Annotated in this window: 48 protein-coding genes and 2 tRNA genes (2 of these 50 only partly in view); 30 read left to right on the forward strand and 20 right to left on the reverse strand. The window is 66.7% G+C overall.

Annotation, left to right across the window (positions count from 1 at the left end; genetic code table 11):
* Positions 1-684, forward strand: the 3' portion of a protein-coding gene (locus tag EDF74_RS14340) for a DUF1684 domain-containing protein (RefSeq protein ID WP_123730701.1). It extends 258 nt beyond the left edge of the window; 684 of the gene's 942 nt are visible here — the last part of the coding sequence; its start codon lies off the left edge, out of view; it ends in the stop codon at positions 682-684.
* The gene (locus tag EDF74_RS14345; protein WP_184997247.1) at positions 684-1,649 is read left to right on the forward strand and encodes a TraB/GumN family protein; all 966 of its coding nucleotides are present in this window, start codon (positions 684-686) and stop codon (positions 1,647-1,649) included. The genes EDF74_RS14340 and EDF74_RS14345 overlap by 1 nt, the downstream gene beginning before the upstream one ends.
* A gap of 121 nt (positions 1,650-1,770) precedes the next feature.
* Here EDF74_RS14345 and phaR read toward each other — a convergent pair whose 3' ends face one another.
* From phaR to gluQRS, 3 genes are all read right to left on the reverse strand, one after another.
* Positions 1,771-2,316, reverse strand: coding sequence for a polyhydroxyalkanoate synthesis repressor PhaR (gene phaR / locus EDF74_RS14350; RefSeq protein ID WP_123730895.1), 546 nt, complete (start codon positions 2,314-2,316; stop codon positions 1,771-1,773).
* A 121-nt stretch (positions 2,317-2,437) separates the two neighbouring features.
* Positions 2,438-3,178, reverse strand: coding sequence for an acetoacetyl-CoA reductase (phbB, locus tag EDF74_RS14355; RefSeq protein WP_123730702.1), 741 nt, complete (start codon positions 3,176-3,178; stop codon positions 2,438-2,440).
* 53 nt (positions 3,179-3,231) lie between these two features.
* A complete protein-coding gene (gluQRS, locus tag EDF74_RS14360; protein ID WP_123730703.1) occupies positions 3,232-4,137 on the reverse strand; it encodes a tRNA glutamyl-Q(34) synthetase GluQRS in 906 nt (301 codons plus the stop codon).
* Positions 4,138-4,230: 93 nt separating this feature from the next.
* Between gluQRS and htpX the strand changes: the two genes are divergently transcribed.
* Positions 4,231-5,103 (forward strand): protease HtpX, encoded by an 873-nt coding sequence (gene htpX / locus EDF74_RS14365; RefSeq protein WP_121038240.1) that lies wholly within the window; start codon positions 4,231-4,233, stop codon positions 5,101-5,103.
* A 475-nt stretch (positions 5,104-5,578) separates the two neighbouring features.
* On the opposite strand, the gene EDF74_RS14370 is transcribed toward htpX, so the two are convergent.
* Positions 5,579-6,406 carry an inositol monophosphatase family protein gene (locus EDF74_RS14370; protein WP_019182815.1) on the reverse strand — a complete coding sequence of 276 codons (828 nt, stop codon included), beginning with the start codon at positions 6,404-6,406 and terminating at the stop codon, positions 5,579-5,581.
* Between the two features lie 119 nt (positions 6,407-6,525).
* On the opposite strand from EDF74_RS14370, the gene EDF74_RS14375 reads away from it, so the two are divergent.
* The 3 genes from EDF74_RS14375 (at position 6,526) to EDF74_RS14385 (ending at position 10,407) form a co-directional block, all read left to right on the forward strand.
* Positions 6,526-7,299, forward strand: coding sequence for an RNA methyltransferase (locus tag EDF74_RS14375; protein WP_123730704.1), 774 nt, complete (start codon positions 6,526-6,528; stop codon positions 7,297-7,299).
* A 61-nt stretch (positions 7,300-7,360) separates the two neighbouring features.
* The gene (locus tag EDF74_RS14380) at positions 7,361-8,284 is read left to right on the forward strand and encodes a phosphate/phosphite/phosphonate ABC transporter substrate-binding protein (protein ID WP_428999167.1); all 924 of its coding nucleotides are present in this window, start codon (positions 7,361-7,363) and stop codon (positions 8,282-8,284) included.
* Positions 8,281-10,407: a putative bifunctional diguanylate cyclase/phosphodiesterase gene (locus tag EDF74_RS14385; protein WP_123730706.1), complete on the forward strand. Its 2,127-nt coding sequence runs from the start codon at positions 8,281-8,283 to the stop codon at positions 10,405-10,407. The genes EDF74_RS14380 and EDF74_RS14385 overlap by 4 nt, the downstream gene beginning before the upstream one ends.
* A 2-nt stretch (positions 10,408-10,409) precedes the next feature.
* On the opposite strand, the gene epmB is transcribed toward EDF74_RS14385, so the two are convergent.
* Entirely contained in the window at positions 10,410-11,414 is a 1,005-nt protein-coding gene (gene epmB / locus EDF74_RS14390) for an EF-P beta-lysylation protein EpmB (protein ID WP_123730707.1), read from the reverse strand.
* A 126-nt stretch (positions 11,415-11,540) separates the two neighbouring features.
* Here epmB and efp point away from each other — a divergent pair, with 126 nt between their 5' ends.
* From efp to EDF74_RS14415, 5 genes are all read left to right on the forward strand, one after another.
* Positions 11,541-12,110, forward strand: coding sequence for an elongation factor P (efp, locus tag EDF74_RS14395; RefSeq protein ID WP_123730708.1), 570 nt, complete (start codon positions 11,541-11,543; stop codon positions 12,108-12,110).
* Positions 12,111-12,336: 226 nt separating this feature from the next.
* On the forward strand, positions 12,337-13,680 hold the full coding sequence (locus tag EDF74_RS14400) for a TRZ/ATZ family hydrolase (protein ID WP_123730709.1): 1,344 nt from the start codon (positions 12,337-12,339) through the stop codon (positions 13,678-13,680).
* 16 nt (positions 13,681-13,696) lie between these two features.
* Entirely contained in the window at positions 13,697-14,428 is a 732-nt protein-coding gene (ubiG, locus tag EDF74_RS14405) for a bifunctional 2-polyprenyl-6-hydroxyphenol methylase/3-demethylubiquinol 3-O-methyltransferase UbiG (protein WP_121038225.1), read from the forward strand.
* A complete protein-coding gene (locus tag EDF74_RS14410) occupies positions 14,421-15,104 on the forward strand; it encodes a phosphoglycolate phosphatase (protein ID WP_123730710.1) in 684 nt (227 codons plus the stop codon). The genes ubiG and EDF74_RS14410 overlap by 8 nt, the downstream gene beginning before the upstream one ends.
* A gap of 18 nt (positions 15,105-15,122) precedes the next feature.
* Positions 15,123-15,830, forward strand: coding sequence for a squalene/phytoene synthase family protein (locus EDF74_RS14415; RefSeq protein WP_123730711.1), 708 nt, complete (start codon positions 15,123-15,125; stop codon positions 15,828-15,830).
* 31 nt (positions 15,831-15,861) lie between these two features.
* Here the strand turns inward: EDF74_RS14415 and EDF74_RS14420 are convergent, their stop codons facing one another.
* From EDF74_RS14420 to yidD, 3 genes are read right to left on the reverse strand one after another with little or no spacing between them, the layout of a single operon-like run.
* Complete coding sequence (locus EDF74_RS14420) at positions 15,862-16,707, reverse strand: M23 family metallopeptidase (RefSeq protein WP_184997249.1); 846 nt, start codon at positions 16,705-16,707, stop codon at positions 15,862-15,864.
* Complete coding sequence (locus tag EDF74_RS14425; RefSeq protein WP_123730713.1) at positions 16,707-18,053, reverse strand: dihydroorotase; 1,347 nt, start codon at positions 18,051-18,053, stop codon at positions 16,707-16,709. Before EDF74_RS14425 ends, EDF74_RS14420 begins: the two co-directional genes overlap by 1 nt.
* A complete protein-coding gene (gene yidD / locus EDF74_RS14430; RefSeq protein ID WP_121038212.1) occupies positions 18,054-18,311 on the reverse strand; it encodes a membrane protein insertion efficiency factor YidD in 258 nt (85 codons plus the stop codon).
* A 506-nt stretch (positions 18,312-18,817) separates the two neighbouring features.
* On the opposite strand from yidD, the gene dksA reads away from it, so the two are divergent.
* Positions 18,818-19,855, forward strand: a complete 1,038-nt coding sequence (gene dksA / locus EDF74_RS14435; RefSeq protein WP_428999174.1) for an RNA polymerase-binding protein DksA — start codon at positions 18,818-18,820, stop codon at positions 19,853-19,855.
* Positions 19,856-20,754: 899 nt separating this feature from the next.
* Here dksA and EDF74_RS14440 read toward each other — a convergent pair.
* The 3 genes from EDF74_RS14440 to cysS form a co-directional block, all read right to left on the reverse strand.
* The gene (locus EDF74_RS14440; protein WP_123730715.1) at positions 20,755-22,008 is read right to left on the reverse strand and encodes an MFS transporter; all 1,254 of its coding nucleotides are present in this window, start codon (positions 22,006-22,008) and stop codon (positions 20,755-20,757) included.
* Positions 22,005-22,445 (reverse strand): SufE family protein, encoded by a 441-nt coding sequence (locus EDF74_RS14445; protein WP_123730716.1) that lies wholly within the window; start codon positions 22,443-22,445, stop codon positions 22,005-22,007. The genes EDF74_RS14440 and EDF74_RS14445 overlap by 4 nt, the downstream gene beginning before the upstream one ends.
* A 149-nt stretch (positions 22,446-22,594) precedes the next feature.
* A complete protein-coding gene (cysS, locus tag EDF74_RS14450) occupies positions 22,595-23,962 on the reverse strand; it encodes a cysteine--tRNA ligase (protein WP_123730717.1) in 1,368 nt (455 codons plus the stop codon).
* 265 nt (positions 23,963-24,227) lie between these two features.
* Here cysS and EDF74_RS14455 point away from each other — a divergent pair, with 265 nt between their 5' ends.
* The 12 genes from EDF74_RS14455 (at position 24,228) to EDF74_RS14510 (ending at position 36,179) form a co-directional block, all read left to right on the forward strand.
* Entirely contained in the window at positions 24,228-24,800 is a 573-nt protein-coding gene (locus EDF74_RS14455; protein ID WP_123730718.1) for a hypothetical protein, read from the forward strand.
* A 360-nt stretch (positions 24,801-25,160) separates the two neighbouring features.
* Positions 25,161-26,171 carry an N-acetylornithine carbamoyltransferase gene (locus EDF74_RS14460; RefSeq protein WP_123730719.1) on the forward strand — a complete coding sequence of 337 codons (1,011 nt, stop codon included), beginning with the start codon at positions 25,161-25,163 and terminating at the stop codon, positions 26,169-26,171.
* 92 nt (positions 26,172-26,263) lie between these two features.
* Positions 26,264-27,457 (forward strand): argininosuccinate synthase, encoded by a 1,194-nt coding sequence (locus EDF74_RS14465; protein ID WP_123730720.1) that lies wholly within the window; start codon positions 26,264-26,266, stop codon positions 27,455-27,457.
* Between the two features lie 63 nt (positions 27,458-27,520).
* Positions 27,521-27,970, forward strand: a complete 450-nt coding sequence (locus EDF74_RS14470) for a GNAT family N-acetyltransferase (RefSeq protein WP_123730721.1) — start codon at positions 27,521-27,523, stop codon at positions 27,968-27,970.
* Positions 27,971-27,975: 5 nt separating this feature from the next.
* Positions 27,976-29,064 carry an acetylornithine deacetylase gene (locus EDF74_RS14475; RefSeq protein ID WP_428999168.1) on the forward strand — a complete coding sequence of 363 codons (1,089 nt, stop codon included), beginning with the start codon at positions 27,976-27,978 and terminating at the stop codon, positions 29,062-29,064.
* 73 nt (positions 29,065-29,137) lie between these two features.
* On the forward strand, positions 29,138-30,463 hold the full coding sequence (locus EDF74_RS14480; protein ID WP_184997252.1) for an acetylglutamate kinase: 1,326 nt from the start codon (positions 29,138-29,140) through the stop codon (positions 30,461-30,463).
* A 5-nt stretch (positions 30,464-30,468) separates the two neighbouring features.
* Positions 30,469-31,068 (forward strand): GNAT family N-acetyltransferase, encoded by a 600-nt coding sequence (locus EDF74_RS14485; RefSeq protein ID WP_123730722.1) that lies wholly within the window; start codon positions 30,469-30,471, stop codon positions 31,066-31,068.
* Positions 31,065-32,018, forward strand: coding sequence for an N-acetyl-gamma-glutamyl-phosphate reductase (gene argC / locus EDF74_RS14490; RefSeq protein WP_123730723.1), 954 nt, complete (start codon positions 31,065-31,067; stop codon positions 32,016-32,018). Before EDF74_RS14485 ends, argC begins: the two co-directional genes overlap by 4 nt.
* A 75-nt stretch (positions 32,019-32,093) precedes the next feature.
* Positions 32,094-33,389 carry an argininosuccinate lyase gene (gene argH, locus EDF74_RS14495; protein WP_123730724.1) on the forward strand — a complete coding sequence of 432 codons (1,296 nt, stop codon included), beginning with the start codon at positions 32,094-32,096 and terminating at the stop codon, positions 33,387-33,389.
* Between the two features lie 69 nt (positions 33,390-33,458).
* Positions 33,459-33,719 (forward strand): YciI family protein, encoded by a 261-nt coding sequence (locus EDF74_RS14500; protein ID WP_123730725.1) that lies wholly within the window; start codon positions 33,459-33,461, stop codon positions 33,717-33,719.
* 13 nt (positions 33,720-33,732) lie between these two features.
* On the forward strand, positions 33,733-34,881 hold the full coding sequence (proB, locus tag EDF74_RS14505; RefSeq protein ID WP_123730726.1) for a glutamate 5-kinase: 1,149 nt from the start codon (positions 33,733-33,735) through the stop codon (positions 34,879-34,881).
* A gap of 35 nt (positions 34,882-34,916) precedes the next feature.
* Complete coding sequence (locus EDF74_RS14510; protein ID WP_123730727.1) at positions 34,917-36,179, forward strand: glutamate-5-semialdehyde dehydrogenase; 1,263 nt, start codon at positions 34,917-34,919, stop codon at positions 36,177-36,179.
* 32 nt (positions 36,180-36,211) lie between these two features.
* Here the strand turns inward: EDF74_RS14510 and pgaD are convergent, their stop codons facing one another.
* From pgaD to EDF74_RS14535, 5 genes are all read right to left on the reverse strand, one after another.
* On the reverse strand, positions 36,212-36,688 hold the full coding sequence (pgaD, locus tag EDF74_RS14515; protein ID WP_123730728.1) for a poly-beta-1,6-N-acetyl-D-glucosamine biosynthesis protein PgaD: 477 nt from the start codon (positions 36,686-36,688) through the stop codon (positions 36,212-36,214).
* Positions 36,685-37,932 (reverse strand): poly-beta-1,6-N-acetyl-D-glucosamine synthase, encoded by a 1,248-nt coding sequence (pgaC, locus tag EDF74_RS14520; protein WP_123730729.1) that lies wholly within the window; start codon positions 37,930-37,932, stop codon positions 36,685-36,687. The genes pgaD and pgaC overlap by 4 nt, the downstream gene beginning before the upstream one ends.
* A 7-nt stretch (positions 37,933-37,939) precedes the next feature.
* Positions 37,940-39,835, reverse strand: coding sequence for a poly-beta-1,6-N-acetyl-D-glucosamine N-deacetylase PgaB (gene pgaB, locus EDF74_RS14525; protein ID WP_184997254.1), 1,896 nt, complete (start codon positions 39,833-39,835; stop codon positions 37,940-37,942).
* Positions 39,836-39,845: 10 nt separating this feature from the next.
* Positions 39,846-41,882 carry a poly-beta-1,6 N-acetyl-D-glucosamine export porin PgaA gene (gene pgaA / locus EDF74_RS14530; protein ID WP_123730730.1) on the reverse strand — a complete coding sequence of 679 codons (2,037 nt, stop codon included), beginning with the start codon at positions 41,880-41,882 and terminating at the stop codon, positions 39,846-39,848.
* A gap of 346 nt (positions 41,883-42,228) precedes the next feature.
* The gene (locus EDF74_RS14535) at positions 42,229-43,440 is read right to left on the reverse strand and encodes a CynX/NimT family MFS transporter (protein WP_123730899.1); all 1,212 of its coding nucleotides are present in this window, start codon (positions 43,438-43,440) and stop codon (positions 42,229-42,231) included.
* A 412-nt stretch (positions 43,441-43,852) separates the two neighbouring features.
* Here EDF74_RS14535 and EDF74_RS14540 point away from each other — a divergent pair, with 412 nt between their 5' ends.
* The 6 genes from EDF74_RS14540 (at position 43,853) to EDF74_RS14560 (ending at position 56,439) form a co-directional block, all read left to right on the forward strand.
* Positions 43,853-45,601 (forward strand): ShlB/FhaC/HecB family hemolysin secretion/activation protein, encoded by a 1,749-nt coding sequence (locus tag EDF74_RS14540; protein ID WP_260232266.1) that lies wholly within the window; start codon positions 43,853-43,855, stop codon positions 45,599-45,601.
* A gap of 55 nt (positions 45,602-45,656) precedes the next feature.
* The gene (locus EDF74_RS14545; RefSeq protein WP_123730731.1) at positions 45,657-54,635 is read left to right on the forward strand and encodes a hemagglutinin repeat-containing protein; all 8,979 of its coding nucleotides are present in this window, start codon (positions 45,657-45,659) and stop codon (positions 54,633-54,635) included.
* A gap of 16 nt (positions 54,636-54,651) precedes the next feature.
* The gene (locus tag EDF74_RS14550; protein ID WP_221180349.1) at positions 54,652-55,053 is read left to right on the forward strand and encodes a hypothetical protein; all 402 of its coding nucleotides are present in this window, start codon (positions 54,652-54,654) and stop codon (positions 55,051-55,053) included.
* Between the two features lie 5 nt (positions 55,054-55,058).
* Positions 55,059-55,472, forward strand: a complete 414-nt coding sequence (locus tag EDF74_RS18145; RefSeq protein ID WP_148045961.1) for a hypothetical protein — start codon at positions 55,059-55,061, stop codon at positions 55,470-55,472.
* 60 nt (positions 55,473-55,532) lie between these two features.
* Positions 55,533-56,051 (forward strand): hypothetical protein, encoded by a 519-nt coding sequence (locus EDF74_RS14555; RefSeq protein ID WP_148045962.1) that lies wholly within the window; start codon positions 55,533-55,535, stop codon positions 56,049-56,051.
* Between the two features lie 73 nt (positions 56,052-56,124).
* The gene (locus EDF74_RS14560) at positions 56,125-56,439 is read left to right on the forward strand and encodes a hypothetical protein (protein ID WP_148045963.1); all 315 of its coding nucleotides are present in this window, start codon (positions 56,125-56,127) and stop codon (positions 56,437-56,439) included.
* A 30-nt stretch (positions 56,440-56,469) separates the two neighbouring features.
* Here the strand turns inward: EDF74_RS14560 and EDF74_RS14565 are convergent.
* The 4 genes from EDF74_RS14565 to cydB form a co-directional block, all read right to left on the reverse strand.
* A tRNA-Pro gene (locus EDF74_RS14565) sits at positions 56,470-56,546 on the reverse strand.
* Between the two features lie 139 nt (positions 56,547-56,685).
* A tRNA-Pro gene (locus EDF74_RS14570) sits at positions 56,686-56,762 on the reverse strand.
* A 48-nt stretch (positions 56,763-56,810) separates the two neighbouring features.
* Positions 56,811-56,924: a cytochrome bd-I oxidase subunit CydX gene (cydX, locus tag EDF74_RS14575; protein ID WP_019182852.1), complete on the reverse strand. Its 114-nt coding sequence runs from the start codon at positions 56,922-56,924 to the stop codon at positions 56,811-56,813.
* 30 nt (positions 56,925-56,954) lie between these two features.
* On the reverse strand, positions 56,955-57,671 hold the 3' portion of the coding sequence (cydB, locus tag EDF74_RS14580) for a cytochrome d ubiquinol oxidase subunit II (RefSeq protein WP_121038151.1). 438 nt of this gene lie beyond the right edge of the window; the window shows 717 of its 1,155 coding nt (coding positions 439-1,155); the start codon falls outside the window, past its right edge; its stop codon occupies positions 56,955-56,957.

Raw genomic sequence — 57,671 nt, forward strand, 5'->3', positions numbered from 1 at the left:
GTCGGCCCGGACAAGCTCGGCATGGTCGCGCGCGAGGGCAGCACCGTCTGGTTCACGCCGGAGCGTGGCGTGCCGGTGCGCGTGGAGGGCAAGCCGGTCACCGGCCGCATCCGCTTCTTCAGTGATCGCGATCCCACCCCGACGATCATCGCCTTCGATGACGACAAAGGCCGGCTCAGCCTGATCCATCGCGGTGAGCGCTTCGCGCTGCGGGTCAAGCACGCCGATGCCCCCTCACGGACGAACTTCACCGGCCTGACGTACTGGCCGGGTGGTCCGGCCTGGCGCATCACCGCGCGCTTCGTGCCACATCCGGCCGGCAAGACGCTGCCGATCGTGGACATCACCGGCCTGACCACGAACATGCCCAATGCCGGCACGCTGGAATTCGAGCGCGATGGCCGCACCTGGCGGCTGGAGGCGATCGGCGAGCTTGGGCGCGAGCTGTTCGTGATCTTTGGTGATCGCACCAGCGGCCACGGCAGCTATCCGGCCGGCCGCTATCTCGATCTGCCCGCGCCCGACGCGCAGGGCAGGGTGGTGATCGATTTCAATCACGCCTACAACCCCCCATGCGCGTTCACCCCGTTCGCGACGTGTCCGCTGACACCCCCTGAAAACCGCCTGGACCTGCGTGTGGACGCAGGCGAGCAGGCGTACCACGCCCCTGAAGGAGAGGCTTGATGATCTCGATGTTGTCGCGTGTCGTGTCCCCGTTGCTGATCGCTGCGAGCCTGTGGGTCGGTACGGGCAGCGCCGAAGCGCGCCCGGTGGCGCCGAGCGCGCCGACAGCGGCCAAGGCCACCCCGCCGGTGCCGCTGCTGTGGAAGGTCACCGGCCCGGGCGACAGTCGCCTGTACCTGCTGGGTTCGTTCCATCTCCTGCAGCCCACCGATTACCCGCTGTCGCCGGACATCGACCAGGCCTTTGCGGCCTCGCAGCGGGTGGTGTTCGAGCTGTCGCCGCAGGATATGGAATCGCCGCAGCTGGCGCAGAAAATGGTGCAGGCCGCGATGCGCACCGATGGCTCGGAGCTGAAACGCGACCTGGACGCCGCGACCTGGACCAAACTGCAGGCCTATGCGCAGGAGAACAAGCTGCCGCTGGCCCAGTTGCAGGGCATGAAGCCGTGGTTCGTCGGCCTGACCATCACCCTGAGCCAGTTCACCAAGATGGGCCTGGACCCGGCGCTTGGGCTGGATCGTCATTTCATGACACGCGCGGCCAGCGCCGGCAAGGCCACCGCCGGGCTGGAAGATATCGACACCCAGATCGCCGTGCTGTCGGGGATGTCGGCCAAGGAGCAGCAGCAGATGGTCGCCGAGGCGCTTGAGCAGGCCGGCAAGGGCGACGAGATGGGCCGCAAGCTGCATGACGCCTGGCGCCGCGGCGACGACAAGCTGCTGTGGACCTCGATGGCCACCGAAATGCGCGGCCAGTATCCGCAGCTGTACAAGCGCATCAACACCGACCGCAACGATGCCTGGGTGCCCAAGCTGCAGCAGCATCTGCAGGCGGGGCAGGGCGGCACGATGGTGGTGGTGGGCACGTTGCACCTGCTCGGCAACGACGGTGTGGTCGAAAAGCTGCGTGCCAAGGGCTACAAGGTGGAGCGCGTCTGCACCGGCTGCGCCAAGCCCAAGCGCTGATGCGCGCGCCAGGAGGGCGATAGGGTCGACCGGAGGGCGTCGACGACGTCGCCGGAGCCTGAAACGAGAAAAGGCGCGGCCCGAGGGCTGCGCCTTTTTCTTTACTGCGCCGAGCGTGGGCTCAGCGGCGGGTCTTGCCTGCGCCCGGTGCCGGCGTTTCCGGCTTCTTGCCGGTACCCGCACCCGTGCCCGTGCCGGTACCCGTCCCAGTGCCACCCGGACGGCCACCGAAGCCGCCGCCCATGTTGCGCTGGAAGTCCTGCCACATCTCCATGTTGCGCTCGGTCAGCTGGTTCATCATCGCCCAGGGGGTCTGGCCGAGGAGATTGCCCATCTGCTGGCGGAACTGCTGCTGCTGGTCCAGGAAGACCTGCATGCTGCGCTCCAGATAGTTGCCCATGAAGCCCTGCAGCGAGTCGCCATAGAAGCGGATCAGCTGGCTGAGCAGCTGGGTGGACAGCATCGGTTCGCCGTCCTGCTCCTGGTCGGCGATGATCTGCAGCAGCACCGAGCGGGTCAGGTCATCGCCGCTCTTGGCGTCACGCACCTCGAAGTCCTCACCGTCCAGGATCAGCTGGCGCACATCCTCTATGGTGATGTAGCTGGAGATTTCCGTGTCGTAGAGCCGGCGGTTCGGGTACTTCTTGATAATGCGGGTCGCAGCCATGAAGCAGTCACTCATCACAGTAGGCGCGCAGCATGGCGCAGTGCAGCAGCCTATGCAACCGCCATAGGTAGCAAGGGGCCGCATTTATGTTGCGCAACATGGAGTGCAGCATTTTTGGCGCTTACCACCCCATGTGGTGGCCGCCGTTGATGTCCAGGTTGGAGCCGGTGATCCAGGACGCTTCCTCGTTGACCAGGAAGGCCACTGCGTAGGCGATTTCCTCCGGCTTGCCGAGGCGGCCGGTGGGGATGTCGGCGATGATCTTGGCGCGCACTTCATCCGGCACGGCCATCACCATGTCGGTGGCCACATAGCCCGGCGAAATGGTGTTAACGGTGATGCCGAAGCCGGCATTCTCACGCGCCAGCGAAATGGTGAAGCCGTGCATGCCGGCTTTGGCGGCGGCGTAGTTGGCCTGGCCGTACTGGCCCTTAAGGCCGTTGATGGAGCTGATCTGGATGACCCGGCCCCAGCCGCGGCGGCGCATGCCCTCGATGACCGGACGGGTGACGTTGAACACCGAATTGAGGTTGGTGTTGATCACGTCGTGCCACTGGTCCGCGCGCATGCGGTGGAAGGTGGTATCGCGGGTGATGCCCGCGTTGTTGACCAGGATCTCGACCGGCCCCAGCGCCGCTTCAACGGCCTGCACCATGCTTTCGGCGGTGCCGGGGTCGGACACATCGCCCGGGAAAATCGCTACGTCGCAGCCGCGCGCCAGCATTTTCTCGCGCCAGGCCCTGGCTTTGGCTTCGTCACGGTAGTTGGTGGCGACCCGATGGCCCTGGTCGGCCAGGCGTTGGCAGATGGCAGTACCGATACCGCCGGTACCACCGGTGACCAGTGCGACGCGAGATGTCATGAGCAGCTACTCCGAAAGGCAGGGCCAACAAGGGGGAAAGCGATTCTGCAACATCAGGGGGCAAAAGGGGCAGCCTCGCCAGCGGCGTGCAGGGTGGAAATGTCGCCCGGTGGCAACCGGGCCGGATCGAAGCCGGCGGCGGCCTGCTGAAGCCACCGGCCCACGTCATCGGCCCCTGCACCGATCGATGGCTCCTGGCCCAGCTGCGCCCATGCCCGGCGCAGGGCCGGCAGCGGCCGGGCCGGATCCACTGGCAGCGCCGCCTCGGACTTGGAGAGCTTGCGCCCTTCCGGGCCGAGCAGCAGCGGCAGATGCAGGTAGCGCGGTGTCGGCAAACCCAGGGCCTGCTGCAGCAGGATCTGGCGCGGTGTGGAATCGAGCAGGTCCGCCCCACGCACCACATCGGTCACCTGCTGCGCGCCATCGTCGACCACGACCGCCAGCTGGTAGGCCCAATAGCCGTCGGCGCGGCGCAGCACGAAGTCGCCAACCTCGGCGTGCACGTCCTGCACGATGCGGCCCTGCAATCCGTCATCGAACCCCACGACGCTGCCGGTCGGCACCCGCAGCCGCACGGCAGGCTGCGCACGCGCGGCGCGGGCCACGCAGTGGTGATGGATGCCGCCCTGCGCGGCCAGCTCGCTGCGGCTGCAATGGCACGCAAACGCCTTACCCTCGCGCAGCAGCCGGTCCAGCGCCGCCTGATACAGCGCATCGCGCTGGCTCTGATGCACGACCGGCCCATCACTGTTCAGGCCGAAGGCGGCCAATGCGGCCAGTTGGCCGCTGACCGCGCCGGGCACCGTTCGAGGAGGATCGACGTCCTCCACCCGCACCAGCCACTGGCCGCCGGCGTGGCGGGCGAGCAGCCAACTGCCGAGCGCCGCCAGCAGCGAGCCGGGGTGCAGGGGGCCGGTAGGCGAGGGCGCAAATCGGCCGCAGTAGGGGAGCATGGACATGAACTATGAATCGTCGGTCAGTTTGCGACTTGAATTCAAGCTGAAGTCACCGCAGATTTGCATTCATCAACCTCCCATGAGCGTCCTTTTCCCATGTTCAGTCGCATTGCTCTCTTCCTGCTGACCAACTTTGCGGTGCTGATCCTGGCCGGCATCGTGATGTCGGTACTGGGCGTCAATCCCAACCAGATGAGCGGCCTGCTGGTCTTCGCGGCCATCTTCGGTTTCGGCGGCTCGTTCATCTCGCTGCTGCTGTCCAAGTTCATGGCCAAGCGCTCGACCGGCGCCGTCGTGATCACCGAGCCGCGCAACCCGACCGAACGCTGGCTGCTGGCCACCGTTGAACGCCAGGCCCGCGAAGCCGGCATCGGCATGCCCGAAGTGGCGGTGTACGAAGGCCCGGAAATCAACGCCTTCGCCACCGGCGCCAACCGCAACAAGGCCCTGGTCGCCGTCTCCACCGGCCTGCTGCACAACATGAGCGAAGACGAAGCCGAAGCCGTGCTCGGCCATGAAATCGCCCACGTCGCCAACGGTGACATGATCACCATGGCCCTGCTGCAGGGCGTGCTCAACACCTTCGTGATCGTCCTGGCCCGCATCGTCGGCGGCTTCATCGACAGCGCCCTGTCCGGCAACCGCGAAGGCGGCGGCCGCGGCTTTGCCTACTACATCATCGTGTTCGTCCTGGAAATGGTGTTCGGCCTGTTCGCCACCATGATCTCCATGTGGTTCTCCCGTCACCGCGAGTTCCGCGCCGACGCCGGTGGCGCCCACCTGGCCGGCCGCCAGAAGATGATCGCCGCCCTCGAGCGCCTCAAGGTCAACCACGGCCAGAGCACCCTGCCGACCCAGATCGCCGCCTTCGGCATCGCCGGCGGCGCCGCCAAGAAGCTGTTCATGAGCCATCCCCCGCTGGACGAGCGCATCGCCGCCCTGCGCGCCGCCAACAACACCGTGGTGTAACCCACACCGCAGTGCGCAGAACAGAACGCCCGGCTTCCGCCGGGCGTTTTTTGTTGGGCGAGCGCCCGCGATCAAAAAATGTCAGTGCCGTCCAATAGATGTCAGGAGCGTTGAGTTCTTCCATCCGCCACGCCAAGGTCTGTCGAGAGGTCGGCGGATAGCCCGGGCCAAGACCGTCAAGCGGCATGGATGCCGCTTGTCGAGCCCCCATGGACGGGTTTACGGCGTGTCTTGGCCCGGGCTATCCGCCGGCCTCAGCGCCTCAGCAATGGAAGCGCTGCCGCTGCCGTTGCCGCTGCCGTTGCCGTTACCGTTACCGTTGCCAGCATTCAACAGCAGCCGACCAGCGGTCGGCACTACCGAAGCACGACGAGCCAGGCTCGCTATGACGCGTCCAGCACGTCGCACGATGACAGCCCACAAACAACAACGGCGCCCGAAGGCGCCGTCATGGTGCAGATCAGACCCAGCCCGATCAGAACTTCGCGTCGAACTCCGCCGCGTAGCCCGTATTGACGAGCACCTTCTGCAGCGCATCGCTGATCTTCACATTGCCAGCCACGATCTGCTGCGTCTCCGGACCACGGCTGTCCATACGGGCCGGCGTAGCACCCTTGAAATCACAGACCCGGCCACCGGCCTCACGGACCAGCAGCACACCGGCGGCGATGTCCCAGGCCTTCACACCGGCCTCGAAGTACGCATCGGCACGGCCACAGGCCACATAGGCCAGATCCAGCGCCGCCGACCCCGTGCGGCGCACGTCTTCGGCCTGCACCAGCAGCGCATCCACCGCCTTCAGCTGCGCGCTCGTGCGCTGACGCTCACGCGGTGCAAAACCGGTATGGATCATCGCGCCGCCCAGATCCTTGCGCTCGGCAATACGGATACGGCGGTCATTGAACACGGCGCCCGCACCACGGCTGGCGGTGAACAACTCATTGCGGAGCGGATCGAAGATCACCGCGTCGATCGGCTCACCGTTCTCGACCAGGGCGATGGACACGCAGTAATGCGGGAAGCCGCGCAGGTAGTTGCTGGTGCCGTCCAGCGGATCGATGACCCACATGTAACGGTTCACCGACTGCACGCCACCTTCCTCACCCATGATCCCGTACTCGGGATAGGCGCGCTTGAGTTCCTTGACGATGACCTTTTCCGCATCTGCATCGACTTCACTGGCATAGTCCATGCGGCCCTTCTGCACGACGTTCAACGCCTCGAGCTTGTTGATGTTGCGCAACAGGACGTTGCCGGCGAGGCGGGCGGCCTTGACCATGACGGTGACGGCGGGTTTCTGCATGGCGAAAAGCTCCCGTAAAGGCAGAGTAGGGGTTTGGCGGGGGAAAAGAGCGGTCCCGGCGCAGAGGCCGGTCGCACAGTTTACCATTTGTCGCTGTCCTGCTCGCATTTGGCCTGTTCATGTCCGTTCAAACCGCTCCCGCCCGCATCCGCTTCGTCCTGGTCGGCACCCAGCACCCCGGAAACATGGGGGCGGCCGCTCGTGCCATGAAAACCATGGGGCTGGGCCGCCTGGTCCTGGTCGCCCCGGAAAAACCGCTGGATGAAGAGGCCTTCCGCCGCTCGGCCGGCGCCGAAGACGTCCTCGGCGACGCGCCGGTCGTGGCGACCCTGGCCGAGGCCGTGGCCGACTGCCGCTTCGTGCTGGGCTGTACCGCCCGCTCGCGCCGGGTCCAGCTGGAAGAACTGCTGCCGGCCGTGGCCGCCCAGCGCGTACTGGCCAAGGCTGCCGAGCCGGCCGAAGTGGCCTTCGTATTCGGACGTGAGCGCACCGGCCTGACCAATGAAGAGCTGCAGCTCTGCCACGCCGCCGTGCATATTCCGTCCAATCCGGACTTCAGTTCCTTGAACCTGGCCGCCGCCGTCCAGGTGCTGGCCTATGAAGTGCGCATGGCCATCCTCGGGGCGGGCGATGCCCCCGTCGCCGCCCCGGCCGACCCCGGCTTCGGTGAAGCGCCGGCCAGCCATGCCCAGGTGGAAGGCCTGTTCGGCCAGCTCGGCGACACCTTGGATGAGATCGATTTCCACAAGGGCCGCGCGCCCGAGTCGGCCATGCGCAAGCTGCGCCGCCTGTTCCTGCGCACCGAGCTGAGCGAGCAGGAAGTGCGGCTGCTGCGCGGCATTCTGTCCGATGCACAGCGCATGGCGAGATTGGCGACAAATAAGCCCCTGTAAGCCGACGCAGTTCTCACTTTTTCGGGTAGTCTGTCTTGATTCCTTGGGGGGAGTGATGGGCTTGTCGGGACTGCGAAGGCTGCTGCAGAGCGTATTGCTGTGTTTGGCCATCGCCGCGACGACGGGGTCGGCGTGGGCCGGTCCCGCCCACGAACTGGTGCTGGGAAGGATCAGCGACGACCCGAAGTCTCACTATGCACAGCTGCAGCCCCTGCTGGATTACGTGATCCCGCGCATGCGCGATGTCGGCATTACCGAAGGCCGCATCCTGATGGCGCGGGACGCCCAGCAGATGGGCAGCTATCTGCGCCGCGGCCGGGTCGACTGGGTCACTGAAACCTCCGGCACCGCCGTCGCGCTGGGCCTGCGCAGCGGCGCCAGGCCGCTGCTGCTGACCGAACGCAGTGGCGTGCGGGAGTACCACACGGTGTTCTTCGTGCGCCGCGACAGCCCCATCCAGACCCTGGAAGATCTGCGCGGGCATACGCTGGCGCTGCAGAACGTGGCCTCCACCAGCGCCTACCTGGTGCCGGTGATGACGTTGTTGCAGCATGGCGAAACCCCGGAAATTCTGGCGTCGCTGGGCGACACGGCGGCACCGGACAGCGTGGGCTATGTGTTCGCGCGGTCCGAATCCAACATCGCCACCTTCGTCCACAAGGGCCTGGTCGATGCCGGGGCGGTGAGCAGCGTGGACTGGGCCGACGGCAAGCGTATCCCGGCCAACTTCGTGCGTGACTTCCGGGTCATCCACCGCACCGAGCCGTATCCACGCGCTGTGGAAATGGTGCGCGAAGGGCTCGACCCGCGGGTGCGTGACCGCCTGCAGGAGGTGCTGCTGGAGGCCGCCTCGGACCCGCAGGGACGCAGTGCATTGAACGTGTTTTTTGGTACCTCCGGGTTCCACCGGGTGGATGCACAGATGCAGCACCGGCTGGATGAATTGAAACAGGGCTTGACGCGCGTGCGGATGGAAGTGGAATGAGTCGGTTGGGTTCCGGAATGCAGGCAAAGTTCGTGCTGGCGATGAGCGGCGCGATGCTGGTGGTGGTGGCCATCGTGGCGGTGGTGCTGGGGCGTCAGGCGACGATGCAGGGCGAGGTCCAGCACCTCAGCGGCAACGTCATCCATGACCTGTTCGACCGCAGCGTGCGCAGCCGGGGTGAGGCCTTGGCGCGCGAGCTGTCCGATGCGCTGGCCAATCCGCTGTACTACAACGACCTGGAGCAGGTCGGCGCGCTGGTGCGCAACACCTCGCGGCAGCAGGTGGTGCGCTATGTGCTGGTGTTCGACGAGAACGGCCGGCTGATCCACGATGGCTCGGTGGACGTGCTCGAGTTCGGTCAGCCGATGCGCGATCCGCTGGCGAACGGTGCGGTCGGTGCGCGCGAGCTGGTCGTCCAGCAGTCGCCCAAGGTGCTCGACAACGCGATGCCGATCATGATCGGCAACCAGCGCATCGGCGGCGTCCGCGTGGGCATGGCGCTGGATGATGTCCAGGCGATGGAAAAGAAAGCCAACCAGACCCTGGGCGAGCGGCTGCAGCAGGTCGGCAAGCGGCATCTGGGCTGGCTGCTGCTGATGCTGGGACTGCTGGTCGGCATTGGCGCAGTGGTGATCATCTATGTGCAGCGCACGCTGGTCACCCCGATCCGCTGGCTGGCCGGTGCCGCCCGCCAGATCGAGGCGGGCGACTACAACCTGCAGATGCGCCAGAGTCATCGCCAGGATGAAGTCGGCGAGCTGGTGCGGGCGTTCGGCCGGATGAGCCAGGCCATCGCCCGGCATGACCGTGAAGTGCGGCACATGGCCTATACCGACGCGCTGACCGGTCTTACCAACCGTCTGGCCTTCCGTGAGGCGCTGGATCACCGGCTGATGGCCGCGCGTGCGTCCGGGCATCGCCTGGGGCTGCTGTTCGCCGACATGGATGACTTCAAGCGCGTCAATGACACGCTCGGCCATGAAGCCGGCGATGAAGCCCTGCTGCAGTTCGCCCAGCGCATCAGCGCCGCCGTCGCGCAGGCCGGAGGCGATGAGGCCTTGCTGGCGCGCTTCGGTGGCGATGAATTCGTGATCCTGATCGGTGAAGGTGATGTGGCCGCCCGCGCCCGCGAACTTGCCGAACTCCTGGTGCGCGAGCTGGGGCAGCCGCTGGTCGTGCAGGGCAGGGAGCTGTTCCTGGGCACCTCGATCGGTGTGACCCTGTTCCCGGACGATGCCGCCGATGCCACCACGCTGCTCAAGAACGGCGACATCGCGATGTACCAGGCCAAGATGGCCGGTAAAAACTGTTACCGCTACTACAGCCGCGCCATGGATCACGCCGTCGAGCGCCGCGTGCACATGGAGCAGGAGCTGCGCGGCGCCTGGGAGCGCGGCGAGCTGCGGCTGGCCTATCAGCCGATCTACCGGACCCGCGACCGTCGCATGGTTGGCGTGGAGGTGCTGCTGCGCTGGCAGCACCCGACCCTGGGCACGATTCCGCCTTCGGTGTTCATCGAAGTGGCCGAGCAGAGCGGCCTGATCGAAGTGATCGGTCCCAAGGTGCTGCGCGCCGCCTGTACCGAGGCGGTGCAGTGGCCGTCAGGTGCCGACGGCGAAGGCCTGTTCGTCTCGGTCAACGTGTCACCGCGCCAGCTGCGCGGTGGCGAACTGCCGACCCTGGTCGCCGACTGCCTGCGCGACACCGGGCTGCCGGCGTCGCGCCTGCATCTGGAGCTGACCGAAACGGCGGTGATCGGCGATGAAATGCTGGCCGCCGCATTGCTGGACAAGCTGCACCGGACGGGCGTGAAGGTCTGGCTGGATGATTTCGGCACCGGCTTCTCCGGCCTGAGCCACCTGCGCCAGGTGCCGGTGGACGGGGTCAAGATCGACAAGAGCTTCGTGGCCGACATGCAGCGTGACCCGGACGATCTGGCGTTGACCACGGCGATCATCGCCATGGCCCATGCGCTGGGGATCACCGTGGTGGCCGAAGGCATCGAGCAGGAAGTGCAGTTCGATCTGCTGGCCCAGCGCGGCTGCGACCTGGCCCAGGGCTACTGGTTGAGCCACCCGGTCAGCGCCACGGACGTGGTGCAGCTGCTCGAGGCCGGCAGCTGACGCTAGACCGGGCGCTTACTGCTGTCGCCGGAGATCTCGCGGACCAGCTTGGGGACCAGGTAGCCGGACAGGCGTGCGGTCAGCTGTGCATGCAGGTCCTTGGCGGTGTCGTCGGCCACTTCGAAATGGGCGACACCTTCGACCCGGTCCACCTGATACAGGTAATAGGGCAGTACGCCCGCCGCGAAACTGCGCTCGCTCAACGCCTGCAGCGCCTCGATCGAATCGTTGACCCCGCGCAGCAGCACGGCCTGGTTGAGCAGGGTGGCGCCGGCCGCGCGCAGGCGCGCCATCGCAGCGTCCACGGTCGCATCGAATTCGTTGGCGTGGTTGGCATGGATCACGAACGCCACCGGCCACGGCAGCAAGGCGATCCACTGCACCAGCTCCTCATCCACGCGCTCGGGCAGGACCACGGGCAGACGGCTGTGGATGCGCAGGCGGCGCAGGTGCGGAATCTGCTTGAGGGCCTGGGTCAGCTCCACCAGCTTGTGGGTCGCCAGCGACAGCGGGTCGCCGCCGGACAGGATCACCTCGTCGATGTCCGGGTCCTGCGCGATCGCATCGACCGCATCGCGCCAGCCTTCGCGGGCCGCGTTCTCGGTGCCGTAGTCGAAATGGCGGCGGAAACAGTACCGGCAGTTGATCGCGCAGCTGCCGGTGGTGACCAGCAGGGCACGGCCACGGTACTTCTGGATGACCCCGGTGGCCTTCTTGGCCGCGCCATCGCCGACCGCGTCCAGGCTGAAGCCGGGCACGACCTTCAGCTCGTCGGTGATCGGCAGGACCTGGCGGAGCAGGGGATCATGCCGGTCGCCATGGCGCATCCGCGCCGCGAAGCCCTGCGGCACGCGCACTGCGAACTGGCTGGCCGCCTCGTCAGAGACCCCCAGTGCCACCGGATCCAGCCCCAGCTGCCGAAGCAGCTCGCGGGGGTCGCGGATCGCCTCGCGCCACCGTTGCTGCCAGCGGACGGGGGCGGCCAGGGGCGTGGCGGAAAGCTGCATGGAATGGGGGCCTGCGGTTATCATGTGGGTCAGAAATATCGAGTCACCCCACCGGTGTCGGTGGGATTTCCCATTCTATCCGGCTCGCCGCGCCTGCGCGGCGTTTGCCCATTCAGGAGTTTCAGCATGGCCACTGTTGGCATGAACGATGTCAAGAACGGGATGAAGATCCTGATCAACAACGAACCGGCCGTCATCACTGAGACCGAGTACGTCAAGCCGGGCAAGGGCCAGGCCTTCACCCGCATGAAGTACCGCTTCATCAAGTCGGGCCGCGTGGTCGAAATGACCATGAAGGCGACCGATGACGTGGAGAAGGCCGATGTTGTCGATACCAACATGGACTTCATGTACAGCGATGGCGAGTTCTGGCACTTCATGGACCCGGAAACCTTCGAGCAGGTCCAGGCCACCAAGGCCGGCATGGGCGGTGCTGACAAGTGGCTGAAGGGCGAGGAAGTCTGCATCGTGACGCTGTGGAACGGCGAGCCGATCTTCGTGCAGCCGCCGAACTTCGTGGAACTGAAGATCACCGAAACCGATCCGGGCGTCCGTGGCGACACCTCGGGCGGCGGCGGCAAGCCGGCCACCCTGGAAACCGGCGCCGTGGTCCGCGTGCCGCTGTTCGTCAACCAGGATGAAATCATCAAGGTCGACACCCGCTCGGGCGAATACTCCGCACGCGCAGGCAAGTAATCCGGGTGCGCGGCAGCGCATTCGCGCTGGCGCTCCCACGATCCGCGCCGCGGATCGTGGGCCCAACTCACCAGCATCCACACCCCGCCGCTTCGCGGCCGCCCCTGACTCAGGGGCCAGTCCTCCAGAAGCATCGCGGTAGCCGTCCAGCATGGGACCGGTCTTCTGAAGGTTCGAGGTAGGCCCTGCCGTAGGCTGACCTGTTTCTCCAGCAAAGTGAGCCCGCATGACCGACACCGCCCGCATTCCCGAAGCCTGTGACCTGTTGATCGAAGCCGGTTACGTGGTCCCGATTGAACCGCATGCGGTGGTGCTGGAAGACCATGCCGTGGCCGTGCGTGGCAGTGAGATCATCGCGATCCTGCCGCGTGCGCAAGCGCGGGAGCGCTTTGCGCCCAAGCAGACCGTGTCCCGCCCGGACGCGGCACTGATGCCGGGTCTGGTCAACGCGCATACGCACAATCCCATGACCCTGCTGCGGGGCGTCGCCGACGACCTGCCGCTGATGGTCTGGCTGCAGCAGCACATCTGGCCGGTGGAAGCGGCGGTGATCGGCCCGGAGTTCGTGGCCGACGGCACCACCCTGGCGATCGCCGAGATGCTGCGCGGCGGTACCACCTGCGCCAACGAAAACTACTTCTTCTCCGACGTCCAGGCCGCCGTCTACAAGCAGCACGGGTTCCGTGCGCTGGTCGGTGCGGTGATCATCGATTTCCCGACCGCCTGGGCCAAGACCGATGACGAGTACTTCGCCAAGGCCGGCGAGCTTCACGACCAGTGGCGCAACGATCCGCTGATCGGCACCTCGTTCGCCCCGCACGCGCCGTACACCGTCAACGACGCGAACTTCGAACGCGTGCGCATGCTGTCCGACCAGCTGGACATGCAGGTGCACCTGCACACGCATGAAACCGCGCAGGAAATCAGCGACTCGATAAAGCTGCATGGCCAGCGTCCGCTGGCGCGTCTGGACCGGCTCGGCCTGGTCAACGACCGCCTGATCGCGGTGCACATGACCCAGCTGACCGAAGCCGAAATCCACCTGTGCGCCGAGCGCGGCGTCAGCGTGGTGCACTGCCCGGAATCCAACCTCAAGCTGGCCTCCGGGTTCTGCCCGGCCTGCGCGCTGCAGCGCGCAGGTGTGAACCTGGCGATCGGCACGGACGGCTGCGCCAGCAACAACGACCTGGACATGTTCAGCGAGAACCGCACCGCGGCGATCCTGGCCAAGGCCGTGGCCAACGACGCCACCGCGCTGGACGCGGCCACCACGCTGCGTGCGGCCACCCTGGGCGGCGCACGCGCGCTGGGTTTCGGTGACCGTATCGGCTCGATCGAGGTCGGCAAGCAGGCCGATCTGGTCTGCGTGGATCTCTCCGCGCTGGAAACCCAACCGCTGCACCATGTGCTCTCGCAGCTTGTCTACGCCGCCGGCCGCCACCAGGTCAGCGATGTCTGGATCGCCGGCCAGCCCAAGCTGGTCCAGCGCGAACTGGTCGGCATGGACACCGCCGCGATCGTCGCCAACGCCCGCCAGTGGCGCGAGCGTATCCGACACATCCGTGCTTGATGCATCAAGGATCCCCATGAACACCCCCCATGCTTCCACCAATTTCGATCAGGCCGAACTGGACAAGTTCGCCGCGCTCGCCAACCGCTGGTGGGACGTCGATGGCCCGCAGAAGCCGCTGCATGCGTTGAACCCGGTGCGCCTGCAGTACGTCGCCCAGCGCGTCACCCTGCGCGGCGCCCGCGTACTTGATATCGGCTGCGGTGGCGGCCTGCTCAGCGAAGCGCTGGCCAAGGAAGGCGCGGACGTCACCGCGATCGACCTGGCCCCGGAACTGGTCAAGGTCGCCCGCCTGCACGGGCTGGAGTCGGGCGTCACGGTCGACTACCGCGTGCAGGCCGCGGAAGACCTGGCCGCCGAACAGCCGGGCAGCTTCGATGTGGTGACCTGCATGGAAATGCTCGAGCATGTGCCGGACCCGGGCGCGATCATCGCCGCCTGCCACCGTCTGCTCAAGCCGGGCGGCCAGCTGTTCCTGTCGACCGTGAACCGCACCCCGGCCGCGTTCGCCGTGGCGATCGTCGGTGCCGAATACGTGGCGCGGCTGCTGCCCAAGGGCACGCACCACTACCAGGATTTCATCAAGCCGGCCGAGCTGGGCAAGTGGCTGCGTGAGGCTGATTTCAACCTGCGCGATGTCAGTGGCATGGCCTATGAGCCGTGGCGCAACCGTGCCCGCCTGAGCACGCGCACCGACATCAATTACCTGGCCCACGCGGTCAAGCCGGACGACGCGGCACGTGTCTGAGTTCAGTTTCCCGCCGGCGGTGCTGTTCGATCTGGACGGCACCCTGCTGGACAGCGCACCGGACATGCTGGCCACCGCCAACGCGATGCTGGCCGCGCGCGGGCGCGCGCCGATCACCCTGGGCGCGCTGCGCCCGGTGGTCTCCAAAGGCTCGCGTGCGATGGTCTCGGTAGCGTTTCCCGAGTTGGGGCAGGCCGAGCGTGATGCGCTGGTGCCGGAGTTCCTGGCGCGCTACGAAGGCCTGATCGGCCAGCATGCCGTGCTGTTCGATGGCATCGCCGGCATGCTCGACGCGCTCGATGCGGCCGGCTGCGCGTGGGGCATCGTCACCAACAAGCCCGAGTATCTGGCCCGGCTGATCGTGCCGCAGCTGGGCTGGGAACAGCGCTGCAAGGTGCTGATCGGCGGCGACACCCTGGCCCAGCGCAAGCCGCATCCACTGCCGCTGTTGGCCGCCGCCGAGCGCATGGGGATCGCCCCGGGCACCTGCATCTACGTGGGCGATGACGAGCGCGACATCGTCGCCGCCAACGCCGCGGGCATGGCCTCGGTCGCCGCGCTGTGGGGCTATCGGCTCGATGCCGACGATCCCATGGCCTGGGGCGCCGATACGCTGACCGCACGTCCCGAACACCTGCAACATGCCAAGGCGTGGCCGCTTCCGCGCACGCTCTAGCCTTTCAAGGAATACACCGTGAGTACTCCCAGCGCCCTGGACAGTTTCCTGGACAAGTGGCGGACCCGTTGGCCCGAGTGGCAGGTGGCCGAACGCTTCGTGCCCGAGAACCAGCGCACCCTGGTGGTGGCGTGGTTCTCGCTGCTGCAGGAGTTCGACGACATCCTCAATACTGCCGGCGACCCGATGCCCTCCGATGCCAAACTGGCGTGGTGGGGCGAAGAGCTGCGCAGCTGGTCCGCACAGCGCTCGCGCCATCCGCTGGGCCGCGTGCTCGAGCCGGTGCGCGCGCCGTGGGCGCAGCTGGCCGAGACGCTGCCGGATCTGATCGAAGCGCGTGCGGTGCCGGTCGATCCGGCGCAGGCGCTGCGCTCGCTGCAGGCGTATGCGGCCGCTGTGGCCGCGGTCGAGGCGGTGATGTTCGATACCCCGGCGCGTGGCGATGTCGCCACCCCGGTGCTGGTGCAGACCCTGGCCCAGCGCCTGCATGAGAGTGGCGTCGCGGCGATTCCGCGTTCGCTGCTGGCCGAGGATGACACTGCCGCGCCGGGCCGGTGGGCGCAGCAGCTGCTGGCCAAGTGGCCGGCCCGGGTTGCCGGCCCGCGTCCGCGCCGCCTGTACGCTGCGCTGGCCCGTGCCCGCCAGCAGACCTGGGCTCAGGACCGCCAGTACCAGGCCACGCCGATGCGGACGCTGTGGCTTACCTGGTGGGCTGCGCGAGGCTGAGCGTGCGTGCCGGCCAGCGGCCGGCACTCCGTTACTTGCCGCGTTCCAGCACCAGCAGCGGGTCGATGCGGGTATCGAACCAGTTCATGCCCCAGTGCAGATGCGGGCCGGTCGCGCGACCGGTCGCCCCGACAGCGGCGATCACCTGACCCTGCTCGACGCGGTCGCCGACGTTCACGTCGATGCGCGACAGGTGCAGGAAATTCGAACTGATCCCGAAGCCGTGATCCAGCAGCAGCGTGCCGCCGGTCAGATACAGGTCCGGGCCCGCGAAGGTGACCACCCCTGCCGCCGGTGCCTTCACCGGGGTGCCGGTGGGCACCGCGATGTCCATGCCGGAGTGGCCCGAACCGGGTTGGCCGTTATAGACGCGCGCATTGCCGAAGCGTCCGCTGATGCGGCCCTGCACCGGCCAGATGAAGGCCTGTGCGAAGTCGGCGCGATTGTCATCGCGGGCACGCGCGGCGGTGACCTGCGCCTGCTCACGCTTGATCCGCTCGGCAATCGCCGGCGGCGGATTGACCGTCTTCGGCGGCACGCCGTTGACGCGCTCGGTCGGCCAGTCGCGCGGGGTGACCGCGACACTGACCGTTTCACTGCCGCCGTCCGGGCGCGTCACCTGCACCTGCAGCGGACCTTTCTCATCGCGGCCGATACCGAACACCACGCTGCCGTACCCGCTCACGCGCAGGGTGCGGCCGCCGTACTTCACGACGCTGCCGGCCGGCACCTTGCCGATCACCATCGCGCCCTGCGAGGCGCTGGCCGGAAACACCACGCGCGCATCGGCCTGGGCCACGGCGGGCGAGGGCAGTAGACTGCCCATCGCCACGACGCCTGCGGCCGCCAGGGCCGCGCTCAACACCCGTGCCCGCATCAGCGGTCGAAGCTCATGCGCTGGCCGTTCGGCGAACCCACCAGCTTCTCGCCATCCCACGCCAGCTGCCCGTTGACCCAGGTCGAGGCGATGCGCGAACGGAAGGTGGTGCCCTCAAACGGCGACCAGCCGCACTTGGACAGCACGTCTTCGCGCTTGACGGTGAAGGGCACATCTTCGACCAGCACCAGATCGGCGAAGTAGCCTTCGCGCAGGTAGCCACGCTGACTGACGTCGAACAGCTGCGCCGGCGCGTGCGCGAACTTCTGCACGACCTGGGTGATCTCCAGCTTGCCTTCGTGCACCAGTTCCAGCGCGGCGACCAGCGCGTACTGCACCAGCGGCAGGCCGGACGGCGCCTGTGCATAGGGCTTCTGTTTTTCTTCCCAGGTGTGCGGCGCATGATCGGTGGCGAGTACGTCGATCACGTCATCGGCCACGGCGCGGGTCAGCGCTTCGCGGTCGCTGGCTTCCTTGATCGCCGGGTTGCACTTGATCAGGTTGCCCAACCGCGCGTAATCGCTGCGGTCGAAACGCAGGAAGTGGATGCAGGTCTCGGCGGTGATCTGCTTGCGGCTGCCATCGGCGCGGATCAGCGGGCCGCGCTCGAACAGGGCCAGCTCATCGGCGGTGGAGATGTGCAGCACATGCAGGCGGGTCCCGTGCTTCTTCGCCAGCGAGACGGCCAGCTCGGACGACTTCAGGCAGGCCTCGCGCGAGCGGATGTCCGGGTGCTGTTCGGCACTCAGGGAATCGCCGTACTTTTCGGCGTACTCCTTGGCCTTGGCATCGATCATCGGCGTGTCTTCGCAGTGCGTGATGATCGGCGTGGGCGCGTCGCGGAAGATCGCGTCGAGCGTTTCCGGGTTGTCGACCAGCATGTTGCCGGTGGAGGCACCCATGAACACCTTGATGCCCGGCGCGGTCTTGGGATCCAGCGACTGGATGTGGGCCAGGTTGTCGTTGCTGGCGCCCATGTAGAAGCCGTAGTTGGCGCGTGCGCGGCCGGCGGCGGCATCGTATTTGGACTGCAGGATCTCGGCGTTGAGCGTGGGCGGGTTGGTGTTGGGCATGTCCATGAAGCTGGTCAGGCCCCCGGCGACGGCCGCGGCCGATTCGGTCGCGATGTCGCCCTTGTGGGTCAAGCCGGGCTCACGGAAATGGACCTGGTCGTCGATCATGCCCGGCAGCAGCCAGCGGCCGGCGGCGTCGACCACGGTTTCGCCGGGGCGGGCCTCCAGGCCGGGACCGATCTGCGCGATGCGGCCATCTTCGATGCGCAGGTCACCCTGGGTGATGATGCCTTCGTTGACCAGGCGGGCGTTGACGATGAGCGTGGAGGACATTCAGTGTTTTCCTGTGCAGCGGCAGGTGGCGTCGTGCGCGGCGCGCGGTGGCACCTCGTCGATGCCACCGGGATGGAAGGGATGGCAGCGGCCCAGCCGGCGCGCGGCCAGCCAGCTGCCGCGCGCGGGGCCATGGGTGGCGATGGCTTGCATGGCGTATTCAGAACAGCTGGGCATGAAGCGGCAACGCGGCCCCAGCAGCGGGCTGATGAAGCGCTTGTAGAAGCGCAGCAGGGCGATGAGCAGGCGTGAGATCACCCCCCGATCTTATTCCAGTTGGCATGAAGGGCGCATTTGTCGCAGGATGGGGCGTTGGACCCGTCCGCACCCACGCGCGCGACGGGCCGCCCCGGCGGTGTCGCCGGGTCAGGTACCGAACTGCGCACGTTGGCCCGCCTGCCAGGCGGGCCGGTCGCACGCCTTGCGACTCCGGGGCTGAACGGAGTAGGCGGTGTGGTTGCTGCTGCTGGTCGGGTAGGCTATAAAGGCCCGCTTTCCCGGGCCCCGGGGAATCCAAGGAAGAGCGTTTCGTGGCTGCTAAAAAAACTGCAAAGAAGGCCGTCAAGGCCGCCAAGAAAACCGCCAAGCCTGTTGTAAAGAAGTTGGCGGCCAAGTCCGTTGCCAAAAAGCCGGCCGCCAAGCCGGCTGGCAAGCCTGCATCCAAACAACCGGCGGCCAGGACGGCACCCGTTAAAAAGGCGGCCAGCACGTCGCCGGCCAAGACCGTCAAGAAGGCTGTCGCCAAGAAGCCTGCTGCCAAGACGGTGGTGGCCAAGAAGACCGTCGCCAAGAAGGTCGTTGCCAAGAAGTCGACGGTCGCCAAGCCGGTTGCCACGCCCGCCAAGCGCGCGGCAGGCAAGCCGGTGAGCAAGGCGCCCGTCAGGAAAGCCGCTGCCAGCAAGACGGCAGCCAAGAAGACCGTGACGCCTGCTGTCGCCAAACCGGCGGCCAAGCCGGCACCGGCGAAGAAGACCGCAGTCAAGCAGGCACCGGCCACGCCGGCCAAGGCCAGCAAGACCGCCAGCAAGCCCGTGGCACCCAAGCCGGCCACCAAGCCGGTTGCAGCACCTGTAGTGAAGTCCGCACCGAAGCCGGCATCGCCGGCCCCGGCCAAGTCTGTCCCGGCCAAGAGCGCGGCCAAACCTGTTACCTCTCCGGCCTCCGCGCCGGCGCCGGTCGCAGCGGCCCCCGCCTCCAAGGCCCCGCAAAACAAGAATCCCGTGCCCGTTTCGAAATCGCCTGCAAAAACCCCCGCCAAGTCCGAGTCCGCCCCCAAGCCCGTGTCGCGTCCGGTCGGCAAGGTCGCCGTTGCCGTGGCAGCGCGCTCGTCCGCCCCGGCACCGCGCACCAAGGTCAAGGTGGTGGAATACAAGACTGACGAAGCCACCGGTCGTCCGATCCTGCCCGACGGTTACAAGCCGAGCGCGGAAGAGGAATACATGAGCCCGCTGCAGCTGGAGTATTTCCGCCAGCGCCTGCAGCACTGGCGCAATGATCTGGTGGAGGAATCCAAGCAGACCATCGCGAATCTGCAGGAAGAAGTGCGTGATATCGGCGATGAGGCCGAGCGCGCCACCCGCGAGACCGAGAACTCGCTGGAACTGCGTACCCGCGATCGTTATCGCAAGCTGATCGGCAAGATCAACAGCACGCTGAAGCGTCTGGAAGATGGCGATTACGGTTTCTGTGTGGATACGGGCGAAGAGATTGGCCTGGATCGTCTGGAAGCCCGCCTGACCGCTGAGCGCACGATCGATGCGCAGGAGCGTTGGGAGCATCTGCAGAAGCAGCAGGGCGACTGATCGCGCTGTTGCTTGTGCTGTTCTACGAAAAATCCGGCTTCGGCCGGGTTTTTTTTGGCTGTTCGCTTTTGGTTTGGTCGTTCGTGCAGGGCGCTGGCGCCTTGATGCCTCGTGCTTGGAGTGGGTCGGGCAGCCCTGTCCGGGACCCGCCGTGAACCCATCCATGGGGGCTCGTAGTGCGCCATCCATGGCGCACTACGGTCCCGGCCAGGGCTGCCCGACCCACTCCTGACAGGTTCATGGGTGGGCGGTTGGAAGGGCTGGCACTCCCGCTTCTGATACTATTTCGGCCGGCTGCAAGCGCTGGCTGGATCGTCGGGACATGCCGGGTGCTGGTCCGGATACGTGTCCCGCGCTTTGCGCGGCATCCACGCATGGCGTGGATCTACAGGCGTGCCGGGCACGCCACAAATTGTGCGGTCCGCAGTCCGCAGTCCATTTTCAGCCGACGCCGTAAACCGACACCGACGCCGTAGCACTGCCGAAGTCATAAGCGGCAACCGGTATGCCGTACGCCACCGGCCAGAAGCCAATAGCCAACAACCGGCGCCGTACGCCGTGAGTGATAAGCCGTGAGACGTCAGCTATCTGCTGTTCGCTGTTCGCCGTTTGCTCTTCGCCGTTAATCCCGCGCAAGCAACTCACTGTCCATGGGCGGACGGGTAGCGCAGTGAAGGACCGTGTGCGGCATGGATGCCGCACTACGAGCCCCCATGGATGGGTTCACGGCGGGTCCTGCACTGCGCTGCCCGGCCGCCCAACCCCAGGCATAAGCAGGCGCCGACTCACAGCCCCGGCAACCCAACCGCGCAGCGCCAGCCAATCGGCCAACGGGCCAAACGGCCAAACGGCCAACCAACTGATCAGCTGATCAGCCGATCAGCCAGGCAGGAAATCCATCAATGCAGATCGCGCAGATTCAACCGCCGCAGCGTCGGATTCTTCCAGGCCGTAATGCCCGCCACGCTCAACACCGCAAAGCCACCCAGCACCACCGCCGGGACCAGCCCCAACAGCTTGGCCATCGTGCCCGCATAGAACGCACCCAGCTCATTGGACGAACTGATGAAAATGCCATTGATCGACGACACCCGACCACGCATCTCCTCCGGCGTCGCCAACTGCAGAATCGTCGAACGCACCACCACCGACACACCGTCGAACGCACCGTAGAACAACAGGATTGCCGCCGACAGCCAGAAATTCGACGACAGCCCGAAACCGATCACGCACAGACCAAACCCGGCCACCGCGAACAACAGCACACGCCCCGCATTGCGCTGCAGCGGCCGACGCGCCAACCACAGCCCCACGCACACCGAGCCCAGCGCCGGCGCCGCGCGCAGCACGCCCAGCCCCTCCGGCCCATGGTGCAGGATTTCGTGCAGGAAGGCCGGCAGCATCGCCACCACCCCGCCGAGCAACACCGAGAACATGTCCAGCGCCATCGCCCCGACCATGATCCTGTTGCCCAGCACGAAACGGCCACCCTCGGCGATGCTCTTGAAGATCGGCGCCGCCGGACCGGTGTGCACCGGCTCGGAGACGCGCAGCGCCGCCAGGCAACCCAGCGCGATGAGCGACACGCCTACCGCCACGCCATAGGCCACGCCCTTGCCGCCCCACGCCACCAGTGCGCCGCCCAGTGCCGGGCCGACCACCATGCCGGTCTGGAAGACCACCGCGCCCAGTCCCGCGCCACGCGCGTACTGCGTGCGCTCCAGCACGCGGGCGAACAGTGCGTTGTAGATCGGCGAGAGGAACGCGCGGACCATGCCGGTCAGTGCGATCGCCGCATAGATCGGCCACACCCCGTGGAACGGCAGCCAGCCCTGGGCGACGGCGGTCAGCACCAATGCGGTCATCACCAGCCCGCTGCAGGCGACCATGCCCAGCCGGCGGCGGGGCAGGTGGTCGACCAGATAGCCGGCGAACGGCGCCACGCAGAAGAACGGGAGCACCTCGGCCAGGCCGACCAGGCCCAGCGAGAACGGATTGCGGGTGACTTCGTAGATATGCCAGCCGACCGTCACCGCAACGATCTGGTAGGAGAGCATCGCGAAGATGCGGTACGCCAGCACCAGCGAAAAGCCCGGGCGGGCCAGCAGCTGCAGGGCGCTGTCCGGCTCCTGCGGATCGGCGGAGAGCGTCACGACTGCGCTTGGGCGGTGTCGCGGATGAAGGCCAGCATCGCCGCCACGCCGTTGCTGCGGGTCGGCGAAAGGTGGCGCGACAGCCCGATGTCCTGGATGTAGCTCGGCTCGGTGCCCAGGATCTCGGCCGCCGAACGGCCCGAGTACACGCGCAGGGCCAGGTAGATCAGCCCGGAGACGATCGCCGAATCACTGATGGCGTGGAAACGCAGCGCCTCGGCATTGCCGTCCGGCACGATCCAGACCATGGACTGGCAGCCGAGCAGGCGGTGCTCCTCGGTTTTCCACTCCTCCGGGAAGGTGGGCAGTTTGCGGCCGAGGTCGATCAGGTACTGGTAGCGCTCGGACCAGTCACCGAAGAAGGCGAATTCCTCGGCGATGGCGGCCTGGGCTTCAGCAGCGGTGGGTTCGAGCGGGAACGGGGAGGTGGGGGTCATGGGGGCTCCGGGTCGGTGTTCGCCGTCCGTGGGTGACCGTGCAATTGCGGGGGAGGCAGCCTGGCCGTCCGTGGCCGGGGCGATGTCATGGCAATGCCCAGTGGATCGGGCGGTGTCGGGTAGCGCCCGACGGTCAGCCGGGCGGTCTTTCAGCGCTTGCGCGACCAGCGCACGCCTTGAGCGGTGTCTTCCAGCACGATGCCCTCGGCGGCCAACTGGTCGCGGATCGCATCGGCGCGGGCGAAGTCGCGGGCCTGCTTGGCAGCGGCGCGTTCGTCGATCAGGGCCTGGATGGCCGCATCGTCGTCGTTGCCGCCTGCGGTGCCAAACCAGGCCGCGGGATCCTGTTGCAGCAGGCCCAGCGCCAGGCCGGCACCGAGCAGCGCGGACTTCCAGTGCGCCTTGTCGGCGTCGGCAGCCTTGCGTGCCTCACCGGCGATACGGGCCAGTTCGGCCAGCGCCTGCGGCGTATTGAGGTCGTCATCCAGCGCGGCCTCGATCTCGGCCGGAATCAGGGCGGTGGCCTCCACCTCGACCAGGTCGCGCAGGGTGCCGTACAGCCGGTCCAGGGTGCGTACCGACTGCTCGATCAGCGCATCGGACCAGTCCAGCGGCTGCCGGTAGTGGGCCGACAGCAGCGCATAGCGCAGCGCCTCGGGGGCATGCTGGCGGACCAGATCGTGCACGCGCTCGATGTTGCCGATCGACTTGCTCATCTTGGCGCCGCCGAAGTTGAGCATGCCGTTGTGCAGCCAGAACCGGGCGAAGGTCTGCCCGCCATGTGCGCACTCGCTCTGGGCGATCTCGTTCTCGTGGTGCGGGAACTGCAGGTCCACGCCACCGGCATGGATATCGATGGTCGGCCCCAGGTGCGCGGCAGCCATCGCCGAGCACTCGATGTGCCAGCCCGGGCGGCCACGGCCCCAGGGCGATGCCCAGCCCGGCAGATCGTCGCTGGACGGCTTCCACAGCACGAAATCGCCCGGGTCGCGCTTGTACGGGGCGACATCCACGCGCGCACCGGCCAGCATCTCGTCCGGGTCACGGCGCGAGAGCTTGCCGTAGTCGGCGTAGGAGCTCACCGAGAACATCACGTGGCCTTCGGCCGCATAGGCGTGCCCGTTGGCGATCAGCTGCTCGATCATGGTGACGATGTGCGGGATGTGCGCGGTGGCTTCCGGCTCGATATCCGGCGGCACCACGCCCAGCGCGGCCATATCCTCGCGGTAGGCGGCGGCGAAGCGGTCGGTGATGGTGCTGATCGGGACCTGCTGCTCGCGTGCGGCCGTGTTGATCTTGTCATCCACGTCGGTGATGTTGCGGGCATAGCGCAGGCCGCCGAAGCGGCGCCGCAGCAGATCGGCCAAGACCCCGAACACCACCGGCCCACGGGCATTGCCGATGTGGACGTAGTTGTAGACCGTGGGGCCACACACATACAGGGTCGGACAGGTCGGATCGAGCGGAGTGAACGGTTCGAGCTGGCGTGTCAGGTTGTTGTGCAGGCGCAGGGTCATGAGGGTCTGGGGCGGGGATAAGCGGTCGATTTTAGAACGTGTCGGGGGCTTTGGGGGGATGTGGCCGGGGCGGGGCTGTCGGCGGGTATCTGACTGAAACGACACCGGTACACCTGTGGCGCTCGGGGCAACAGGCCCGCCGTTGCGGGCTTCCGGCCGGCGGCCCGGTCCGGACTATGGGCAGAAACGTCACGGACGGGTAATGTTCAGCCCCTTGTGCCTGCCACTGCCTACACTATCCCCCTTGTCCTTTTCCCTGTTGCCAATGAAATCCGCTTCGTTGTTGACGCTGGTCTGCGTGCTCGGAAGTGCCGCCTTCGGGGCGTGCGCCCAGGACAGTGAGGTGCGCAACCGGGTCGTGATCGTGGAGAACGTGAAGTTCGACTACGCCCAGGTGCTCAACGTGGAACCCATCTTCCAGACCCTGCGGGCGACCCGCACCGAGGAACACTGCGAGCCGGTCTCCACCCGCACCCTGGCACCGGTTAACGTCACCGGCGAGGAGCCGCAGGAAGACAAAGGCCGCTTCGGCCGTTTCATGGATTCGGTGCGCTCGATCTTCCGCCGGGAGGATGGCAGCACCGACGAGAGCGCCTATCAGGAGACCGTCGTGGTCGAGAAGCCGCCGGCCAACACCGGGCCGCTGCTGACCCGCGATTGCAAGATCATCCCGGTCGGCCGCGAGTTCCGCCGCCCGATCGCTTATGACGTGGACTATGTCTACAAGGGCACCAAGTACCGCTCCCGCCTGCCGGAAGACCCGGGCAACCGGCTCAAGATCCGGGTCTCGATCACCCCTTGGGTGGGCAACGAGCAGGCCGGTGGCGCCAACCCGTGACACCTTCCGTCGCCTCGCGGGCGACGCCTTGAACCTGAATTTCCATTCAGGCCTTGCACCCACCCCGGGTGCATGCAAAGATGGGCGGCCATGAAACTCACCGACTTCCAGCACGACACCAGCGCCGCCCGTATGGCTACGGGCATGACGTCGCGTGCCCGCCGACCGGAACCCCACATTTTCGCTGGGTAACCGGAGCTTCGTGCTGTCTGTTCGGAAAACCCAGCCCCCGCGCTGGGTTTTTTCGTTTCTACGATCTGAAAAGTTTCATCTGTATACGTTTTGTTGAGCCCTGAACGCGCCCCGGCGCCCCCAACCTCCGCCGGAAACGGTGGAAAACCAGCCGCAAAGGATCGATCGATGTCCCTGAAGCACTTCCTGAACACCCAGGATTGGAGCCGCACCGACCTGGATGCCCTGTTGACCCAGGCCGCGTTGTTCAAGCGCAACAAACTGGGCGACGAGCTCAAGGGCAAGTCGATTGCCCTGGTGTTCTTCAACCCCTCCATGCGTACCCGCACCAGCTTCGAGCTGGGCGCGTTCCAGCTGGGTGGCCACGCGATCGTGCTGCAGCCGGGCAAAGACGCCTGGCCGATCGAGTTCAACCTGGGCTCGGTGATGGACGGGGACACCGAGGAGCACATCGCCGAAGTGGCCAAGGTGCTGGGCCGCTATGTGGACCTGATCGGCGTGCGTGCCTTCCCGAAGTTCATCGACTGGACCAAAGACCGCGAAGACGAGGTGCTCAAGAGCTTCGCCAAGTACTCGCCGGTGCCGGTGATCAACATGGAAACCATCACCCACCCGTGCCAGGAGCTGGCCCATGTGATGGCGCTGCAGGAACACTTCGGTACCCAGGACCTGCGCGGCAAGAAGTACGTGCTGACCTGGACCTACCATCCCAAGCCGCTGAACACCGCCGTGGCCAACTCGGCACTGACCATCGCCACCCGCATGGGCATGGACGTGACCCTGCTGTGCCCGACCCCGGATTACATCCTGGATGAGCGCTACATGGGCTGGGCCGAGCAGAACGTCGCCGAGAGCGGCGGTTCGCTGCAGGTCAGCCATGACATCGCCAGCGCCTACGCCGGCGCGGACGTGGTGTACGCCAAGAGCTGGGGCGCGCTGCCGTTCTTCGGCAACTGGGAGCCGGAGAAGCCGATCCGCGACCAGTACAAGCACTTCATCGTCGACGAAGCCAAGATGGCGCTCACCAACAACGGTGTCTTCAGCCACTGCCTGCCGCTGCGCCGCAACGTGAAGGCGACCGACGGCGTGATGGATTCGGCGCAGTGCATCGCGATCGACGAAGCTGAAAACCGCCTGCACGTGCAGAAGGCGATCATGTCGGCGCTGATCGGCCGCTAATCGAACGAATCCAACGGTGCAGCCACGCATGGCGTGGCTCTACCGGCTCCAGAACGCAATCAATACCGCATTTCCAATTGGACCTGACCCCCATGAGCAAGAAAGACATCGTCCTGGCCTTCTCCGGCGGACTCGACACCAGCTTCTGCGTGCCCTACCTGCAGGAGCGCGGCTACAACGTGCACACCGTGTTCGCCGATACCGGCGGCGTGGATGACGAAGAGCGCGATTTCATCGAGCAGCGTGCCGCCGAGCTGGGCGTCACCACCCATGTCACCGTCGATGGTGGCCCGGCGATCTGGAGTGGCTTCGTCAAGCCGTTCGTGTGGGCCGGCGAAGGCTACCAGGGCCAGTACCCGCTGCTGGTCTCCGATCGCTACCTGATCGTGGATGCCGCGCTCAAGCGCGCCGCCGAACTGGGCACCAACATCATCGCCCACGGCTGCACCGGCATGGGCAACGACCAGGTCCGTTTCGATCTGGCCGTGAAGGCATTGGGCGATTACCAGATCGTCGCGCCGATCCGTGAAATCCAGAAGGAACACACCCAGACCCGCGCCTACGAGCAGAAGTACCTGGAAGAGCGTGGCTTCGGCGTGCGTGCCAAGCAGCAGGCCTACACGATCAACGAGAACCTGCTCGGCCTGACCATGTCCGGCGGCGAGATCGACCGTTGGGAAGCGCCGGGCGAGGGTGCCCGCGGCTGGTGCGCCCCGCGCAGCGAATGGCCAGTCGAGCCGCTCACCGTCACCCTGAAGTTCGTCGAAGGCGAAGCCGTCGAGCTGGACGGCAAAGCGCTGCCGGGTGAGCAGATCCTGGCCAAGCTCAACAAGCTGTTCGCCCCGTACGGCGTCGGCCGTGGCGTCTACACCGGTGACACCGTGATCGGCCTGAAGGGCCGCATCGTGTTCGAAGCCCCCGGCCTGGTCTCGCTGCTGGCCGCACACCGCGCGCTAGAAGATGCGGTGCTGACCAAGCAGCAGAACCGCTTCAAGCCGGACGTGGCACGCAAGTGGGTGGAGCTGGTGTACGAAGGCTTCTACCACGACCCGCTCAAGACCGACATCGAAGCCTTCCTGAAGTCCTCGCAGACCAAGGTCAACGGCGAAGTGGTGCTGGAAACCCGCGGTGGCCGTGTGGATGCCGTGGCCGTGAAGTCGCCGCACCTGCTCAATGCCAAGGGCGCCACCTATGCACAGTCGGCGGACTGGGGCGTGGAAGAAGCCGAAGGGTTCATCAAGCTGTTCGGCATGAGCTCGACGTTGTATGCGCAGGTGAATCGCTGATCGATTGATCGACGTGTCCGGCGGGTGCGCGCTACCCGCCGGGCGTTGAACCGGACCGAGACCATGAACCTGCACGTCTGCACCGATAAACAGCGGCTCGATGTCGCGCTGATTCACCAGTATCTGTCGACCCAGGCGTCTTGGAGCGAAGGGATTCCACGGGAAACGGTGCAGCGGGCGATCGACGGCTCCTTGTGCGTCGGCGGCTATCTGGACGATGGCAGCCAAGTGGCCTTTGCCCGGGTGATCACCGACGGTGCGACCTTCGGCTACCTGGCCGATGTGTTCGTGTTGGCCGACCACCGCGGGCGCGGCTACAGCACGGCGTTGATCGAGGCGTTGCTGGCGGAGCCGGCGCTGCAGGGTCTGCGCCGTTTCATGCTCGCCACCCGCGACGCGCATGGCCTGTACGCGCGTTTCGGGTTCGCTGCTCCGGCGCGCCCGGAGCTGCTCATGGAAATAGCACGACCCACGATCTACCAGGATGCGGCCGCTGCCGCAGTGAAGGACTGACCCGCATGCTCGAAAACACCCTTACCCATCTGCAGGCCCTGGTTTCGTTCGACACGCGCAATCCGCCGCGTGCGATCACCACCGGCGGCATCTTCGATTACCTGCGTGCGAACCTGCCCGGGTTCAACGTGGAGGTGATCGACCATGGCGACGGTGCAGTCAGCCTGTATGCGGTGCGTGGCACCCCGAAGTACCTGTTCAACGTGCACCTGGATACCGTGCCGGATTCGCCGCATTGGACGGCCGACCCGCATGTGATGCGGCGCGCCGAGGACCGCGTGATCGGCCTGGGCGTGTGTGACATCAAGGGCGCCGCGGCTGCGTTGGTGGCGGCTGCGAACGCCAGCGATGGCGACGCCGCGTTTCTGTTCTCCAGCGACGAGGAGGCCAACGACCCGCGCTGCATCGCCGCCTTCCTCGCCCGTGGCATTGCGTATGAAGCGGTGCTGGTGGCCGAGCCGACGATGAGCGAAGCGGTACTCGCGCACCGTGGCATCAGCTCGGTGCTGATGCAGTTCACGGGTCGCGCCGGGCATGCCTCGGGCAAGCAGGATGCGGCCGCCAGCGCACTGCACCAGGCGATGCGCTGGGGCAACCGCGCGCTGGACCATGTGGAGTCGCTGTCGCATGCACGCTTTGGCGGGCTGACCGGCCTGCGCTTCAACATCGGGCGCGTGGAAGGCGGCATCAAGGCCAACATGATCGCGCCCGCGGCCGAGGTGCGGTTCGGCTTCCGCCCGCTGCCCTCGATGGACATCGATGCGCTGCTGGCCACCTTCGCCGGGTTCGCCGAGCCGGCCGCCGCGGTGTTCACCGAGACCTTCCGCGGCCCGAGTTTCCCGGCCGGCGACATTGCCGAAGCAGAAAACCGCCGCCTGGCCGCGCGCGACGTGGCCGATGCGCTGGATATCCCGATCGGCAATGCGGTGGATTTCTGGACCGAGGCTTCGCTGTTCTCGGCCGGGGGTTACACCACGCTGGTATACGGCCCGGGCGACATCGCCCAGGCCCATACCGCCGATGAGTTCGTGACGCTGGAGCAGCTGCAGCGTTACGCCGAGTCCGTGCACCGCATCATTGCGCACGGCGCCTGATCGAATGACGCCGTCGTGGTCCCCCACTGACGGAACTCCCATCGCGGCCCCGGCCGCCTGCGACGATATCGAAATGCCTTCTTCCCAGCCCCACCGCCAGACCCGTCAGACCATCGTGCGCCTGCTCTCGAGCATGGCCAGCGCGAAGGAGATCAGCCAGTACCTCAAGCGTTTCTCGCAGCTGGACGCCAAGCGCTTCGCCGTGGTCAAAGTCGGCGGCGCGGTGCTGCGCGATGACCTGGAGGCGCTGACCTCCTCGCTGTCGTTCCTGCAGGAAGTCGGCCTGACCCCGATCGTGCTGCATGGCGCCGGCCCGCAGCTGGACGCCGAACTGTCGGCGGCCGGCATCGAGAAGCAGACCGTGAACGGCCTGCGCGTGACCTCGGCCGAAGGCCTGGCGATCGTGCGCCGGGTGTTCCAGGCCTCCAATCTGCAACTGGTCGAAGCGCTGCAGCAGAACGGTGCGCGCGCGACCTCGATTACCGGCGGCGTGTTCGAAGCCGAGTATCTGGATCAGGCCACCTACGGCCTGGTCGGTGAAGTCAAGAAGGTCAACCTGGCCCCGATCGAAGCCAGTCTGCGCGCCGGCTCGATCCCGGTGATCACCAGCCTGGGCGAAACCCGCTGCGGGCAGATCCTCAACGTCAACGCCGATTTCGCCGCCAACGAGCTGGTGCAGGAACTGCAGCCGTACAAGATCATCTTCCTGACCGGTACCGGTGGTCTGCTCGATGAAGAGGGCAAGGTGATCGACTCGATCAACCTCTCCACCGAGTACGACCAGCTGATGCAGCAGCCGTGGATCCATGGCGGCATGCGGGTCAAGATCGAACAGATCAAGGACCTGCTGGATCGGCTGCCACTGGAGTCCTCGGTGTCGATCACGCGGCCGGCGGACCTGGCCAAGGAACTGTTCACCCACAAGGGCTCCGGCACGCTGGTGCGCAAGGGTGAGAAAGTGCTGCGCGCTACCGCATGGGATGCGCTCGATCTGCCGCGCCTGAAGCAGCTGATCGAATCCAGCTTCGGCCGTACCCTGGTGCCGGATTATTTCCAGAAGACCAAGCTGCTGCGCGCCTACGTGAGCGAGAACTATCGCACCGCAGTGATCCTCACCGACGAGCCCGAAGGCGTCTACCTGGACAAGTTCGCGGTGCTCGACGACGCGCAGGGCGAAGGCCTGGGCCGCGCGGTCTGGAATGTCATGCTGGACGAAACCCCGCAGCTGTTCTGGCGCTCGCGCAACGGCAACCCGATCAACCACTTCTACTACGCGCAATCCGACGGGTGCTACAAGCAGGGCACCTGGAAGGTGTTCTGGTTCGGCGCCGATGGCTTCGACCGCATCAAAGCGTACGTCGAGCATTGCGCCGCTCGCACCCCCAGCCTGGAGGGCTGAACCTCATGAATCTCGCCGATTGGACCAAGGTCCCCACACTGGCCGGCACACACGCCCGGCTGGAGCCGCTGCAGATGGCGCACATCGATGGCCTGCGCGGTGCACTGGGGGATGGCACCTTGTCCAGGCTCTGGTACACCCAGGTGCCCAGTGCGAAGACCATGACGGCCTATGTCCAGGCCGCGCTGCAGGCGCAGGCCGAGGGCAAGGTGTTGCCGTTCGTGGTCCTCAACGAGGCCGATGAAGTGGTCGGCACCACCCGCTACTACGATCTGGACGCCGAGGTGCCGCGCCTGAGCATCGGCTACACCTGGTATGGCGAGGCCGCCCAACGCACCGGCATCAACACCGAAACCAAGCTGATGCTGCTCACCCACGCCTTCGAGCGGCTGGAGTGCCTGAGCGTGGTGTTCGAGACCAGCTGGTTCAACCTCACCTCGCGCACCGCGATCGCGCGGTTGGGGGCCAAGCAGGACGGCGTGCTGCGCAACCACAAGCGCCACCCGGATGGCACCCCGCGCGACACCGTCATCTTCTCCATCATCGATGCGGAATGGCAGGGGGTGAAACGCCACCTGCAGCACCGCCTGGACGCACACGCATGAGTATCAAGACCTTCACCGTCGGCATCGTCGGCGCCCGCGGCCACACCGGCGCCGAGCTGATCAAGCTGATCGCCGCCCACCCGCACCTGCAGCTGGGCTTCGTGTCCTCGCGCGAGCTGGCCGGCCAGCGCGTGAGCGATCACCACAGCGACTGGCACGGTGAACTGCAGTTCGAAAACCTGGATGCGGACGCGGTTGCCGCCAAGGGCATGGATGCCGTGATCCTGGCGTTGCCCAATGGGCTGTCCGCGCCGTTCGTGGCCGCGCTGGATGCGGCCAGGCCGGAGACGGTGATCGTGGATCTGTCGGCTGATCAGCGCTTTGAGCCGAGCTGGTACTACGGCCTGCCGGAGCTGACCCGGGGCGATTACCTGGGCCAGAAGCGCATCAGCAACCCGGGCTGCTACGCCACCGCGATGCAGCTGGCGATCAGCCCGCTGCTGCAGCAGTTGGCCGGCCCGCCGCAGTGCTTTGGTGTCTCCGGTTACTCCGGCGCGGGCACCACGCCCTCGGACAAGAACAATCCCGAACTGCTGCGCGACAACCTGATGCCGTACGCGCTGACCAACCATGTGCACGAGCGCGAAGTCACCGCGCACCTGCGCGTGCCGGTCGAGTTCATGCCGCATGTGGCGCCGCACTTCCGCGGCATCACCATGACGGTGAACCTGTGGCTCAACACGGTGGTCACGCGCGAGGACGTGATCGCGCTCTACCAGAAGTACTACGCCAACGAGGCGCTGATCGAAGTACTGGACGAAGCACCGTGGGTCAGCCGCATTGCCGGCCGGCACGGTGTGCAGATCGGCGGCTTCGACGTGGCCCCGGGCGGCAAGCGCGTGGTGGTGGTGGCGACTCTGGACAACCTGCTCAAGGGCGCGGCCACCCAGGCGATGCAGAACCTCAACCTGGCGCTGGGCCTGGACGAACTGGCGTCCATCCCGCACTGAATTCCCACGGCGCAGCGCGGCCCCCTGCGCGCGCCCTGACAACCCGGCGGAGCGAATCCGCCTACGGAGCAAGACATGGCAGACCTTCTGTGGCAGAAGCCCGGCGTGGCGGTAGACGCCAAGATCCAGACCTTCCTGGCCGGCGATGATGTGATCCTGGACCGCGAGTTCTTCCTGTACGACGTGGCGGCCAGCAAGGCGCATGCGCAGGGCCTGGAGAACATCGGCATCCTTGGCGACGACGAGCGCATCGGCCTGCAGCGCGAGCTGGATGTGTTGGCCGAGGATTTCCGCAGTGGTGCGTTCGTGCTGGATGAGCGCTTCGAGGATTGCCACTCGGCGATCGAAGCGCGCCTGACCGAGCGCCTCGGCGATGCCGGCCGCAAGATCCACACCGGCCGCAGCCGCAACGACCAGATCCTGGTGGCGACCCGGCTGTGGCTGAAGGACAAGCTGCTGCGCGTGGCCGAGCTGAGCCGCGAAATCGCCAAGGTCGCGCTGGATCGCGCCGAGGCCGAAAAAGACCTGCCGGTGCCGGGCTACACCCACATCCAGCGCGCCGTGGTGTCCTCGGCGGGCATGTGGTGGGCCGGCTGGGCCGAGGCCTTCATCGACAACGCGATCCGCGCGCACGACACCTTCAACCTGGTCGATGCCAATCCGCTCGGCACGGCCGCCGGTTATGGCGTGAACCTGCCGCTGGACCGCGCGCACACCACCGAGGCACTCGGTTTCGCACGGATGCAGATCTCGCCGATCTACGCGCAGCTCTCGCGCGGCAAGTTCGAGCTGGCCGCCCTGGAAGCGCTTGGCGGCGCTACGCTGGATCTGCGTCGCATCGCGTGGGACCTGTCGTTGTTCACCAGCGGCGAGTTCGGCTTTGTCGCGCTGCCGGCGCAATACACCACCGGCAGTTCGATCATGCCGAACAAGCGCAACCCGGACGTGATCGAACTGATGCGCGCGACCCACGCCAGCGTGGCCGCGGCCCGCACCGAGATCGAGCAGCTGCTGTCGCTGCCGTCGGGCTATCACCGCGATCTGCAGAGCAGCAAGGGCGCGATCTTCCATGGCTTCGGCCGCGGCCTGGCCGCGCTGGAACTGCTGCCGGCGCTGCTGGCCAATCTGGAATGGCGCGACGACAAGCTGCGTGCGGCGATCGATTCGGGCATGTACGCCACCGATGTCGCCGTGGAAGCGGCGGTGGCCGGTGTACCGTTCCGCGAGGCCTACAAGGCCGCCGCGGCGGCGGCGGATACGGCCGGGCAGGGGCGTACCCCCGAAGGCAGCCTGGCCGCGCGCGTGTCGCCCGGCGCGGCGGCCGACCTGCGGCTGGATGAACTGCGCGCCCGCTGGGCCGCACTGGTGTAATCACGACGGCGGCCGCAAGGTCGCCGTTTTTGTAACGTCTTGCCGGGTGCGCCCGGGAAAAGGACTCACATGAAAACCTGTTATCTGGTGATGGTCACCCGCACGCCGGACTTCCGCGATGAGGTCGGTGCCGAGCACGTGCGCTTTCTCGATGAGGTGCGGGCCCGCGGGCAGCTGCTGCTGACCGGTGGCTTCACCGACAAGAGCGGTGGAGCCTACGTGCTGCAGGATATTGCCGATCTGGACGCCGCGCAGGCGCTGGTCGACACTGATCCGCTGCTGGTGCACGGCAGTGCCACCGCCCGTATCCACGAATGGAGCACGCGCTGAGCGCGCCGATCACATGAACCACTCCGTGCCTTCGCCGTTCACCGAACAAGCCGTTCCGCAGTGGAAACGTGCCGTCCTCAAAGTAGGCAGCAGCCTGCTGGCGGCTGACGGCGGCGGTCTCTCGCCACGCCACGCACTGGGTCTGGCCCAGTTCGTCTCGGCCAATGTCCTGGCGGGGCGTGAAGTAGTGATCGTGTCTTCCGGAGCGGTGGCGGCGGGCCGGGCGATCGTGCCGCGCGCGCTGGAAGCCGGGGCAGCGATGGCCGCGCGGCAGGCACTGGCCGCTCTCGGCCAGGCGCAGCTGATCGGGTTGTGGCAGCGCTTCTTCGAGCGCCCGGTGGCGCAGGTGCTGCTGACCCATGACGACCTGCGTAACCGCCGCCGCTATCTCAACGCACGCGCCACGCTCAACGAGCTGCTGCGGCTCGGTGCGCTGCCGGTGGTGAACGAGAACGACACGGTCTCGGTGGATGAGCTCAAGCTCGGCGACAACGACAATCTGGCCGCGACTGTGGCCGCGTTGATCGACGCCGATGTACTGTTCATCGCGACCGATATCGACGGCCTGTACAGCGCCGATCCGCGGCGTGATCCGCAGGCACGGCCGATCCACGATGTGCCCGAGTTGACCGTCGAGGTGCTGGCGATGGCTGGGGGGGCCGGCAGCGGCGCGGGCACCGGCGGCATGCATACCAAGCTGGAGGCCGCGGCCAAGGCCGGGCGTGTGGGCATCGAGACCTGCCTGTTCAACGGGCGCAGCGCCGAGGTGGTGCGCGCGCTCAGCCAGGGCCGCCTCTTCGGCACCCGCATCCACGCCGCGCAGACCCGAGTGGCCGCGCGCAAGTACTGGCTGCGGCACGCACCGCTGGAACCGGGCGCGATCCTGGTCGATAGCGGCGCGGCCGATGCGCTGCGTGGCAAGGGCGCCTCGCTGCTGCCCGGCGGCGTGGTCGGCGCGCAGGGGGACTTCCGCCGCGGCGACATGATCGAGATCCGGCAACGCACCGAGGCCGGCGAGGTCTGCCTGGCCCGTGGCGTCAGCCAGTACTCGGCCAGCGACATCCGCCGCGTCGCCGGGCGCCACTCGCGCGACATCGAAAGCGTGCTCGGCTACAACTACGGTGGCAACGTCATCCACCGTGACGATCTGGTGCTGTTGTGATCGCGTCCCCACCGTGTTTTTCCAAGGATATTGAGATGGTCGCCAGCTCCACTACCGACGTCCGCACCCAGGCGCTGGCCTGCCGTGAGGCTGCCCAGCAACTCGCGCAGCTGTCCTCCGCCGCGAAGGCCGGACTGCTGGAGGCCATGGCCACCGCGCTGGACGCCGATACCGAGGCGATTCTCGCCGCCAACGCCCGCGATCTTGCGGCGGCCACGGAGAAGGGCGTCGGCACGGCGATGCTGGATCGCCTGGCCTTGAACCCGCAGCGTCTGGCCGGTATCGCCGCCGCCTTGCGCGAGGTCGCCGCATTGCCCGATCCGGTCGGCCAGGTGACCCGTGATGACGTGCGTCCCAATGGCATCCGCGTGCAGAAGGTGCGCGTGCCGCTGGGCGTCATCGCGATGATCTACGAGGCGCGCCCGAACGTCACCGCCGATGCCGCCGCGCTGTGCATCAAGGCCGGCAACGGCGTCATCCTGCGCGGAGGCTCGGAGGCGATCCATTCCAATACCGCGATTGCCGCGTCGCTCAAGCGTGCCCTGCGCGAGGCCGGCATTGCCGATGCGGCGTTGACGCTGGTCGAGGATCTGCGCCGCGAGACCATGCTGGCGCTGCTGCAGCTCAACGACCTGATCGATCTGGCGATTCCGCGCGGCGGGGAAGGGCTGATCCGCTTCGTGGCCGAGCATGCCCGCGTACCGGTGATCAAGCATTACAAGGGCGTCTGCCATCTGTACGTAGACCGTGCCGCCGATCCAGCACTGGCGCTGCGCCTGCTGATAGACGGCAAGTGCAGCCGGCCGTCGGCCTGCAACTCGCTGGAGACGCTGCTGGTCCATGCCGACCTCGCACCGACCTTCCTGCCCCTGGCAGCGAAAGCACTGGCCGAGCGTGGCGTGCAGCTACGCGCCGATGCGGTGGCACGCCAGTGGTTGCCCGACGCCGAGGCGGCCAGCGACGATGATTACGCCGCCGAGTATCTGGATCTGATCATCGCCGTGCGCGTGGTGGCTGACCTGGAGGACGCCCTCGCGCATATCCAGCAGTACAGTTCGGACCACACCGAAGTGATCGCGACCGAGGATGCCGCGGCGGCGGAGCGCTTCGTGCACGCGTTGCGTTCGGCGGTGGTGATGGTGAACGCCTCCTCGCGTTTCTCCGATGGTGGCGAGCTCGGCCTGGGTGCGGAGATCGGCATCTCCACCACCCGTCTGCATGCCTACGGCCCGATGGGACTGGAAGCGCTCACCGTAGAGCGCTTCGTCGTCCGCGGCGAAGGCCAGACGCGCACGTAGTCGGTGATGCCGGCCAGCGGCCGGCACCACCCTCAACCGGCCAGCGCCTGCGCGGTCACCCGCACCGGCCGCGCGTGGTCATCCATGTGCAGGGTCACGGCCTTGCCGTCAGCCAGCGAGGCCGCCACGCCGGCACTCGCGCCAAGGTCATGCGCCATTTCTTCGCGGGTCACATCGTCATGTGGCAGCCGACGTTCCTTGCCCGAAAACCGCATGCGGTTGTACTCGGCCCAGGCGATCAGCAGCGCCGCGCAGCAGACCAGCATCACCGGCAGTGCGATCACCACGAACGGATCGACCGTCTGCTTCTGCTCATACAGCTGGGTCCAGGCCATCTGCCCGCCCAGCAGCCAGGAGACCAGCGTCACCAGCGGCGCCCACAGGTAGAAGTAGAACGCCCAGAAGGCGATGGTCACAAAGCCCCAGGCGGTACGCTGCAGCCGCGGCTGCTTGCGCGGTTTCTGGATCAGCCGCGAGTCGAAGCGGCGGGTGGATTTGACAGTGTTCATCGGATACCCCGGTCAGGACTGACCCAGACCGCGCGCTTGCCACGACGTTTGAAGATCGTCTTGGGGAACGCCACCAGGGTCGTGAACAGACTGATGAGCCAGTACGCCATCGGGTACCAGATCACCCAGAAGTAATTACGTCCAATATGCGTCTCGTAACGGCGGTCGATGATCAGGCTGCTGGCGAACTGCAGCAGACAGACCAGGGCCAGGATCACGCCATGCCACTGCGGCAGCAGCGTGGCGATGTACAACTCCGGTGGCAGCACCATGAACTTGCCCAGCGCCCAGAGCACGATGATGGCCAGCATCGTGTACGCCCAGAGCACGCTGAGGATGTACTCCAGCAGCACGCCCCACATCCGCCGCTTGCGCCAGTGGAACAGCGAGCCGCCATGCCGCAGCAGCACTTCCACGCCGCCTTGCGCCCAGCGCAGCCGCTGCCGCCACAGCCCCTTCAGCGTTTCCGGCATCAGGATGAAACACAGCGCGTTGGGCTCGTAGCGGATGTCCCAATGATCCAGCTGCAGGCGCCAGCTGATGTCGATGTCTTCGGTCACCATGTCATCGGCCCAGTAGCCGATCCGGTGCAGCGCGGTGCGACGGAACGCGGCGATCACGCCGGAGATGGTGAAGATGCGCCCGTATACCCGCTGCGCACGTTTGATCATGCCGATGATCGAGGAGAACTCGGCCACCTGCAGCCGGCCCAGCAGGGTGGAGCGGTTGCGGATGCGCGGGTTGCCGGTCACCGCACCCACGCGCGGGCCGGAGGTCAGGTGCCAGACCATCCAGTGCGTGGCGTATTCCTCCAGCATCGCATCGCCATCGATGCACACCAGGAACTCCGAGCGAGCGGCGAGCGCGCCCATGCGCAGCGCATTGGCCTTGCCCAGGTTGCGGTCCAGATGCACCACGCGCAGGCGTGGGTGCAGGGCGGCCAGGGCATCCAGCCGTGCCCCGGTATCGTCGCTGCTGCCATCGTTGATGGCGATCACTTCGAAATCCGGGTAGTTCTGCTTGAGCGCCGAGCCGAGCGTGTCGTCCAGATTCTCCGCCTCGTTGTGGCAGGGAATCAGGATCGACGCGAACGGGTACTCGTCCATCGGCGGCGGATCATCGCGGTCGCGTGCCTTGCGTTCGCGCCGGAAGAAGTAATACAGGCCGCCGGACATCCAGAAGAAGGCCATCACCATCGGGTAGAAGAAGGCGAACTGGAACAGGGTATAGAGAAGAGGATGCATGGCGACCTCACTTTTCCTCGTACGGGAAGCTGCGGGCCGACATGGCCGCGCGGGCGTCATACGTGGAGGGACGTCCGGCGATGAAGTCATCCGGATACCAGGCGAAATGACGCACGCCCTGCGCCTGTAGACGACGGATCTGCGCGCGCAGGCGGTCGCCGGGGATCGGCTTGCCGGTGCGCCAGTCCAGCGTCTGCAGCTCGAACATCGTCTGCGACAACTGCGGATCGTGTTGCTTCACCGCCACCACCAGCCGGTCCAGCCAGCGTTCCGGGCTGCGGCTGCCTTCCATCCACGGCATCGCCATCAGGGCGGTGTGGTCGTAGGCCTTGTTGAACAGGTCCAGGCGCTGGGCGAACCAGCTCGCGCTCTGCGGTTCCAGCACGGGCTGGGCATACAGGTTGCGCACGGTGCCCAGCTTGGGCCGCCAGCGCTGCGCGGCGGTGCGCAGTTCCAGCGTGAAGTCGATCAGGGCCTGGGTACGTGCACCGTCATCGCCTTCCTGCGGCAACTGGGTCAGCTCGGTGTCGCGCAGGTAGGCATCATCGTGGAAGAGCAGGCCCTCGAAGTACGAGTTGATCGCCAGGTCTTCGTAGATGTCGTCGATGATCTTGCGGACCTCTGGCCGGGTGAAGTCCAACCGGAAGATGCCGTCGCTTTCCGGGCTCTCGATGGCCAGCGCCTTGCGGATGGCCGGGTCCTTGAGCTCGTACCCCAGCACCGGCAGCCACGCGAACACCTTCACCCCGGCACGCGTCTTGAGCTGCCACGCCACGCGGTTGAACAGGTCCGCACGCATCGGCAGATGGCGGTTGGGGAAGTACAGCGCATCGGCCGAGCCGTTGCCGTCCGGATCGGCGAAGGCCTGCAGGAACACGTGGGTCGGGCCGATCTTCTTGACCCGGTCGATCAGCGCATCCAGGTTCTTGCCCTGTTGCACCGGGTCGGCATCGTAGACCGCATCCAGGTCGATCTGCAGGGCCCGCATGCCATCGCGTTCAACATCGCGGCGCAGTTCATAGGCCAGCTGCACCACGGTGGGGTTGTTGGTCACCAGCAACCGGGCCAGACCGTGCAGATCACGCTTGACCGGCGTGCTGCGCCCTTCCAGATCGAACGAGACCGGCATGCCCAGCTGCTCGGCGATAGTGTTGCTCAGCGCGTTGTAGGCCGCGTAGGGCCACACGATCGCCTTGGGGCTGACGCCGACATTGCGCTGGATGCGCTCCACGCTGCGGCCCAGGTCGGCGCGCAGGCGGGCCTCGTACTCGGCCGCGGTTTCGTAGGTCTTCCGGGCCGGATCGTAGGTCCGGGTGATCACCGCCGGGGTGGAGTTGCCCTGTGGGTTGGACTGCACGCCATGGTGCAGGTTGTCGGTGTGGCTGGCCAGTTCGATCAGCCCACTTTTCTGCATCTCGCGCAGCTGCGCCCAGGTCAGGAAATCATCGCGGGTGAAGGGGCGGTAGCCGTAGTCGATCTGGCGCCCGGCCGGCATGTCCACGTAGTCGGTGATCACCGCGACCAGCGCCGGATAGTTGTAGGCGCGCAGCAGCGGGAAGACCTTGCTGTACACGCTGCGCAGGCCGTCATCGAAGGTCAGCAGTACCGGCTTGGGGGGCAGCGGCGTGCCGCCCTTCGAGGCGGTGATCAGCTGCGACAGCGACACCGGGTGATACCCATGTGCGGACAGCCAGTCCAGGTGTGCGGCGAAGTTCTGCGTGCTCACGGCATACGCGTCCGGGTCGCCGCGGGCGGCAACCTCGTCGCGGATGTCGTGGTAGCTGAGCACCAGCAGTCCGTTGTCGGCGGCATCAAGTACGGCCGGTGGTTGCTGTGCCTGTGCCGGCAGCACCGCAGTTAGCAGGGCCAGCAACAGCCAGCGGGTCCAGCGCTTCAAGTCCATGTGCCGCATGTCATTCTCCCCACCGCAGGCCGGCATCCAAGCCGATGTGTCGTTCACGCTGTCCGTCATAGACCGGTCGCGACCAGCGGATGCCGTACTCGAAAATGCGGCCTTCGCCGAGCTGCCACTCATGGCGGTACTCGGCCGAGGGCACGATCGCGCTGCCATAGCCCTGCTGCCAGTACTGCCCCACGGAGACGGTCAGGCGGTGCCGGAAGTGGCGTTCGTAGTGGCGCCACAGCTGCTGGTCCACGCGCAGGCCGATCTCCACCGAGTGATCCTCGGAGGGGTTGAAGTAGGGCACGTCATCGCGGCTGCCGCGGCTGGCATACACGCTGCCCAGACCGTCCAGGAACACCGTCGGCCGGGTCATCAGGCGCTGCTCGATGGCGGTGCTGACGGTATCGCGACGGTTGCCGTCGTCGTAGCGGAACTGGCTGGCCCCCACGCTCCAGTGGGTGCGCTCGTCGCGCCGATAGTCGGCCGCCAGTGCGATGCTGTCGGCGGTGATGCCCGACACCCGCGCCTGCATCGAGGCATCCGGGTCGTTGCGTGCGGCGGTGATGCCGGCATGCCATTGATCACTGAACTGCCAGCCGAACCCGGCGCTGAGGCCGGTATCGCCGATGTGGTCGTTGGCGCGGTTGACGAAGGCTTCGGCATCGGCGCGGCCGTAGCGGTAGCGCGTACCCGCACCGATCCGCAACGGGTCGATGGTCTGGTCCTGGAAATCCACGCTGCGCCGATCGGCGAACGCGACCAGGCGCCAGCGGTCGTCCAGCACCGGTGACTGCACTTCCACGCCGTAGCGGCCGTCATCGTTGCCCAGCGGTGAGGTGCCGCCACCGCCCGAGCTGCGCCCACCTTCGGCGTAGGCATGCCACTGCCAGCCACGGTGCGCCCGCCAACTGCGGTCCATGCGCTGCACGGAGGGCTGGTTCGGATAGGCGGCGAGCAGGGTGTCACGAACCGGCCGAGCCAGGTCATCGCGTTGCAGCTGCACGTAGGCATCGTACTGACCGAGACGCGCCGGTACGTCGCGCGGGTCCAGCGTGTTGGCCATGCTGTAGCGCTCCAGCGCTCGTCGCGGCCAGCCACGCATGAGATAGATGTTGCCCAGCGAGGATTGCGTGCCGGTGTTGCCCGGGCCGATGTCGACCATCTTCTCCAGATCGCGCTGGGCGGTGGGCAGGTCGCCACTGTAGGCACGCACCATGGCCAGGTTGAGGTCGGCTTCGTAGCGCGGCCAGTTCGGATACGGCGCCTTGGCACCATTGGCCCAGCGCCACGCGGGCTCATCGGTCTGCCACTTCTTCAGCAGGGCGATCGCGGTGTCGGCCTGCTCGTCCTCCAGATACGCATAAGCCAGTTCCGAGCGCGCCTGCGGCAGCGACGGATCGGCGTTGAGTGCGGCTTCCAGCACCGGGATCGCCTCGGCCGGATGCTGTGTGGCCATCAGCGAATCGCCGACGGCGGCCAGCAGATAGTTCGGTACCGGGTGGCCCTCGGCGAGCAGCGTGCGGTACTCCTCGCGCACCTGTGCATGGCGGCCCAGTCGATTGAGCAGGATCAGGCGGTCATAGCGGATCCGCAGTGGCGCCTGATGCACCGTGGTGCCATCGCGCTCGAGGTACTGCTGCATCTGCACCAGCGCGGCATCGGCTTCATCCAGGCGGGTGTCCTCGCTGGGGCCATAGGCCAGGCTCCAGCCCACCAGCTTGGCCAGGTAATTGCCTTCCAGCCGTTCTTTCTGTGCCGCATCGAACAGGGTGGGGCGCGCCAGGTACAGCTGCCAGGCGCGGTGCGCGTTGCCGATGTCCGCCAGGGTCAGCACCTGCAGGCGATACAGCAGTTCGTCGTCGGGCGACCGGACCCGTGCACGCTCGATCGCCGCCAGTGCATCCAGCCATTGGGCGTGGTCCCGGAACTGGCCGATCTCGGCCAATGCGTTGTCCCGCGCAGTGGCTGCAGCGGCCGCCGGAGCGGAAAAAGCGAGTGTGGCGCATGCCAGGCCGACGCAGAGCGCCAGCGGCCGATGGTCGTACATGGAACCCCCCTTGGAGCATCCTTTCAAAGGTGTGTTGCGTCAAAAGTGTGACGCACATCACATGCCAACCGTGCCTGACTGCGCAGTTGTTGCCAAATCGTTATGGGCCGGGTACGGCCGATCAGCCCCCGGGCGGAACCCGGAGGAGAGGGGCAAGTCATTGAATTGCTACAGATTCAGACCATGTCGCCAACATGGGAAAGCGCACTCCGTCGCCATGAAGCTGTTCAGCCACCTGGCGGTGCCAGGGGCTCCGAACACCGCCCGATGTCTGGCATCGGGTCAGTTAGCGACACGCTACGTCAGCAGTTGCGCACAGCGCGTGTAGATGGACGCGCCGGGGCGATCACCACTGGTCTTCGAGCTTCTGCGGTTTGCAGGCGACCCAGGAGGCGCTGAGCAGCACTACCGCGCACAGCACCAGGAAGGCGAACGGCAGGTGCCAGCCACCGCTGACCGCGTGCAGCCAGCCGAACAGGAACGGCCCCAGGCAGCTGAAGGCATAGCCCACGCCCTGCATGAAGCCGGACAATGCCGCCGAGCCGGCCGGCGTACGCGTGCGCAGGTTGATCAGGGTCAACGCCAACGGGAACGTGGACGGGCCGATGCCAAGCAGCACCGCCCACAGCCAGGGAGCCTTCATCGGTGCGTACAGCAGGCCGGCGAAAGCGATCAGGAAGGCACTGAAACCGATCAGCACCAGCGGGAAGGGATTGCGCAGACGCACGGCCAGGGCCGGCATGGTCAGCGACGGCAGCAGGCCGCAGGCGGCGAAGATGGCGACCATGATGCCGCCGAAGGCCGGCGTGGCACCGGCTTCGACCACGATGCGCGGCAACCAGGTGAACATCGAATAGGTCATCAACGAGGTCATGCCGAACATCAGGGTCATGCCCCAGGCCAGCGGCGTCTTCCAGACCTTGCCGTGCGGCGCGCTGGCAGGATCGTTTGCGGCGCTGATCGTGTCCGGGTGCGGGCGGGCACGGGAGAGCATGAGCCACGGCAGCGCCGCCGCCAGCGACATCAGTGCCCAGATGCCCAGCGATACGCGCCAGCCCGCCTGCTGCGCGACGGGTACCGCCAGCAGGGCCGGCATCATCGTGCCGATCTGCAGCACGGTGATGTAGAGCGTGCTCATGGTGCCCACGCGGTTGGCGAAGTAACGCTTCACCAGCGGCGGTACCACCACGTTGCCGATGCCCATGCCGGCCAGCGCCACCACCGAGCCGAACAGCAGGCTGCCCACGCCGCCTGCCATCGAGCGCAGCAGCAGGCCTACGGTGGCCAGGCTCATCGCCAGCAAGGCGGTGCGCTCCAGGCCCAGCCGGCGCGCCACTGCCGGGGTGGTCACGCCGAACAGCGCGAAGGCGGCCGTCGGCAGCATGCCGAGCACGCCGGTCATGGTGGTGCCGAAGCCGAAGGTCTGGCCGAGCACATCCAACAGCGGGGTCAGCGAGGTGACCGCGGTGCGCAGGTTCAAGGCGGCCAGCAGGATCGCGGCAAAGGCCAGCAGGCGCCCGTGAAGCAGGGACTGGGACGGTGAGGTGGGGTGAGTCATCAGCATGTTTCCTGACAGGTGGCGCACCGCGGCCTCAGGCACGCGGGTGCAACGGCAGAGACCGGCCAGCGGCCGGCATCTGCGGGGTAGGGGACTGGGCCGTCGCCGGAGGCGGGGCCAGGACCGGCCATTGTACGGGTTCGATCCCGGCAGGTCCCTCATCGAGCCCTTCGGCAGGCGCTACGTGTGAAAACGTGTTCACAACAAGGGTCGCGCGGTCCCCTCCCATGTGAGCTGCGTCAAAAAAATGACTATTTAGGAAAATACCTACATGCAGGTGGGTGGTTGTCCTACCCGACGAGTGGGGTTTTTGACGGTTTTCATGTCGCGAATAGCTCTTAAATTGGCGGGCCTCCATAGGGGCGGTCTATAGCGAACGATGGTTCGTGCCAGCCCACGTTCGAGATCCTGCATGCCAAACCACGTACTACCCACCCCGGCTCGCGCCGGTTCTCATGGCGCTTCCCGGCGCACCCTCCTTCTGGCCCCGCTGGCGGCCGCGCTGGCCCTGATCTGTCTGCCGGCCAGTGCCCAGCAGCTGCCGGCCCCTGATCAGGAACTGCTCCGCCAGCAGGAGCGCGAACGCGCGCTGCGCGAGCAGCTTGAAACACGGCCCGATGCGCGCCTGCAGGACGCCCCGGTGGCGGCCCCGGAGCGGCTGCCCCAGGATGAGGCACCGTGTTTCGTGATCGAGCGCATCACCTTGGGCGGCGAGCAGGCCGAACGCTTCCAGTGGGCGTTGGCTGCGGCCAACGTCAACGGCGATCCGGCGCTTGGCCGTTGCCTGGGCACCACCGGGATCAACGTGGTGATGTCGCGCGTGCAGAACGCCATCGTGGAGCGCGGCTTCGTCACCACGCGCGTGCTGGCCCAGCCGCAGGACCTGACCACCGGCGCGCTGGAACTGACGCTGGTGCCCGGCACGCTGCGTCAGATCCGCTTCGCCGAAGGCACCCACCGCGATGCCACGATGTGGAACGCGATCCCGGCGCGCAGCGGCGACCTGCTCAACCTGCGTGACATCGAACAGGGGCTGGAGAACTTCAAGCGGGTGCCGACCGCCGAGGCCGACATCCAGATCAGCCCGGCCGAAGGCGCCGATGCCGCGCCCGGGCAGAGCGACCTGGTCGTGCAGTGGTCGCAGCAGCGGCTGGTGCGCTTCAACCTGAGCCTGGATGATTCCGGCAGCAAGGCCACCGGCAAGACCCAGGCCGGCGCGACGATGTCGCTGGACCACGCGCTGCGCCAGAACGACCTGTTCTACGTCAACCTCAACCACGACGTGTTCAGTGGCGGCAAGCGCGGCACCAAGGGCTTCACCTTCCACTACTCCGTGCCCGTCGGTTACTGGCTGTTCGGCGCCACCCGCAGCGGCTACGAGTACGAGCAGACCGTGGCCGGCAACCAGCAGTCGTATCTGTACAGCGGCGAGAGTTACAACGCCGAAGTACGGGCCACGCGCCTGCTGTTCCGCACTGCGAGCAGCAAGACCAGCATGTACCTGCGTGCATGGGAGCGCGACTCGCGCAACTTCATCGACGATACCGAAATCCTGGTGCAGCGCCGGCGCATGGGCGGCTGGGAACTCGGCCTGAACCACCGTCATTTCATTGGCCAGGCGACGCTGGATGGCACGTTCGGCTTCCGCCGCGGCACCGGGGCATTCGGCTCGATCGCAGCGCCCGAGGAGCTGTTCGGTGAAGCCACTTCGCACCCGAAGATCTACTTCGCCGATGCGCAGCTGAGCGTCCCGTTCCAGCTTGGCCAGCAGCGCCTGCGCTACACCGGCAGCTGGCGCGCGCAGTGGAACCGTGGAGGCCTGGTGCCGCAGGACCGCTTCGCGATCGGTGGCCGCTACACCGTGCGCGGCTTCGATGGCGAGATGTCGCTGATGGGCGAGCGCGGTTGGCTCATCCGCAACGACATCGGCCTGGCACTCGGCGGTGGCCAGGAGTTCTACGTCGGCGCCGATTACGGTCATGTCGGCGGCAGCGCCACGCAATGGCAGCTGGGCAAAGACCTGGCAGGCACCGTGATCGGCCTGCGCGGGTCCTATCGCGGCCTTTACTGGGACGGCTTCGTCGGCGCCCCGTTGAACAAGCCCTCTGGTTTCCAGAATGCGTACACCGTCACCGGATTCACCCTGAGCTGGTCGTTCTGATTCCAGCGCTGGCGCCTGCGCGCCGCGCCGACCGCACGCACACAAAGGAACTGTCATGAACAAGCATCTGTACCGCCTCGTGTTCAACCACGCCCTCAAGCTCTGGCAGGTCGCCGCGGAGATCACCCCGCGCCCCGGCGGGCTTGGTACCGGACAGGGCGGTGACCGCACGGCGGCACTGCGCCCGATGGCCTTCGCGTTGTGGGTGATGCTCGGCTGGGTCGGGGTGACCGGCATGGCCGCGGCGCAGGTAGCGGCCGATCCGAATGCGCCGGGCAACCAGCGGCCCACGGTGCTGGAAACGGCGAACGGCACGCCGCAGATCAACATCCAGACCCCGAGTGCGGCCGGTGTCTCGCGCAACACCTACCAGCGATTCGATGTCGACCAGCAGGGCGCCATCCTCAACAATTCGCGCGGCAACACGCAGTCCCAGCTCGGCGGCTGGGTACAGGGCAATCCGTGGCTGGCCGGTGGCACCGCGCGGGTGATCCTCAACGAGGTCAACGGAGCGAACCCGAGCCAGCTGCGCGGCTACGTGGAAGTGGCCGGCGATCGCGCGCAGGTGGTGATCGCCAACCCCGCCGGCATCGATTGCGACGGCTGCGGCTTCATCAACGCCAACCGCATCACTCTGACCACCGGCACGCCGATGTTCAACGGCGGTGCGCTGGAGGGATACCGCGTGCAGGGCGGTGCCATCCGTATCTTCGGCGCCGGCATGGATGCCAGCCGGGTCGACTACACCGATCTGATCGCGCGCTCGGTGCAGCTCAACGCAGGCCTGTGGGCACAGCAACTGCAGCTCACCACTGGCGCCAACACGGTCAGTGCCGATCTGAGCCGCGTGCAGGCGCAGGCCGCGGAAGGCAGTGCGCCGCAGTACGCGCTGGACGTCGCGCAGCTCGGCGGCATGTATGCCAACAAGATTCTGCTGATGGGCACCGAGCATGGCGTGGGCGTGCGAAACGCCGGCAATCTCGGCGCGCAGACCGGTGAGCTGGTGGTCACCGTCGATGGCCGGCTGGAAAACACCGGCAAACTGCAGGCGCGCGACGACACCCGCATCGCGGCCAGCGGCGGTGTGCGCAATGAAGGTCTGGTCAGCGCAGGTCGCGAGTTGAACCTGCGCACCGGCCAGGATCTGGACAACACGGGGGGCCAGCTCAACGGCACCCGTCTGGATGTGGAAGCCGCCTCGCTGGTCAACCGGGATGGGCGCATCGAGCAGGCGGGTGTGCAGGCGTTGGCGGTAGAGAGTGGGCAGTTGAAGAACCGCGACAAGGGCAGTATCGGCGCGCTGGCCCAGCAGGATGGGACCGCACCGACGACGCCAGGCACAGGGGAAGGCACGGGCATCCCAGGCACGCCGGGCACCGGCAACGGCGGCACCGACGGCAGCGCGCCGGGCGTGATTCCGCCGACCACCGCGCCGCTCGCGCAGGGGCGCGTGATGATTGCCGGCCTGCTCGACAACGATGCCGGCGCGGTGACGGCCGGTGGCGATATCGATCTGCGTGCCAGTGCGTTGGACAACGACCGCGGCAGCATCGGCGTGCGCGACCTGAGCGTGAACGGTGGCGCGCTGTCCAATCGGCGGGGCGAGCTGACCACCCAGCGCGACCTGCGCGTGCAGGGTCAGGCACTGTACAACGACGCCGGCGCATTGAACGTGGGCGGCGCCCTTGATGTAAGCACCACGCAGCTGTCCAACCGCAGTGGCACGATCACCCACAGCGGCACTGCACCCGCCCAGCTGCGGGTGCAAGGCACGCTCGACAACACCGACGGCAGTCTCGCCAGCAATGCCACCTCACTGGCGCTGACCAGTGCAGAGCTGGTCAACGCCGACGGCACGCTGATGCATGCCGGCAGCGATGGCCTGCAGCTCACCACCGGCACGCTGGACGGCCAGCGCGGCGAGATCGCCACGGCAGGCACGCTCAGCCTGCGCGCGGGGCAGGTCGATCATCGCCAGGCGGAACTGCAGGCCGGCACGCTCGATCTCCAGGTCGATACGTTCGACAACCGTGGCGGCCAGCTGCTGGCGACCGGCAGCCAGGCCAACCGCATCGAGGCGGCGGCCGCGCTGGACAACAGCGGTGGCACGCTCGCCAGCAACGGCGATCTGGCCATCGGCACAGCGCTGTTCAACAACGCCGGCGGGCAGGTGCAGCAGGCCGGCAGCGGCCGCCTGGACATCACCGCAGCGACGCTGGCCGGGGCAGGCGGCAAGCTGCTCAGCAACGGCGCGCTGCACCTGCAGGGACAGCGCATCGACGTCTCCGGCGGTATCACCTCGGCGGTGCGCATGGAGATCGATGCCGGGCAGCTGGACAACCGCCGTGGCGAGTTGATCGCCACCGGTACCGATACGCTTGGCCTGCGTGTGACCCACGGGCTGCTCAACGACAACGGCCAGATCATCGGCAACGGTGCGCTCGCCGTGCAGGCGGGCAGCCTCTCCAACCGCGACGGCAAACTGCTGGCGGCAGGCGATGCGGCTTCCACGCTGCAGGTGACCGGCGCGTTCGACAACCAGCGCGGTACGCTGGCCAGCGCTGGCGATCTGATGCTGCGGGCTGGTCAGCTGGACAACCAGGCTGGCACGCTCCAGGCGGCCGGCGACAGGGCGCTGCAGCTCACCGTGGACGGCCTGCTCGATAACCGCCAGGGCGGCATGATCGCCTCCGGTGGTGCGCAGCAGCTGCGCGTCGGCAGCCTCGACAACCGCGGTGGCAGCGTCAACGCAGGCGATACGCTGGACGCGGCGGTCGGCCAGACCCTCGACAACAGCGCCGGCACCCTCGCCGCGAACGACACGCTGCAGGTGCAGGCCGGGCGCATCATCAACCGTGACGCGGGCACGCTGGCGTCGGTCGACGGCAACGTCTCGCTCGACAGTGCGAGCGAGATCGACAACACCGCCGGGGTGATCCAGGCCGAGCGTGCGCTGTCGGTGACCAGCCAAGGGCTGACCAACGTGGGTGGCACGCTGGCCGGCGCCTCCGTCGCCTTGGATACGGGTCTGGGCGGCGTGGACAACAGTGAAGGCATCATCGCCGCCACCGCCGGCACGCTGGATATCCGCAGTGGTGCGCTGGAGAACCGCGCTGGCCTGCTGCAGTCCAGTGGCGGGATGAGCATCGATACGCACGGCCAGCGGCTGGGCAATACCGACGCGGGCGCGCGCGGCGGCATCGTCAGCGGTGCCGGGCTGACCCTGCGTGCCGGTGAGCTGGACAACCGTGCCGGCCTTGTCCAGGCGCAGACGGCGCTGGACGCGCGGCTGGCCTCGCTGGACAACCGCAGCGGCGGGCAGGTCGGCAGCGGCACCTCGCTGCTGCTGCAGGCGCAGCGCGTGGACAACAGCGGTGGCCGTCTCCAGGCCGCCCAGAATCTGACCCTCGATCTGAGCGGTGAGCTGGTCAACCAGGCCGGGCTGGCCGTGGCCGGTGGCGATCTGGTTGCCCAGGCCGCGCGCATCGACAACCGCGCCACGAGCGGTGGCAGCACCGCGCTCGGCCTGCAGGGCCGCAGCGTGGACCTCACTGCCGCGCAGATCGACAACAGCAGCGGCATGATCGCTGCCGACCAGCGCATTGCGCTGCAGGCGACCGATGCACTGCTCAACCAGCAGGGACTGGTGTCCTCGGCGGGCAGTCTGGACGTGCGCGCCGGTCAGGTCGGCAACACCGACGGCACGCTGCTGTCGGCGGGCAACCAGACGCTGCATGCCAACGCGCTCAACGGCACGGGCCGGGTGCTGTCGCAGGGCGATCTGGTGCTGGCCCTGCAGCAGGACTACCGCAACGATGGCCAGATCACCGCCAATGGCAAGGCCACCGTTTCCACGCAGGGGCTGTGGACCAATGCAGGCAAGGTGCAGGCCGGCGATCTGAACCTGCATGCACGCCAGATCGACAACCTCGCCACGGGTGAGATCAGCGGCCTAAGCACCCAGGTGCGCGCCGATGGCGTACTCGGCAACCGGGGCCTGATCGACGGCGTGGATACCCGCGTCGATGCCGATGTGATCCTCAACGTAGGCACCGGTCGCATCTATGGCGACCGCCTGTCGATCGGTGCCACCACCCTGGTCAACAGCGACGAAACGCTGGAGGGCGTTACCCGCGCCGCCACCATTGCCGCGCGTGAGCGCCTGGACATCGGCGCCGGCACCGTGGTCAACCGCGAGCAGGCGCTGATCTTCAGTGCCGGCGGTGGCGACAATGCGCTCAACATCGGCGGTGCGCTGGATGCGCAGGGGCATGCAGTCGGTCGCGCCGGCTCGGTGCACAATGCCAGCGCGACCATCGAATCGCTGGGCGGCTTGAGCATCGACGCCACGCGCCTGCTCAACAGCAACGAGCATTTTGCCACCACTGAAGTCATGGTGGTCGGGCCGACCAAGAAGCTGTACATCCAGCCCAAGGGCACGCCGGGCATGCACGATGCCAGCGAGTTCACCTGGTCCAGCTGGAGCCGCGCCGGCAAGTACTGGTGGAAGAACGGCAGCGGCGACGTCAAGGCATGGACCCAGTACGACGTGACCCATACCGAGTACGAAACCCAGGTCACCTCCAGCGCGCCGGGCCGGATCATCTCGGGCGGCAACATGACCCTGCGTGGGGATGAGCTGATCAACGACAAGAGCCAGATACTGGCCGGCGGCGCGTTGCTGGGCGACCTTGGCAACCTGCGCAACATCGATGCATTCGGCGAGTACCGTGTGCACGAGGAAGGCACCAGCCAGTACACCTACAGCCGCTGGCGCGGTGGCTTCAAGCGCTATCACGAACGCAAGTGGGACGGGAAGATCGCCTATCGCCCGGCCGATGAAGTGCGCACCATCAATCTGGGCGTGACCCGCACCGAACAGAACACCCGCGATGGTGGCAGCGGCTACCAGGTGGGCGGCGTCAGTACCGGTACCGTCGGTGGGCAGGTCGGCGGCGCAGCCGACGCCGGCGCCATGGCTGGGCAGCGCCAGGTGACCGAGGTCAGCGCGAGCGTCGCCTCGCTGGCGGGCCCGGGCAGCAACACCGGCACCGGCGCGCAGGGCGCGGCGGGCAACCAGCCGACGGTGATCCGCACCATCGGCGTGGATGCCGAACTGCCGCAGAGCAGCCTGTTCCAGAGCGGCCCAGGTGCCGGCCAGTACCTGGTCGAGACCGATCCACGCTTTGCCGACTACCGCAGTTGGCTCGGTTCGGAGTACCTGCTGCAGAAGATGGGCGTGGACCCGGCCAACGTACAGAAGCGGTTGGGCGATGGGTTCTACGAACAGACGCTGGTCCGCGATCAGGTCGCCCAGCTCACCGGCCGCCGCTTCCTGGACGGCTTCGCCGACGATGAAGCGCAGTACCGCGCGCTGCTCGACAACGCGGCCACCATCGCCGACGCATGGGGCCTGCGCCCCGGCGTGGCGCTGACCGCGGCGCAGATGGCCCAGCTCACCAGCGACATCGTCTGGCTGGTCGAGCAGCGCGTCACCCTGGCCGATGGCAGCACCACCACCGCGCTGGTCCCGCAGGTGTATGTCCGCGTACGCCCCGGTGATATCGACGGCACCGGCACGCTGCTGGCCGGTCGCTCGGTGGAGCTGAATCTGCGCGGCGACCTGGTCAACAGTGGCACCATCGCCGGCCGCACCGCGGTCAAGATCGACGCGCAGAACCTGCGCAACCTCGACGGCCGCATCAGTGGCGACACGGTCAGTGCCAACGCGCGTACCGATCTGGACAACCTCGGCGGCCTGATCGATGCGCACAGCGTGCTGGTGGCCAGCGCCGGCCGTGATCTCAACATGGTCACCACCACCCGCAGCGGTCAGAACACGGCGGGACTGAGCGACTTCAGCCGGACCAATATCGATCGCGTGGCCGGGTTGTTCGTGAGTGACCAGGGCGCCACGTTGCTGGCCAAGGCCGGCCGCGATCTGCGCATGGACGGCGCGCAGGTGGTCAACACCGGTGCACAGGGCCAGACCCTGCTCGCGGCGGGTCGGGATCTCTCCCTGGGCACGGTCACCGAGGCGCGCCAGGAAAACAATGTCCGCAACAACGACAACTACCTGCGCCAAGGCTACGAGCGCGAGGTCGGCACTACCATCGATACCGCCGGGGCGGTACAGCTGCAGGCCGGGCATGACGTGAACCTGCGTGCAGCGCAGGTCTACAGCAGCGATGGCGCGGTCTCGGTGATGGCCGACAACGACGTCAGCATCGCCAGCGGCGAACAGAGCAACAACTGGAGCGAGGGCCGCAAGCACACCCATCGCGGGCTGTTGAAGTCCACCACCAACACCACGCGCGACAGCCTGGAGGAAACCCAGGCCATCGCCAGCACGCTGAGCGGGCACCAGGTGGCGGTACGTGGCAACAACATCACCGTGACCGGCAGCAACGTGGTCTCCGATGCGGGCACCGTGTTGCTGGCCGACAACGATCTGACCGTGCAGGCCGCGACCAACACCCGTGGTGAGAGTCACTTCAAGCGTAAGGATGAAAGCGGCTTCCTCTACAACGGCGGCGTCGCGTTCACGGTCGGTACGCAGATGCAGAGCCGCGATGCCAAGGACGTGAGTACCAGTGCTGCGGCGTCTACCATCGGCTCCACCGCGGGCAACGTGGTGATGGTGGCGGGCAACAACTACCGGCAGGTCGGCAGCCACGTCGTCGCGCCCGTGGGCGATGTCGACATCCACGCGCGCAAGGTCGATATCGTCGAAGCCCGCGAGACCGGCGTGGCCACCCAGGAAGACAAATTCCGCCAGGCCGGCCTGACGGTGGCGTTGACCGCGCCGGTGATCTCGGCGATCCAGAGCGCCGAGCAGATGAAGAAGGCGGCCAGCCAGACCGACGACAGCCGCATGAAGACCTTGGCGGCAGCGACCACCGTGCTCAACACGGCGGCAGCGGTCGGTGCGGTGCAGGCTGATCCAGGCGCGGCGGGTGGCATCAATATTTCCATCACCGTGGGCGGCGCACGCAGCGACAGCAAGACCACCACCACGCACGACAACGCGGCCGGTTCCAGCATCACCGCCGGCGGCGACGTGCGCATCAGCGCCACCGGTGCGGGCAAGGACTCGGATCTGACCGTGGTTGGCAGCGACATCAACGCCGGCAACAATGCTTACCTGCGGGCCGATGGCGATATCGCCCTGCTGGCGGCGAAGAACACGCTGGAGACCGATCGCAAGAGCAGTGCGGCCAGTGGCGGTGTCGGCGTGGCGATCAGCATCGGCTCCGGGGGTGCCAGCGCCGGCATCACCGCCAATGCCAGTGGCTCCAAGGGCAAGGGCGAGGGCACCGACGTGAACTGGACCAACAGCCACGTCAACGCCGGCAACACGCTGGTCCTGCAATCCGGCGGCGACACCACCCTGCGTGGCGCAGTGGCCAGTGGTCGCCAGGTGATCGGCGATATCGGCGGTGACCTCAACATCGAGAGCCTGCAGGACACCTCCACCTTCCACAGCAAGGACACCAGTGTCGGCGGCAGTGTCACGGTCGGCTTGGGCTTCTCCGGCAGCGCCAGCTACGGCAACACCAAAGTCGATGGTGACTACGCCAGTGTTGTCGAGCAGAGCGGGATCAAGGCGGGCGACGGTGGCTACCAGGTGCGCGTAGGCGGCAATACCGATCTGATCGGTGGCGTGATCGCCTCCAGCGAGCAGGCCATCGCCGACGGTCGCAACCAGCTGATCACCAGCACATTGAGCGTGCGCGATCTGGACAACCGCAGCGACTACAAGGCCAGCAGCCTGAGCCTGTCCGGCGGCTTCAGCAAGAGCGGCACAGGCGGCCCGTCCAGTGGCGGCAACAGCGGCCGTGGCAACGACGGCACGCCCGGGTCCACCGGTGCAGCCGGGCAGGGCAGCAGCTGGTCGTGGCAGAACTATGGCAACGATGCCAGCGCCGCCGCACCCGGCTATGCCAGCGACAAGGGCAGCGATGCCAGCACCACCCGCAGCGGCATCAGCGCAGGCGCGCTGACCATCACCGATGGCAACGCGCAGCTGGCCAGGACCGGCAAGAGCATCGACGACACCCTGGCCAGCCTCAACCGCGGTGTGCTCAGTGGCGACGATGCCAACGGGCTGATCCGCAACTGGGATCCGGTGGAACTGGCGCAGAAGGTGCAGGCCGAAGCGCAGATCAGCGCGGCCTTCACCCAGCAGGCCCACAGTGCGGTGGGCAGCTATGTGGCCAGCCGCGGCGCCAGCATCAAGGAGCGTTACGAGGACGCCGACACGCCGGAGCAGAAGGCGGCGCTGCAGGCTGAAGCCGATGAACTGCGCACGCAGGAGAAGATGCTCAACATCCTGATCGGCGCAGTGACCGGCTCGGCGACCAGTGCGGTATCCAAGGAGGCGCTGGCCAGTGCGGCGGACTGGATGCGGCAGGAGATGGTCAAGAATTCCAGCATCTTTGCCGGCGTGGTGGACCCTGCCAATCCCGAGGTCGACCCGACCTCGAAGGACCCCACGGTGCTCAACAACATCAACGGGATCAGCGTGGGTGTTGACGGCGATGGGATCAAGCTGGGCGGCACGCGCGTTGACCTGGATCAGCTGTGTGGGGAGAGCAACGAGCGCTGCATGACGCTGCCGGGGAGCAAGACACTCGCCCTGGACGACAAGGGGCGCGTGCAGTGGGATTCGGCCAAGGCGAAGATGACGCTGTCGGAGTTTCTGCAGAGCCCGGCAGGCAAGGGCATGGGCGGGCTGACCGGTGGCATCCAGGGCATCGAGGGCACCTTGAAGGGTACGCCGTATGCGTCTGGTGCGTGGCAGGACAGGCTGATCGAGTACTTCGCCGGCCCGCACGACATGATCGGCGGCCAATGGGGTGGCCTGTACGATGAGCAGGGCAATGCGACCCGCGATCGCCCGTCGCCACTGAAGATGGTGCACGAAGGGTGGAGCGTGGTGGCCATTCCGGTGGCTGCGCCGTTCGCGATGGCCAAGGCACTTCCGCCGCAGGTATGGGAAGCGATCTCCATCCTTGCACGCGCTTCGCGGTGAGGATGGCACGCTGTCCATGGACGATTTTCAGGAGGTGGTAATGAAAGGCAAGCAGGTTTTTCGCGTCGTGTTGGGGGTGTGCCTGGCCACGGGTCTCACCGCTTGTGGTATCGGCGGCATGTGGATGAATGGAAATCCCAATGCGACCTCGCACCTGGTTCCGCCGGGCCATGACTGGAGCAAGCCGGACGCCGGCGCCTCGGCGCGTGACACGGATTGGCAGGCGTGCGGCGGGCAGCGCAGTGGGAACATCTCGCCCGACCGGCAAGGTGCTACGGGCAAGGAAACGGCGGATCTCTCCCGCGACAAGCTCTATGCGGCACAGCGCTGCATGCTGGGGAAGGGCTACCGTTATACCGGCACCTGCGAAGGTGACATTCCGAGCCGCTATCCGGCCTGCCAGTCCTCGTCGCGCTGAACGCGATGAGCCCGATGAGAAGCGCTGCTGCGGCGCTTGCCATGGCGCTTCTCTCTGGTTGCATGATCGGCAACGGTCATATCTGTGGCCCGCAGACACCGATGGTCTACTGCAACAAAGCGGCGTATCAGCGGCTGGCCAATCCGCCCTCCTTGATGGAGAACTGGCAGCATCCGTCCAGAGCACCTCAAGCGCGTCAGCTCGACTGGGTGTCCTGCGGCGGCACGGAAAAGGGAAGCTATGCCGTGGTATCAGGCACTACAGGTGCCGAAACGGCGGCGCGCTCGGGTGAGAAATTCGACCAGATCCAACGCTGCATGATGGGTAAGGAGTATCAATACACCGGTACCTGCCAGGGAGAAATTTCCAGCAGGTTCCCCGCGTGCCAGCGCGCAGCCGGTGCGGTGCCGGAACGCTGATCCGCACAGGTGTCTGCGATGCCTATGCGATGATCACCCCCCTACTTGGGAGCCAGAAGAATGCAGTATTCATTTCGTTCATTGCCTGGATCGTATGTCCGCGTTGCGCTGTGTCTGAGTCTTCTGGGCATCGTGGGCGCAGCCTTCGCCGATCCAGAGGCACCCGAATCGCCGCAATCAGCGCAGTCGCCGGAATGCGCGGCGTTCTACATCGATATTCCCTCGGCGGGCAACCGCATCGCCAACCTGATGATGGGATCGGTGGTGGGCAAGGCCGCTTGGATGGATCAACTGAAGGCCCTCATGGCCCGCGGCGCCGAACCACCGATGACCCGCTTGGTTGTCGCCGGTGAGAGCGAAGATGTCACGCGCAAGGCAGTGCAGTCGGCACTTGATACCTTCAAGCACCAGCGCCTTTCGCACCTGACTCTGACAGTCGTAGGCACGTCGCCGAAGATGCAGGGGCTGCAGAGTACTGCCGAGCAGTCGGGCATCACGTTCCGTGCGGTGCCGCCCGAACCCTCGGCCGCGTCACCCGCATCGCGGGCGGAAGCGTATCTGCGGGGTGTGTGTGATTGAGCGGCACCCACGCGCCGTCACGGCCCTGTGCCTGGCCCTCAGCCTCAGCGCCTGCGGCATCGGCGGCATGTGGATGAATGGCGATCCATCGGTCGGCCGTACCCTCGTGCCGCCACGCGACACCTGGCAGAAGGCAGGGAATGACGGCGCGACCCGCAATGCCGATTGGCTGGCGTGCGGCGGCGCCGCCAATGGCGGTTACCACGTCTCCACGCCGGAGGGTTCCAGCGCGGCGGCGATCCAGCAGGCCCTGGGCCGCACGTTCGATGATCTGCAGCGCTGCATGCTCGGCCAAGGCTACCGCTATACCGGCAGCTGCGAAGGGGAGATCCGCGGCCGCTACCCGGCCTGCCAATCGCCAGACACAAAAAAACCCGGAGGACGGTGATGTCTTCCAGGCTTGATTGTGACCATCAAATGGTCGGGGAGACAGGATTCGAACCTGCGACCTCTACGTCCCGAACGTAGCGCTCTACCAGACTGAGCTACACCCCGTAAGGAGCCGCCTATTGTATCGATCCCGCCGGTCGGCGGCAAGGGGGGATCGCGTTTTTCACCTTCGGTGCCGTGTTGCCACGGCCCTTGATAAAGAAGCCTGGAAACGTGTTCCCAGACTTCAATACGACCACCGGAGTGGTCGGGGAGACAGGATTCGAACCTGCGACCTCTACGTCCCGAACGTAGCGCTCTACCAGACTGAGCTACACCCCGAAGGAGCCGACAAGGATACGGTGTGAAGACCCGATCGGCAACCTTTTTTTAGCCTTCTTCGTGATCCGTGCGGCTCTGCTCGCGGGCTTCGAACCACATGCCGTTGAGAATGGCCACGACCGAAGCCAGCCCTGCACCCAGAATCCAAGCGAAGTACCACATGGTAAGTCTCCTATGGCGCCGTGGGGCGCGTCAGTAAGCGTTGGGGTTGTCGCCCATCTCTTCGGCCGTGGTCTTGCCCTTCATCACGCGGTAGACCCAGGAGGTGTAGGCGATGATGATCGGCAGGAAGATGGCCGTGGCGATCAGCATGATCCCCAGGGTCAGGTGGCTGGAGGAGCTGTCCCAGACGGTCAGGCTGGAGCCGGGCTGGCTGGAGGAGGGCAGCAGGAACGGGAAGATGGCAAAGCCGACGGTCAGGATGATGCCGGCGATCGAGGCACCCGAGGCCAGGAAGGCCAGGCCACCACGGCGGGCCCGCAGCAGCACTGCGCTGGCCAGCGCACCCACCAGCCCGAGGATCGGGGCCAGCAGGGTCAGTGGCATGCTCTGGTAGTTGCGCAGCCAGCCACCGGCCACCGCACCGACGGCCGCGGTCTTCAGCAGCGGGTTGGTCGGGCCATCGGTCACCACCTGCGAGGTGATCTGGTAGCCCGGCAGGCCAAAGGCCACCCAGACACCGGCCAGGGCGAACAGCACGAAGGTCAGCACCGCCGCGACGCTGCCGTAGCGGGCCGAGCGCTCGGCCACCGGGCCATCGGTCTTGAGCACCAGCATCGCGGCACCGTGCGAGACCACCATCGCCACGCTGACCAGACCGGCCACCAGCGCGAACGGGTTGAGCAGGCCGATCAGGGTGCCGGTGTAGAAGATGCGCATGCTGTCATCGAAGTGGAACGGCACGCCGAC

The organism is Stenotrophomonas rhizophila, assembly GCF_003751305.1.
In the GTDB taxonomy this organism is placed as follows: Bacteria; Pseudomonadota; Gammaproteobacteria; order Xanthomonadales; family Xanthomonadaceae; genus Stenotrophomonas; species Stenotrophomonas rhizophila_B.

Bases quoted from the DNA above. Each gene is read 5' to 3' on its own strand.
- EDF74_RS14475 (WP_428999168.1), top strand. From the start codon at position 27,976: ATGCTCGAAAACACCCTTACCCATCTGCAGGCCCTGGTTTCGTTCGAC.
- EDF74_RS14540 (WP_260232266.1), top strand. From the start codon at position 43,853: ATGCCAAACCACGTACTACCCACCCCGGCTCGCGCCGGTTCTCATGGC.
- phaR (WP_123730895.1), bottom strand. From the start codon at position 2,316: ATGGCTGCGACCCGCATTATCAAGAAGTACCCGAACCGCCGGCTCTAC.
- htpX (WP_121038240.1), top strand. From the start codon at position 4,231: ATGTTCAGTCGCATTGCTCTCTTCCTGCTGACCAACTTTGCGGTGCTG.
- pgaD (WP_123730728.1), bottom strand. From the start codon at position 36,688: ATGAACACTGTCAAATCCACCCGCCGCTTCGACTCGCGGCTGATCCAG.
- EDF74_RS14375 (WP_123730704.1), top strand. From the start codon at position 6,526: ATGTCCGTTCAAACCGCTCCCGCCCGCATCCGCTTCGTCCTGGTCGGC.
- EDF74_RS14385 (WP_123730706.1), top strand. From the start codon at position 8,281: ATGAGTCGGTTGGGTTCCGGAATGCAGGCAAAGTTCGTGCTGGCGATG.
- EDF74_RS14535 (WP_123730899.1), bottom strand. From the start codon at position 43,440: ATGACTCACCCCACCTCACCGTCCCAGTCCCTGCTTCACGGGCGCCTG.
- EDF74_RS18145 (WP_148045961.1), top strand. From the start codon at position 55,059: ATGAGCCCGATGAGAAGCGCTGCTGCGGCGCTTGCCATGGCGCTTCTC.
- EDF74_RS14510 (WP_123730727.1), top strand. From the start codon at position 34,917: ATGGTCGCCAGCTCCACTACCGACGTCCGCACCCAGGCGCTGGCCTGC.
- EDF74_RS14460 (WP_123730719.1), top strand. From the start codon at position 25,161: ATGTCCCTGAAGCACTTCCTGAACACCCAGGATTGGAGCCGCACCGAC.
- EDF74_RS14455 (WP_123730718.1), top strand. From the start codon at position 24,228: ATGAAATCCGCTTCGTTGTTGACGCTGGTCTGCGTGCTCGGAAGTGCC.
- EDF74_RS14445 (WP_123730716.1), bottom strand. From the start codon at position 22,445: ATGACCCCCACCTCCCCGTTCCCGCTCGAACCCACCGCTGCTGAAGCC.
- ubiG (WP_121038225.1), top strand. From the start codon at position 13,697: ATGAACACCCCCCATGCTTCCACCAATTTCGATCAGGCCGAACTGGAC.
- EDF74_RS14485 (WP_123730722.1), top strand. From the start codon at position 30,469: ATGAATCTCGCCGATTGGACCAAGGTCCCCACACTGGCCGGCACACAC.
- cysS (WP_123730717.1), bottom strand. From the start codon at position 23,962: ATGACCCTGCGCCTGCACAACAACCTGACACGCCAGCTCGAACCGTTC.
- pgaC (WP_123730729.1), bottom strand. From the start codon at position 37,932: ATGCATCCTCTTCTCTATACCCTGTTCCAGTTCGCCTTCTTCTACCCG.
- EDF74_RS14420 (WP_184997249.1), bottom strand. From the start codon at position 16,707: ATGCGGGCACGGGTGTTGAGCGCGGCCCTGGCGGCCGCAGGCGTCGTG.
- EDF74_RS14370 (WP_019182815.1), bottom strand. From the start codon at position 6,406: ATGCAGAAACCCGCCGTCACCGTCATGGTCAAGGCCGCCCGCCTCGCC.
- EDF74_RS14560 (WP_148045963.1), top strand. From the start codon at position 56,125: ATGAATGGCGATCCATCGGTCGGCCGTACCCTCGTGCCGCCACGCGAC.
- EDF74_RS14425 (WP_123730713.1), bottom strand. From the start codon at position 18,053: ATGTCCTCCACGCTCATCGTCAACGCCCGCCTGGTCAACGAAGGCATC.
- EDF74_RS14345 (WP_184997247.1), top strand. From the start codon at position 684: ATGATCTCGATGTTGTCGCGTGTCGTGTCCCCGTTGCTGATCGCTGCG.
- epmB (WP_123730707.1), bottom strand. From the start codon at position 11,414: ATGCAGCTTTCCGCCACGCCCCTGGCCGCCCCCGTCCGCTGGCAGCAA.
- EDF74_RS14480 (WP_184997252.1), top strand. From the start codon at position 29,138: ATGCCTTCTTCCCAGCCCCACCGCCAGACCCGTCAGACCATCGTGCGC.
- EDF74_RS14550 (WP_221180349.1), top strand. From the start codon at position 54,652: ATGGACGATTTTCAGGAGGTGGTAATGAAAGGCAAGCAGGTTTTTCGC.
- pgaA (WP_123730730.1), bottom strand. From the start codon at position 41,882: ATGTACGACCATCGGCCGCTGGCGCTCTGCGTCGGCCTGGCATGCGCC.
- EDF74_RS14545 (WP_123730731.1), top strand. From the start codon at position 45,657: ATGAACAAGCATCTGTACCGCCTCGTGTTCAACCACGCCCTCAAGCTC.
- cydX (WP_019182852.1), bottom strand. From the start codon at position 56,924: ATGTGGTACTTCGCTTGGATTCTGGGTGCAGGGCTGGCTTCGGTCGTG.
- pgaB (WP_184997254.1), bottom strand. From the start codon at position 39,835: ATGGACTTGAAGCGCTGGACCCGCTGGCTGTTGCTGGCCCTGCTAACT.
- EDF74_RS14465 (WP_123730720.1), top strand. From the start codon at position 26,264: ATGAGCAAGAAAGACATCGTCCTGGCCTTCTCCGGCGGACTCGACACC.
- EDF74_RS14500 (WP_123730725.1), top strand. From the start codon at position 33,459: ATGAAAACCTGTTATCTGGTGATGGTCACCCGCACGCCGGACTTCCGC.
- gluQRS (WP_123730703.1), bottom strand. From the start codon at position 4,137: ATGTCCATGCTCCCCTACTGCGGCCGATTTGCGCCCTCGCCTACCGGC.
- efp (WP_123730708.1), top strand. From the start codon at position 11,541: ATGGCCACTGTTGGCATGAACGATGTCAAGAACGGGATGAAGATCCTG.
- EDF74_RS14470 (WP_123730721.1), top strand. From the start codon at position 27,521: ATGAACCTGCACGTCTGCACCGATAAACAGCGGCTCGATGTCGCGCTG.
- phbB (WP_123730702.1), bottom strand. From the start codon at position 3,178: ATGACATCTCGCGTCGCACTGGTCACCGGTGGTACCGGCGGTATCGGT.
- argH (WP_123730724.1), top strand. From the start codon at position 32,094: ATGGCAGACCTTCTGTGGCAGAAGCCCGGCGTGGCGGTAGACGCCAAG.
- EDF74_RS14555 (WP_148045962.1), top strand. From the start codon at position 55,533: ATGCAGTATTCATTTCGTTCATTGCCTGGATCGTATGTCCGCGTTGCG.
- EDF74_RS14400 (WP_123730709.1), top strand. From the start codon at position 12,337: ATGACCGACACCGCCCGCATTCCCGAAGCCTGTGACCTGTTGATCGAA.
- argC (WP_123730723.1), top strand. From the start codon at position 31,065: ATGAGTATCAAGACCTTCACCGTCGGCATCGTCGGCGCCCGCGGCCAC.
- proB (WP_123730726.1), top strand. From the start codon at position 33,733: ATGAACCACTCCGTGCCTTCGCCGTTCACCGAACAAGCCGTTCCGCAG.